The 57,671-nt window shown below is 41.2% G+C and carries 48 protein-coding genes (1 of these 48 running past the window's edge); 40 read left to right on the top strand and 8 right to left on the bottom strand.

Translation table 11 applies throughout. From position 1 onward, the window contains the following. A protein-coding gene (locus ORQ98_RS09230; RefSeq protein WP_274688515.1) for a multidrug effflux MFS transporter crosses the window boundary here: on the bottom strand, positions 1-535 show its start. It extends 716 nt beyond the left edge of the window; the window shows 535 of its 1,251 coding nt (coding positions 1-535); the start codon lies at positions 533-535; the stop codon falls past the left edge of the window. Positions 536-847: 312 nt separating this feature from the next. Here ORQ98_RS09230 and ORQ98_RS09225 point away from each other — a divergent pair, with 312 nt between their 5' ends. After that, positions 848-1,456: a CDP-alcohol phosphatidyltransferase family protein gene (locus tag ORQ98_RS09225; protein WP_274688514.1), complete on the top strand. Its 609-nt coding sequence runs from the start codon at positions 848-850 to the stop codon at positions 1,454-1,456. A 69-nt stretch (positions 1,457-1,525) separates the two neighbouring features. On the opposite strand, the gene ORQ98_RS09220 is transcribed toward ORQ98_RS09225, so the two are convergent. After that, positions 1,526-2,041, bottom strand: coding sequence for a CHRD domain-containing protein (locus tag ORQ98_RS09220; protein ID WP_274688513.1), 516 nt, complete (start codon positions 2,039-2,041; stop codon positions 1,526-1,528). 301 nt (positions 2,042-2,342) lie between these two features. Here ORQ98_RS09220 and ORQ98_RS09215 point away from each other — a divergent pair, with 301 nt between their 5' ends. From ORQ98_RS09215 to ORQ98_RS09195, 5 genes are all read left to right on the top strand, one after another. Continuing rightward, positions 2,343-3,095 (top strand): substrate-binding periplasmic protein, encoded by a 753-nt coding sequence (locus tag ORQ98_RS09215; RefSeq protein WP_274688512.1) that lies wholly within the window; start codon positions 2,343-2,345, stop codon positions 3,093-3,095. A 409-nt stretch (positions 3,096-3,504) separates the two neighbouring features. Next, positions 3,505-7,368 (top strand): hypothetical protein, encoded by a 3,864-nt coding sequence (locus ORQ98_RS09210; protein WP_274688511.1) that lies wholly within the window; start codon positions 3,505-3,507, stop codon positions 7,366-7,368. Between the two features lie 310 nt (positions 7,369-7,678). After that, positions 7,679-8,890, top strand: coding sequence for a hypothetical protein (locus ORQ98_RS09205; RefSeq protein WP_274688510.1), 1,212 nt, complete (start codon positions 7,679-7,681; stop codon positions 8,888-8,890). 5 nt (positions 8,891-8,895) lie between these two features. Continuing rightward, positions 8,896-10,077 (top strand): RHS repeat-associated core domain-containing protein, encoded by a 1,182-nt coding sequence (locus tag ORQ98_RS09200; RefSeq protein WP_274688509.1) that lies wholly within the window; start codon positions 8,896-8,898, stop codon positions 10,075-10,077. Positions 10,078-10,151: 74 nt separating this feature from the next. After that, a complete protein-coding gene (locus ORQ98_RS09195; protein ID WP_274688508.1) occupies positions 10,152-10,937 on the top strand; it encodes a substrate-binding periplasmic protein in 786 nt (261 codons plus the stop codon). 94 nt (positions 10,938-11,031) lie between these two features. Here the strand turns inward: ORQ98_RS09195 and ORQ98_RS09190 are convergent, their stop codons facing one another. After that, positions 11,032-11,766 (bottom strand): hypothetical protein, encoded by a 735-nt coding sequence (locus ORQ98_RS09190; protein WP_274688507.1) that lies wholly within the window; start codon positions 11,764-11,766, stop codon positions 11,032-11,034. A gap of 601 nt (positions 11,767-12,367) precedes the next feature. Between ORQ98_RS09190 and ORQ98_RS09185 the strand changes: the two genes are divergently transcribed. The 5 genes from ORQ98_RS09185 to ORQ98_RS09165 all read left to right on the top strand — a co-directional run bounded on the left by ORQ98_RS09185 (position 12,368) and on the right by ORQ98_RS09165 (position 15,723). Continuing rightward, on the top strand, positions 12,368-13,393 hold the full coding sequence (locus ORQ98_RS09185; RefSeq protein ID WP_274688506.1) for an ABC transporter substrate-binding protein: 1,026 nt from the start codon (positions 12,368-12,370) through the stop codon (positions 13,391-13,393). Between the two features lie 126 nt (positions 13,394-13,519). Next, positions 13,520-14,548 carry an ABC transporter substrate binding protein gene (locus tag ORQ98_RS09180; RefSeq protein WP_274688505.1) on the top strand — a complete coding sequence of 343 codons (1,029 nt, stop codon included), beginning with the start codon at positions 13,520-13,522 and terminating at the stop codon, positions 14,546-14,548. 37 nt (positions 14,549-14,585) lie between these two features. Beyond that, the gene (locus ORQ98_RS09175; RefSeq protein WP_274688504.1) at positions 14,586-14,828 is read left to right on the top strand and encodes a DUF6868 family protein; all 243 of its coding nucleotides are present in this window, start codon (positions 14,586-14,588) and stop codon (positions 14,826-14,828) included. Between the two features lie 17 nt (positions 14,829-14,845). Further along, complete coding sequence (locus tag ORQ98_RS09170; protein ID WP_274688503.1) at positions 14,846-15,250, top strand: hypothetical protein; 405 nt, start codon at positions 14,846-14,848, stop codon at positions 15,248-15,250. A 188-nt stretch (positions 15,251-15,438) separates the two neighbouring features. Then, positions 15,439-15,723, top strand: a complete 285-nt coding sequence (locus ORQ98_RS09165) for a hypothetical protein (protein ID WP_274688502.1) — start codon at positions 15,439-15,441, stop codon at positions 15,721-15,723. Between the two features lie 255 nt (positions 15,724-15,978). On the opposite strand, the gene ORQ98_RS09160 is transcribed toward ORQ98_RS09165, so the two are convergent. After that, positions 15,979-17,235 (bottom strand): cytochrome P450, encoded by a 1,257-nt coding sequence (locus tag ORQ98_RS09160; protein WP_274688501.1) that lies wholly within the window; start codon positions 17,233-17,235, stop codon positions 15,979-15,981. 126 nt (positions 17,236-17,361) lie between these two features. Here ORQ98_RS09160 and ORQ98_RS09155 point away from each other — a divergent pair, with 126 nt between their 5' ends. Next, positions 17,362-17,901 carry a hypothetical protein gene (locus ORQ98_RS09155; RefSeq protein ID WP_274688500.1) on the top strand — a complete coding sequence of 180 codons (540 nt, stop codon included), beginning with the start codon at positions 17,362-17,364 and terminating at the stop codon, positions 17,899-17,901. On the opposite strand, the gene ORQ98_RS09150 is transcribed toward ORQ98_RS09155, so the two are convergent. Together ORQ98_RS09150 and ORQ98_RS09145 are read right to left on the bottom strand one after the other, a co-directional pair. Continuing rightward, entirely contained in the window at positions 17,894-18,061 is a 168-nt protein-coding gene (locus ORQ98_RS09150; protein ID WP_274688499.1) for a hypothetical protein, read from the bottom strand. The genes ORQ98_RS09155 and ORQ98_RS09150 overlap by 8 nt on opposite strands. Before the next feature lie 373 nt (positions 18,062-18,434). Next, positions 18,435-18,875 (bottom strand): hypothetical protein, encoded by a 441-nt coding sequence (locus tag ORQ98_RS09145; RefSeq protein ID WP_274688498.1) that lies wholly within the window; start codon positions 18,873-18,875, stop codon positions 18,435-18,437. A 358-nt stretch (positions 18,876-19,233) separates the two neighbouring features. Between ORQ98_RS09145 and ORQ98_RS09140 the strand changes: the two genes are divergently transcribed. From ORQ98_RS09140 to ORQ98_RS09005, 28 genes are all read left to right on the top strand, one after another. Then, a complete protein-coding gene (locus tag ORQ98_RS09140; protein ID WP_274688497.1) occupies positions 19,234-19,749 on the top strand; it encodes a UpxY family transcription antiterminator in 516 nt (171 codons plus the stop codon). 2 nt (positions 19,750-19,751) lie between these two features. After that, positions 19,752-20,294, top strand: coding sequence for a hypothetical protein (locus tag ORQ98_RS09135; RefSeq protein WP_274688496.1), 543 nt, complete (start codon positions 19,752-19,754; stop codon positions 20,292-20,294). A gap of 63 nt (positions 20,295-20,357) precedes the next feature. After that, positions 20,358-20,597: a hypothetical protein gene (locus tag ORQ98_RS09130; protein WP_274688495.1), complete on the top strand. Its 240-nt coding sequence runs from the start codon at positions 20,358-20,360 to the stop codon at positions 20,595-20,597. Positions 20,598-20,669: 72 nt separating this feature from the next. Then, positions 20,670-20,990, top strand: coding sequence for a hypothetical protein (locus tag ORQ98_RS09125; protein WP_274688494.1), 321 nt, complete (start codon positions 20,670-20,672; stop codon positions 20,988-20,990). Positions 20,991-21,054: 64 nt separating this feature from the next. After that, the gene (locus tag ORQ98_RS09120) at positions 21,055-22,458 is read left to right on the top strand and encodes a phage tail sheath family protein (protein ID WP_274688493.1); all 1,404 of its coding nucleotides are present in this window, start codon (positions 21,055-21,057) and stop codon (positions 22,456-22,458) included. A gap of 96 nt (positions 22,459-22,554) precedes the next feature. After that, positions 22,555-23,001 carry a phage tail protein gene (locus ORQ98_RS09115; RefSeq protein WP_274688492.1) on the top strand — a complete coding sequence of 149 codons (447 nt, stop codon included), beginning with the start codon at positions 22,555-22,557 and terminating at the stop codon, positions 22,999-23,001. Positions 23,002-23,012: 11 nt separating this feature from the next. Next, a complete protein-coding gene (locus ORQ98_RS09110; protein ID WP_274688491.1) occupies positions 23,013-23,507 on the top strand; it encodes a hypothetical protein in 495 nt (164 codons plus the stop codon). A 51-nt stretch (positions 23,508-23,558) separates the two neighbouring features. Continuing rightward, positions 23,559-23,738 (top strand): hypothetical protein, encoded by a 180-nt coding sequence (locus ORQ98_RS09105; protein ID WP_274688490.1) that lies wholly within the window; start codon positions 23,559-23,561, stop codon positions 23,736-23,738. A 2-nt stretch (positions 23,739-23,740) separates the two neighbouring features. Then, entirely contained in the window at positions 23,741-24,469 is a 729-nt protein-coding gene (locus ORQ98_RS09100; protein WP_274688489.1) for a CIS tube protein, read from the top strand. Continuing rightward, entirely contained in the window at positions 24,466-26,124 is a 1,659-nt protein-coding gene (locus ORQ98_RS09095; protein WP_274688488.1) for a phage baseplate assembly protein V, read from the top strand. The genes ORQ98_RS09100 and ORQ98_RS09095 overlap by 4 nt, the downstream gene beginning before the upstream one ends. Before the next feature lie 190 nt (positions 26,125-26,314). Next, positions 26,315-26,722 carry a GPW/gp25 family protein gene (locus ORQ98_RS09090; RefSeq protein WP_274688487.1) on the top strand — a complete coding sequence of 136 codons (408 nt, stop codon included), beginning with the start codon at positions 26,315-26,317 and terminating at the stop codon, positions 26,720-26,722. Positions 26,723-26,786: 64 nt separating this feature from the next. Then, on the top strand, positions 26,787-27,209 hold the full coding sequence (locus tag ORQ98_RS09085) for a hypothetical protein (protein WP_274688486.1): 423 nt from the start codon (positions 26,787-26,789) through the stop codon (positions 27,207-27,209). A gap of 19 nt (positions 27,210-27,228) precedes the next feature. Next, positions 27,229-31,200: a baseplate J/gp47 family protein gene (locus tag ORQ98_RS09080; protein WP_274688485.1), complete on the top strand. Its 3,972-nt coding sequence runs from the start codon at positions 27,229-27,231 to the stop codon at positions 31,198-31,200. A 115-nt stretch (positions 31,201-31,315) separates the two neighbouring features. Then, positions 31,316-33,790, top strand: coding sequence for a hypothetical protein (locus ORQ98_RS09075; RefSeq protein WP_274688484.1), 2,475 nt, complete (start codon positions 31,316-31,318; stop codon positions 33,788-33,790). Positions 33,791-33,927: 137 nt separating this feature from the next. Then, on the top strand, positions 33,928-39,240 hold the full coding sequence (locus ORQ98_RS09070) for a hypothetical protein (RefSeq protein WP_274688483.1): 5,313 nt from the start codon (positions 33,928-33,930) through the stop codon (positions 39,238-39,240). A gap of 93 nt (positions 39,241-39,333) precedes the next feature. Continuing rightward, positions 39,334-39,807 carry a hypothetical protein gene (locus ORQ98_RS09065; RefSeq protein ID WP_274688482.1) on the top strand — a complete coding sequence of 158 codons (474 nt, stop codon included), beginning with the start codon at positions 39,334-39,336 and terminating at the stop codon, positions 39,805-39,807. Then, positions 39,794-42,202 (top strand): contractile injection system tape measure protein, encoded by a 2,409-nt coding sequence (locus ORQ98_RS09060; RefSeq protein WP_274688481.1) that lies wholly within the window; start codon positions 39,794-39,796, stop codon positions 42,200-42,202. Before ORQ98_RS09065 ends, ORQ98_RS09060 begins: the two co-directional genes overlap by 14 nt. Before the next feature lie 51 nt (positions 42,203-42,253). Further along, positions 42,254-44,275, top strand: coding sequence for an ATP-binding protein (locus ORQ98_RS09055; protein WP_274688480.1), 2,022 nt, complete (start codon positions 42,254-42,256; stop codon positions 44,273-44,275). 145 nt (positions 44,276-44,420) lie between these two features. Next, positions 44,421-45,338 carry a Pvc16 family protein gene (locus tag ORQ98_RS09050; protein WP_274688479.1) on the top strand — a complete coding sequence of 306 codons (918 nt, stop codon included), beginning with the start codon at positions 44,421-44,423 and terminating at the stop codon, positions 45,336-45,338. A gap of 161 nt (positions 45,339-45,499) precedes the next feature. Further along, the gene (locus ORQ98_RS09045) at positions 45,500-45,871 is read left to right on the top strand and encodes an eCIS core domain-containing protein (protein WP_274688478.1); all 372 of its coding nucleotides are present in this window, start codon (positions 45,500-45,502) and stop codon (positions 45,869-45,871) included. A 70-nt stretch (positions 45,872-45,941) separates the two neighbouring features. Then, positions 45,942-46,643, top strand: a complete 702-nt coding sequence (locus tag ORQ98_RS09040) for a hypothetical protein (RefSeq protein ID WP_274688477.1) — start codon at positions 45,942-45,944, stop codon at positions 46,641-46,643. Positions 46,644-46,741: 98 nt separating this feature from the next. Next, on the top strand, positions 46,742-47,482 hold the full coding sequence (locus ORQ98_RS09035; RefSeq protein ID WP_274688476.1) for a hypothetical protein: 741 nt from the start codon (positions 46,742-46,744) through the stop codon (positions 47,480-47,482). Positions 47,483-47,652: 170 nt separating this feature from the next. Continuing rightward, positions 47,653-49,308, top strand: a complete 1,656-nt coding sequence (locus ORQ98_RS09030) for a hypothetical protein (protein WP_274688475.1) — start codon at positions 47,653-47,655, stop codon at positions 49,306-49,308. A gap of 245 nt (positions 49,309-49,553) precedes the next feature. Continuing rightward, the gene (locus ORQ98_RS09025; protein ID WP_274688474.1) at positions 49,554-50,039 is read left to right on the top strand and encodes a hypothetical protein; all 486 of its coding nucleotides are present in this window, start codon (positions 49,554-49,556) and stop codon (positions 50,037-50,039) included. Positions 50,040-50,054: 15 nt separating this feature from the next. Beyond that, positions 50,055-50,276, top strand: coding sequence for a helix-turn-helix domain-containing protein (locus tag ORQ98_RS09020; RefSeq protein WP_274688473.1), 222 nt, complete (start codon positions 50,055-50,057; stop codon positions 50,274-50,276). Positions 50,277-50,329: 53 nt separating this feature from the next. Continuing rightward, a complete protein-coding gene (locus tag ORQ98_RS09015; RefSeq protein ID WP_274688472.1) occupies positions 50,330-51,508 on the top strand; it encodes an efflux RND transporter periplasmic adaptor subunit in 1,179 nt (392 codons plus the stop codon). A 5-nt stretch (positions 51,509-51,513) separates the two neighbouring features. Next, positions 51,514-53,478 (top strand): MacB family efflux pump subunit, encoded by a 1,965-nt coding sequence (locus tag ORQ98_RS09010; RefSeq protein WP_274688471.1) that lies wholly within the window; start codon positions 51,514-51,516, stop codon positions 53,476-53,478. A gap of 48 nt (positions 53,479-53,526) precedes the next feature. Beyond that, positions 53,527-54,924, top strand: coding sequence for an efflux transporter outer membrane subunit (locus ORQ98_RS09005; protein WP_274688470.1), 1,398 nt, complete (start codon positions 53,527-53,529; stop codon positions 54,922-54,924). Between the two features lie 35 nt (positions 54,925-54,959). On the opposite strand, the gene ORQ98_RS09000 is transcribed toward ORQ98_RS09005, so the two are convergent. Further along, positions 54,960-56,384, bottom strand: coding sequence for a DNA topoisomerase (locus ORQ98_RS09000; protein ID WP_274688469.1), 1,425 nt, complete (start codon positions 56,382-56,384; stop codon positions 54,960-54,962). Positions 56,385-56,842: 458 nt separating this feature from the next. Then, on the bottom strand, positions 56,843-57,010 hold the full coding sequence (locus tag ORQ98_RS29575; protein WP_425347678.1) for a transposase: 168 nt from the start codon (positions 57,008-57,010) through the stop codon (positions 56,843-56,845). Positions 57,011-57,671: the final 661 nt, after the last annotated feature.

Here is a 57,671-nt window from a genome sequence, read left to right as displayed (position 1 = left end):
GCAGTGTGCCAAGAATCAGCATTAATTTAAAGTTAGCTTGCCAGCCAAACAGTTCTGCCACAGTACCGCCAATTATAGGTGCAATAGCTGGTGCAATCGCCATACAGCCACCAATCAGCGCAATCATTCTGACTTCTTGCTTACCCTCATAAAGGTCTCGCACAATGGTGCGAGACAATGCAGTACCAAAACAGCCAAATACTGCTTGAAAAAAACGAGCAATAATAAAAAGCCAAATATTTTCGGTTACTAAAATGGCTACTGTTGCCAGTAAGTACACAACGTAACCTGTAAGAAGGGTTTTTTTGCGACCAAATCGATCAGCTAATGGGCCAACAATCAACATTGATACGGCAAAGCCCAGCATAAAAATGCTGATCGTCCATTGCGTTGTAGCTGGCGACGTGGCAAAGCTGGCACTGATGGTTGGTAATGAGGGAACAAATAAGTCAATCGACAGGGGACCAAGAGCAGTACAAAACACCAGAATTAATAACATGATGTTAGGACAACGACTAAAATGACGATACACCATTATACATCCTCTTTACGGCTACCCTTGTGCTAGGGTTCTAGCCTATTCGCTTGTGGCTTTTATGACTGCTGATGGTTTGGTTGCTTTTTGAGCAAGCTAGTAGCAACATCATGAAAAAAAGAGGGGGATAATGCCTATCTTGCGGTCGCCTTACTATGCGTAAAAACCCTATAGAGGTGGCCTGCCCATTAAAAGTAGCTGTATCTGCCAGTAATCGGTATGCTTGAGGATATAGCGGTATCGCTTTTTGGTGATTACTTGATCATTTTGTAGATGGTTTTTGTAGATAGTGAAGGTTTTAAAACACCCATTATGGTTTCAATTTATGATATTAAGCCGAAATTTCAACAGTGCTTGTTGCCTGTTTTGCACTTATTACACCGTGCCCAGATAACCGCCAATCAAATCACCCTGACAGCGATAGTTTTATCATTCATTATTGGTGCTGCATTTTGGCATGCTGATTCTAATCCTTGGCTATTTTTAGCGCTGCCTATTGGTTTGTTTATTCGAATGGCCTTGAATGCCCTTGATGGTATGATGGCGCGCACTTATAACCAGCAGTCCAAGCTTGGAGAAGTGCTTAATGAGGTGGGGGATATTATTTCGGATTGGGTCATTTTTTTACCGCTTTTAAAGTTTTTTCCTGAGCAGCTTTATTTAGTGGTTGGTTTTTTAAGTTTAAGCATATTAAGTGAATTTGCTGGTTTATTAGGCAAAGCTATTGCGAATGAGCGTTGTTATGATGGACCTATGGGGAAGAGTGATCGGGCATTTGTGGTGGGAGCTTGTGGATTAGCACTATTTTTAGATTGGCCAATAACAGCATATGGCTTTTGGATATTTTTAACGGTGAATAGCTTATTAATGTTGAGCATCTTTTTTAGGATAAGGCGAGCATTGCAGAGTGCATCGGGATAGTCTAGTAAGTGGTCGTAAATAGTAAGCCACCAGCAATGGTGGCTATGAAGTAATTAATAGAAAGTCTAGTTACTTGGAACGGGTTAAGCCTAAAGAAATGAGCCCCAGGGCAAGCAGTAAGAGAGTGGCTGGTACAGGCACTTGACCACGCACAGCCCCTGGAGGAAATTCATTATTGTGGATGTTGACATAAAAATCACCTGGGTTGCTGATAATCATGGCTACATCAGCAACATTGGCTGTTAGGGTGTCAATTAAGGTACCGGCTCCACCACTGGTCGCAATACCTAAATTAATAAATACACCAGCATTAATTCCCGCAGGGCCATTAGGGCCATGGATATGCATAGCAGTAGGTGCTGCGATGTTGAAATATAAAAAGTTCCACGAAATAACTCCAGTGACATCATTAAAGGAAATGGTACCAAATGCACTGCCATCAGGATCACCACTTGCTCCTACTTCTTGTCCGCCATCCATATTAATTGACTGAGTTATCATGGTTGCTTGGGTGTTAAAGGAAAATGACAGTGTGGTGATGATGAACGCCCTAAGTAACCAAGTGAAAAAGTGTTGATTTAGCATAATGGCACGACCTCATATTATTGTTCCTTATGAGTAACGGGCAAGATGTAAACCATAATGATAAAAAGCTATGTTTTTAAATAGTTAGCTGATCGCTAACACTGACAATAAAAAGCAGTGTAAAAGAATACAGCAGAAATGACTAATAGGTTAAGTTAATCATTCGACAAAGTGTAAGTTTTATTGAATATGGGTGCTGGAATCTTTAACGGTAGGCTGGCTATACTATAGCTATACGAAGTTGCGTTATTAAGCATGAAGGCTGGTAATGACTAGTTGGCAAAAAATAAGACACTATTTTTTGATCAGTAGTTTTGTCGCTTTATTGTCTATATCGATAGGTGGAATACCTGTATATGCTGATGTGTTAATCCCTAAGCGTGCACTGATATTATATATTCCTGACAATGATGGGATAATTGTTTCATATAGTAAAGCTGTGTTTGAAGAGCTCAATAAAAGAACAGGTATTAACATTAAAATCTATAAGCTTCCTAGTGAGCAAGTATTGGTAAATGCTAATAATGGTAACGGAGATGGTGTTGCTTTGCGAGTGATCAATATTGAAAAGCAATATTCTAATTTGAAACGAATTAATGTACCTATTATTACCGTACAACATGTTCTTTTTGTTAAAAAATTACACGTTGCTAATAGTGTGAATGATATGACATATTTGAATGAGTTGGTTGTGAAGAATAAGTTTCTTGTTGGGTATTTAAAAGGAAGCCAAAAAGCAGAGTCAGAGTTGGCGAAGCTAAGCAAAGAAAATAAAGTTGCATTGAATAATCCTATGCAGGCATTTCAGCTGCTAAAAATTGGAGAAATAGATCTTTATCTTGCAGGGCCAGGTATTACTAGTCGATCTATTTTAAACAAATACTTTCACCGAAGTGGAATACAGGAACTTGGCATTTTCAGCCAGTTTCCTTTATACCCTTACCTACATAAAAAACACGAAAAATTAATGCCACTATGTGAAAAGGCATTGAAATCAATGCTTGATGATGGCACCTTAAATAAGTTTAGAATGTCATTAGAATTATCAGCTTAACTTTTATTTGTTATTCAGTTTTTATCAATAGCTTGTTTTTTCTTGTAATCAAGATGGCGTAAAGAATGGTGCTATTGCTTCATTAAGTAGCAGCTATTGCTTAATGATTGATGGTTGCTTAATACCTATGATCAAAAAATGATTTGCGGTACGGAGGTTTTATTTTTGCTGGTTAAAATTTTGTTACATTCTGTTTCATAACTTATATATACTTTTAGTGATGTGTGGTTTGATACTTGGGATCAATAAATACATAAATTAAGTACGGGCGAACTACGTTGAAAAAATACTTCTTGCAATGCTGTGAAGTGTTTTTATTAGTATGAGTACTCCCCAAATAATATAATTTTATAAATTAATATAAAGTTGTTTCATTAATTAGTTAGTAGGAATTTACTGGGGAAGGGAAATGTCAGCAGCAAAGAGCACTATTACAACAAATGCATTCCAATACTCTAATCACTTAAGTGGTATGGTAGACCCACGAACAGGCATATATCGTCTACAAGTACAGCTATCCCAATTGCTTGGCAGCTTGCTTATGGGGCCTGAGTTTACTTTTTTTATTCAATATCAGTTTTTAACTAATGAAAACTTAGGTTTTGGTCAGGGCTGGTTACATAATTTAACCCGATTTGATCGTAAAAGTCGTCAGCTTTATTTAGGAGAAGGCCAAAGCTATCATGTATCACCATTTCATACGACAGATGATAAAGAGGTAGAATTAGAGCTACATTATGCAAACTCTCATGAGCTTAGCGCTTATGCACTGGCTAGTGGTGGTATCAGAGTACAATATAAGTCTGGAGTATGTGAATATTTAAACCCAGAAGGTTTCTTGGAATGTATTCAACAACTGGATGGAAGAAGACTCTTAATTAGTTATTACAGCCCTAGCCGAAGAGGAAGAGTAAAGTCGATCACTGATGATCATGATCAGTCAATAGACTTTATTTATAATGAAAGTAGCGTTCAAATAATTAAAAACAACCAAACCGTCATTACATTACATATCCATCATAATGAATTAATACGTGTCGTGCTTGCAGATGGTGCTAGTTATCAGCTTGAATATGCATCAATCAATCATTGTCGAGTCATCAAACAACTCTCTTATCCACTAGGCGCTACTGAATCATTAACCTATGACTCTGAAGGGCTCAGAGCGCCTCAGGGTAGTCCATTACCAACATTACCTGCTGTGATTCACCACCGTATTTTTGGAAATGATATTACCACTATAAATACAACATACGCTTATAGTCGACACAACTATCTCGGCTTTGCTTCTGGGGCAAAATTTGTTAAAAATAAAGATAATTTATACGAACGTACCCACGACTACCGTTATCAGTCTATAGAAAAACGCGACGATCATGTCATTACACGGATTTATAATCGCTTTCATTTACTAATTGCAGAAGAAGTACGTGACGATAGTACAAATATCATTGTATCCAGACGTCAGCTGGAGTATTCAGCTGATTGTACACAACCTTTTCACAAACAGCCTGCAACCTATGCACTACCTGTCAGCGATGTTACTACTTATTTGAATAACCATGGTGAGCAGCGGTCAGAAACTTACCATTATGAATATGACGAGTATGGTAACCTAATATCTTCAACGGACCCGTTTGGGATTATTCAACGTTATGAGTATTATTTAGCACAAGGAGAAGATGGTTGCCCAGCTTCTCCTACCCAAGCCCCCATTTATTTAAAACAAAAGCAAACGATTCCATCAGAAAAATATGCTACAGGAGTTGAGGAATACCTAACCCATCAATACCGCTATACTGCTTTTCCTTGTATTGCTGCGACCAATGAAAACATTATTTCCAATGCTTCACTAAAAGCCTCATCATTTACATTATTAACCGATGAAACAGTGACTACCAATAAGGGGCTGCAAGTTTCTCAACGTGCCATAACATATTTTAATACACCAGATAATTCTTTGTTGCATGGACGTATGGAAAAAGAGGCATTATTAGTTGGAAAACGCAATACAGTCGATCAATTTACTTATCGCCATGTGGGAGATACTATTTGGACCATCTTATACTGTTTTACTGATGGGGAACCACTCTATCAAGAAAGTATTCACCATAATATTAACCATGGTAAAAAAACAACTACTATTGACAAATTTGGTGTGGTCACAACGTTTGAATACGATGTGTTAACCCGACTGAGTAAAGCAGTAACGCGTGCTAATAGTCCTTATCAGGAGGAGTGTAGTTATATTTATGCGTTAGAAATAAGTGAAAAATACTATGTTGTTACAAACACAGCGGCATCTAAGGAAAAAATTATTGTTGATGGACTTGGCCGAGTCAAGCAAGTGATGAAGACGGATGGCTCGGGTATTCTACAAAATCATGAAAGCAGATCCTATAATTCACAAGGTCAGTTAGCTTCTACCACTTTATATGATACAAATAGTAAACAGCAAGAACGGCAATATATCACTTATTTTGAATATAATATTTGGGGGGAAGTGTCTAAAGAAATATTGCCTTCTGGGCTATCACAAATAAAAAAACTAGATAAAGTAGCAAATACGTTGACTCAATATCTAGAAGCGACAAATGGAAAGCAAGCACAGCTAAAAACAACAGAGTTAAATGAATATCAGCAGCCCATTAAAATAACTATAAATGGTCAAGTGATTAAGCAGTTTTATGATGGGCTGGGTCGGCTGATTGAAGAACAGGGTCGTTATGAGGGACCAGTACATTATCAATATGATGTACAAGGACGATTAATACAAGAGTCAATCAATGACATATTAACTATCGAAAAACACTATGATTCAAACTCTCTGGATGAGTGGTTAACCCAGGTGATAGTCAATAATATCACAGTAGGTAAACGTGTTTACGACAAGTTAGGAAGAGTGAGTTCAGAAACAACGTTAGGATTATCACCTACTTATTTTACATATGCTCACCAATGGTCAGAACCGACTCGCATTGAATACCCTAATCAAATTGTCATCGACAAAGAGTTGGATCTTATTCTGGGGCTTCCACTGAAGGAAGTCAGCTCCGATCAGTCAATCAATAATGTATTTAGCTATACAAAACCAACCGGCGAGCTGGCATCGGTAATAAATACCCATTTACAAAGGCGTATGGAATATCAAGCAGATGGGTTACTTAAAACTGAAGCACAGGGAGATCAGCAAATACATTATCAGTACTCCCGACAAGGGAATGTTCTTTCAATAACTGATTTTTTTAATAACACAGAGCAGCGAATGTATGATAGTAGTGGGCGCTTATCAAAAATCATACAAGATCAAAATACTGTTGAGTTTCATTATGATGAGTTTGACCAAGTGAGCAAGGAAGTGCTGATTACTCAGTCAGGGCAGTCAATTATTCATCAATATTTTTACGATAGCTATACGCGACTTACCCGGAAAATATCCCTTGTTGACCATGTCATTATTTGTCGACAGTCATTTACTTATAATTCACAAAACAAGTTAATTAAAAAACAGTTAACGGATGAAAATAACAAGACGACAATTGAGCAATATCACTACGATTTACTGGGTCGATTAAGTGAATATCATACTCATGGCCCAAATTCCCCTCGATATAATGATAACAAGAAGTCCAGCGACACTGAAGATGCTATTATTCAAAAACAGTTGTATCACTACAATCATTTAGGTGATATTGACCGACTTGTCGTGGAATATTTAAAAAATGGTTGTACACATATCAAAACCCAGCAGTTCTCTTACCACAATGAATGCTTAGGGCAGTTACAATCTATTACGAGTAATACAACAATAACAAGCCTTGGCACTGTCACTGATAGCAGTGAGCATTATTCCAGCCAGCAAGAAACACTCGCTATTAGCTATGATGCTAATGGCAATCTCACTCAGGATGAGCAGGGTATGCGATACCAATATAATGCACTTAATCAAGTTACCAACCTGTTTAGTGCTGATGGTGAGCATATTGCAAACTATTTATATGATGGGCTAGGGCAGCAAATCACTTGTCTTGTAGCTGAACAGCCACCACACCAACGCTTATTTAGCCAGCATCAGCAAATCAATGAAGCTCAAGGTGATTGGGTCAGTCGAGGATTAAGTGGGCATCATGGCATGCTACAAAGAACCGTTCAAAGCCAAGCAGGCTTGTATACAGATATGATGGTCACGGACCATCAAAAAACGCCTATTTATTCGATTCATGGAAAGCTTTTTAACAAAATAAGTTATCAGCCTTTTGGTAACAGTCATTAATATACCCAAAACGTAGGGTTTGTAGGGGAGGCTGTTGAGTGACGAGTTCCAGTAGCAGTTTTAAAGTAAATTAAAGTAGCTACCGCAAGTTTTACCGTAGCAGACTTGCCCCCATGAGCCTATAAGTAATAGGTGATTGGGGTGACCGTTAATTGCTCCTGCATTAACTGTATTCACACCTTCCTTGGTGATTAGGAACGACAACAACAAACCCCTTGTGCCCTAGGGGTATAAAAATCATTCGTGAAGGGTATAAAAAAATATCATCAACAGTTAAAAAACTAAATAATACTTTAAATAAGGTAATATTATGGCTTATATAAAACCCATTAACATACTGTCAATGGCAATGAGTAATATAATTATCGGAGCGGCTTTTGCGGGATCATTAGACGCCAACCGCTATGAAATTCAAGATATTCGAGTAGAAACGGATTTAGCTCATGGCCAAGCCTATCAAATTTATGCTAATGGTAAAATGCAAGCACCCGTTTATATAAAAATCAAAGCTATTGATCCTACAACAAGGAAACCTGTTACTATTCCAACCGATGAGTTGATTTCAGCCACTTACTTATTTGGCAAACAGTCAGGATTAAACTTGACTTACAATCAATATTTTTCTGACTCCTCTGATCAACACTGGTTTTATACTGTAACAGAAAATCAATACCAGCATACGGTACCTCGATCAGCAGGTATTGTGCGTCGATCTGTTAGTTCTTCTGCGACGGCTATTCGTAATAATCCTCGGCTAGCTAATGGCTGGTCGCAATTAACCTATTGGGTATCAACAAACGAAACACACTACAGTAAACATGTTTGTGCTGAAATTTCTATTAATAATGGTGAAAAAATTAACAGCTGCGATATGATGTATGATGAGTATGCGACTATTAGCTCAATAGATCCTTTACAATATCGTGCTGAAGATTTTAGTTTTGACTTTCACTATTTAAAAAATACCGACACCTGGTATGTTGGCTATTGGCAGCTCACACCCAAAGATAAGCAAATTAAAATTTATGGTTTAGAATGGGAAAACCCTCTACAGGAAAGTAATCTGTTTTTCCGTGCTATGGATTACTTTCGGCCAGGCGGTAGTTTATTAAGATACAACAGTAATACAACGGCTTATTCATTAATTCTTTATCCCTATAAACCCTCTATTGAATCCCAAACGATTAGTGACTATGTACGTATCTGGAATATTGAGGGTAAAAAACGAGAAGACTACCATTTTACACTGCCTCTCTCGACTAACAACGTAAAGTTTGTACAGGGAAAAGGCAGCTACGATGACTACAAAACATGCATTTACATCACACGAGATCATTGCAGCCATACACGCAAAAATGGGCATTATGTAAACATGACTAGTAATGATTCTTATCATTATGACCTTCGTCCTAAATTTACAGTCCTTGATCAGTTTGGTAATGCTGCTCAACTCAAGCTGGTGGATGGCAACACTAATACTGACTTGGGGTGGGATAATTATCAAATTATGGATGATGAGTAATAACTGTGAAATTAACTAACACTTTTTTTAATCGGACGCTGCCAAGTATATCATCGGAAGACTTACCCAATTTATCTCGGCGGGGGTTTTTGATTAAATCCTCATTATTTGTTACTTCTGCTTCGTTATTAACTACCAGCATTCCTGTTCATAGTGCACTGAGTTTATCTAATAACCATGAACGACCAACGCTGATTATTTTGCAAAACCCCACTCGCTTTACCGGTGAACAATATGATTCTATTGCTCAAGTTTACCATTTAGGTAATGGCTATCGTATATATAACCCTCGATTAATGCGATTTCATTCCATTGACTCGTTGAGTCCATTTAATGAAGGGGGATTTAATGGTTATTGCTATTGCCTCAATGACCCAATTAATTTAGTCGATCCAACTGGGCATATCAGTTGGCAGGCGGGGGTTTCTATTGGTCTAGGGGTGTTAGCCTTAGTCATTGGTGTCGTCACTCTTGGTGCAGGAATAGCCGCATCTGCGGGTTTAATGACTGGAGCAGCGGCCATTACAACAGCAGCTGCATTAAAAGCTGGCTTAGCCGTTACCTCAGGCGTAACAGGTATGATTAGTGGTGGGTTAGGGATTGCCTCTGGTGCAGTAGAAGAAGCAAACCCTACTATTTCAACCCAATTAGGCTATGCCGCTTTAGCATTTGGTGTTACTTCTGCTGTTACGGGTATTGGTTCGCTGATTGCTGGGGCTAGAGCAACAGCCAATGCTAGCAGTCAATTAATTCGAAGCCCACTAACTCCCAGTTTAATTGCTTCTCCAAAATCTGGACAAGTCACTTTAAAGCTAACAGACAGTATCGCCTACTATAATCCAAGATTTGTTGCAAAAACGCTACACCGGGCTTTTCATGGCAGTGAGCCCTTTCAGCGAATTGCTATCACGGGTGATAAAGCACCCACTTTATTTAGAGGAACGAACTTTTTATCAAACTCATATGCTCAGCAGCTATCAAACCAAACAGGAAAACAGGTTATCGAACTTGCTCGGAGAGGAAGCGCTGCTATACCACAGTCAAGAAGAGCCAGCAGTGTGCCCAGCATTATTAATGCATCCACTGCTATTACTAAAAGCCCAATATGGACACCTGCTCGATATTTTGGCTTATCCCGTGTGATGTACTCAAGTGGCATGATCGGCCGATCATTATTAGCAGAATAAATTAACTAACAGCACCTATGGTGGGTATCAGCTATTTTTTATAGGGAGCCAGAATGACTTAGCAGGAGAGTGACATGGTTTATAGTTGGTTTAAAGCGATACTGACTACTCTTTGCTTCTCTGGCATGATAGTGGTTCAGGCAAGCCCGGTCGTCACCATTGCTTACGAAGATACGCCACAACCACCTTATTACTTGGGAAAAGGCTCGATGGTACCTAAACAGCGGCCAGGGATTACAGTTGAGTTATTAAATCACATTGCAGAACGCTTAGATTTTACAATTAACTATCAGCGTTATCCTTGGTCTCGTTGCTTAGCCACACTGGGAAGCAATCAAGTAGATGCTATTTTTCATGCCAGTTTCAAGCAAGATCGAATGAAGCTGGGCGTTTATCCTATGAAGAATGGCCAACTTAACAACCTTAAGCGAGTTCACCGTAAAGCTTATTCTTTATACACAATTAAAGGGTTTGACTTGAAATGGGATGGAAAACAGTTTGTGAACTTAAAGGGCTCAATCGGTGTCACTCATCAATATGCTATAGCCAATCAGCTAGAATCAATGGGAGTGGAAATTGATAAGGCTTATGATTCATACACACATCTGCGAAAGCTGATGGCGCGACGTATCGTAGGAATCGTTGACTTAGAAAATAAGGTTGAGCCCATCTTGTCTCAAAATAAAAGACAATTCTCTCAAGTCATCAAGGTGTCTCCACCAGTGTCTACCAAAGATTACTATCTTATTTTTTCTCATAAATTTTATCAGGCTAATAAAACGCTTGCGAATGCCATTTGGGATGAAATTCATATGGCACATAAAACAGGTGTTTATACTGAAGTTGCTAAAAAATACTGAGCTAATAGTTTCTCGATATCACTGGTCATAAATAAATAACGCGAAAATAAAAAAAGGCCTTTAAAAAAGGCCTTTTTATGTTTACTTAGTTTTGTTAAGCCATCGCAGCTTTAAAAGAACGGCGGCGATTTCTAATAAATGGCACTAATGCAATACTCATTAAAAATAATGAGATGGTTGCTGGCGTGTTAATGGGGGTAGTGGTTTGATTGGCTGCATCATACCAGCCAGATTGAGTGAAGGAGAAGTTTTTTAATGAACCATCAGCATTATAAGCAAAGCTACTGCCGATACTTGGGTGGTACCAAATGCCTATTTTTTCATCAAAGGCAACACCATCCCAGTCTGCAGTGTTGAATAATGAGTTGATTTGGGTTGTATCTAATTCAAAATTGAATGTTCTTTCTGTGCCATTATCTGAAACGTTAATAAAGTTGGCACCCGTTGAAGCAATATAGTTTTGGTTGTGTCTCCAGGTGTTGTAGGTGCTGTTGCCATTGTAGATATAGGAGGTAAGTGTACCTGTTGCTAGATCTCCGTACATAATGGCATATTCATTAACATGACCTTTAGGGTCTGGACCATCACTCACAACTAGCCAAAAACCATCAGTATACTGGCCATTGGCTTTTTGAGTTGTTGATTGCCAGCTAAAAGTTTGGTTATCTGAATCATAGCGAGTTTTTAGATTGGTTATTTTTCCTCCAGCAGGGTTGCTAGCAGGGTTGTTAACTTCAAACTCATAAATAGGAGCAGCAGCTGCGTTGCTTGAATAAATAGCGGTTAATGAAACAACACCAACTAGAAGTTTACCTAATGATTTAATCATAGTTATAACCTACTTCAATTAAGTGATTAATTAAGTTATTTTGCTACAAGTGTTACTTGCTTATATGGTTAGGCAAAAAGCATACCAATATAATTTTGCAAGGTAACTGATTGATTTTAAATAAATTTATAATTTTAAAATAATGTGCTGTATTATTTTAAAATAGTTTTTTATGCTTGTATAATAAACTGTTTTTTGAAATATAAGACTTTTGTATTGTTAGCTACCTCTAATAAGGTGAGTATTGGTGACTATTTATTGAGCGCTGTTGTTTGGGCTACTAATGAGGTTTATGTAAAATTGCATGACATTTTTTGAGTAGTTATTTATTTAGTTTTGACTCAAAAAAATAATTAACGGGTTGTTGCTATATTTAGTATGGATCATTAGCGAAGAGTATACGTTTATATGGATAGACTTAAGTTCGCTAACGAAAAAAAATCCTCGATTTAAAAAAATGCGGCAATAATTTTTAGCTCATCAATTTTAGATTGGTGTAGTTTTGGGTAAATAGCGTTCCTGACCATTTGGGCTAAACTTGTAAGCAATTATTAGAGCTGTTCCTAAACCCTGTACAAGTGAGCTATTAAGGTGAAGCCTGATGAACAAGTTATCAACCAACTTCTGGTATATGCTAAAGGTAGCTACCATTTGGTTATTGGTAAGCCTATCGTGGAAGCTGGTTGCAGGCCCTAAGGATTTGTTAATTATTCATAGCTATAGTCGATCAGGTTCTTTCACGTGGATTGATGACCAAACCAATGGTATCAAATCAATGTTTGGACAAAGTGGCTATCGGTTTCATGAGTTTGAGCTGGCTACTAAAATGATTCCGGAAAGTCAATTTGAAGAAAAAGCAAATGCTGCATATAAAATGGTTAAGCAGGTCAATCCAGGACTGGTTTTTTTAACTGATGATAATGCACTCAAACTAATGGTACCTAAAATAGGAAAAGATATTCCAATCGTTTTTGCAGGAGTCAATGGAAATATTCGAGTTGATTATCCATGGTTGCTGAAATACGCCAATGTTACGGGAATTTTAGAAAGGCCTTTAATGAAAAGAACAATCTTTCAAATGAAAGATGCGTTGAATCTAAGCCTAAAAAAAGTACTTATCATCATGGGAACCAGTGCTACTGGAAAAGCATTTTTTAAAAATGACTTAAATGGTCAAGATACATTTAGACTGGTAACCATTGATGTTGATGTAAGACGGTCAGGCAAAATAGAAGAGTGGCATAAATGGATTACTGAAAGTAAAAAAGAAGGGTATAACTTATTGCTGGTAACAAATTTTTATGCACTAACTGATTCTAATGGCAATAAAGTTGATGTTGAAAAAGTAGCTAATTGGATATCAAATAATTCCCCATTACCTGCATTTAGTGTCCATACGGGGGTAGTAGGCAAAAATAAACTAATTGGTGGTATGGTAATAAATGGTGTTCATATGGGTGAAGCCGCTGGTATGCTAGCATTAGATATTTTGAAAAATAAAAAATCAGGCGCTATTTTTTATAAAACTCTGGATAGAGGTCAGCTTATTTTTAGCAAACATCAACTAGCTAAGTGGAATTTAGCAGTAGATAAAAGGTTTATAGATGAAGTAGTGATGGTAGATTAGCTTCCAGCTCTACACTAACAGCCACCCCAATCACCTAACATTTGGGCTAAACTTGTAAGCAATTATTAGAGCTGTCCCTAAACCCTGTACAAGTGAGCTATTAAGTCAAGTGATTGGTGAAGCCTGATGAACAAGTTATCAACTAACTTCTGGTATATGCTAAAGGTAGCAACGGTTTTGTTATTGGTCAGTCTATCGAGCAAGCTGATCGCAGGCCCTAAGGACTTGTTAATCATCCATAGCTATAGTCGAGCAGAGTCAAATAAGTGGGTAAGCGAGCAAAGTCAAGGGATAAAGTCAGGGTTTGCTAATAGTAGCTATATATTTCATGAGTTGGAAATGGGAACGAAAAAGCTCCCAGTAGATCAGTTTGAAGCGAAAGCGATAGAAATTTATGAACAAGTAAAGGCAATTGATCCTGTTTTAGTCTTTATCACCGATGATAATGCACTGAAACTCATGGTGCCTAAGCTTGGCAAAGACATACCAGTAGTTTTTATGGGGGTCAATGCGAACATTCGGTTAGATTACCCTTGGTTGCTTGAGTATCCAAATGTAACTGGTATTTTAGAACGACCATTAATTAAAAGAACTATCTTTTTAATGAAAGAATCACTCAACTTAAAGCCAAAGAAAGTGCTATTGCTGCTAGGGACAAATCAAACAGGTAAAGCCTTTTTAAAAATTGAATTGAATAATCAAAAAACGTTTAAGCTGGTTTCCTTTGATGTGGATGTAAAGACCTCTGGTGAGGTTGAACAGTGGAAAAAGTGGATAAAAGCTAGTAAAAGTGATGGATATGACTTTATTTTGGCAACTACTTTTTTGGGGCTAACCACTATTGAGGGTAACAAGGAAAATACTGAAGGGTTTGTAAAATGGATGTCAGCTAATTCTCCAATTCCTGTATTTACGGTTCATACTGATGTGATCGGACATGATAAACTAGCGGGCGGCATGGTTTTATATGGCGTTTTATTTGGAGAAGCCGCAGCAAAAATTGCTCACGAAATTCTTGGAAATAAGAAAAAACCTAAAAAAATACCATATAAAACTTTAACTCAAGGTCAGTTGATTTTTAGCAAGCAGCAACTGAAAAAGTGGACTTTAACTGTGGATAAAAGCTTTATGGATGAAGTTGTGCTACTTGATTAATTCGCGTTGAAAAGCGACAGCATGCCAAGGAGAGCTTATGGACATTAATGGACTGACTGATTTTTTTATGTGGTGCACTATTTTAAATGCAGGGTTCTTGGTTTACATTGCTCTCATGTGTGTACTCTTTCCTAACTGGATTTATCAAGTACAGAGCAAATGGTTTTCAATATCAAAAGAAGCCTTTAATATCGTTGTTTATGCATTTGTTGGGCTGTATAAACTATTCTTTATTGTATTTGTTCTGGTACCTTATTTAGCATTGCTGATCATAGAGTAATTCTTTGAGGGTGAATCATGGCATTACAAGAAAATAAACTACATATATCGCTATTGTTGATTAGGTTAACGGTTTTTTTGGTCATGTTAATGTGGACATTAGATAAGTTTATTAACCCTGAACATGCAGCCAAGGTATATGAGAAATTTTATTTTATTGCTGGTTTGGGTCACCTAACCATGTACGTGATTGGTTGTGCTGAACTGGTAGTGCTATTGCTATTTGTGGTGGGTTATATGAAAAAATATAGCTATGGTGCCGTATTATTTTTTCATGGCGTTTCTACTTTTTCTTCATTTAAACAGTATTTGCATCCCTTTGAAGGAGCTAATCTCCTTTTTTTTGCTGCTTGGCCAATGTTGGCAGCTTGCTTGGCCTTATTCATATTACGTGATAGTGATAAAAAATTTACAGTAAATTAAAGGTGCCCTAACGTCAGTAAGAGTCATTCAATAGGGAAGCGCAATCCACTATAGGTTTTGTGTATACTATAACCTAGTTCTATAATTTCTCAGCTACTAATGAAACGAATAACCAAGGATAGTAAACCAAAGGATGGGCAATCATAATGAAATCAAGCATGATACTTCTATCAATACTCGGTTATAGTATGTCTTTTGCCTCATTTGGCGAATGTAAAATCGATCAAGGCTCTTTTACCTTATCTACACATATGGTGCAAAAAGCAGTTGAGGGTTCTGAGGATGAGCAAGTGAGAAATGCCTTTGCTAATGATAACTGTATTATTACCAAAGGCTGGCAAAAAGGCGGTGATATACCTGAAAACTTACCCGCAAAAGCAGAACATATTACCGTTAAAGTGCCAGGCTATTCTACCTGTTATATATTTGATCATCCTGACTTATTTGGTGTTTTTAAGACAGTTTGTAGCTAAAAATATGTACGCCTTGTTAGTAGCAAGGCGTAGACTGTAGAATACAATTTAACTGGATAACATAAAACTGAATAGTGCATCCGTAAGGCTGGATAACAGCCTTCTATAGCCAAAGTGAATGGTTTTTAGGGGCGGCCGTCGAGTGATGAAGCCCTATGAGTTTATGTTTTTATAAATGATTAGGGTGAAGAGCGGCGACAACAAACCCCTTGTGCCCTAGGGGTATAAAAATCATTCGCGAAGGGTATAAGTTGGTTATTGAATTGTTATGGGTAAGCTTTCTAAACCAACTAAAGTATCTTGTTGACGCCATCTTGCCTGTTGTCGATCAACAGCAATAGAAAAACTGCCTAGATGATTTAATATGACTTGCATCTCTAGACGAGAGAGTTGGGCGCCGGAGCAAAGATGGCGAGCATAACCAAAAGCCAAGTGCTTATTATGTTGACGGTCCAGTTTAAACTGATTGGGTTGCTCAAACATATTCGGATCTCGACAGGCTGCGCCTAACAGTACCTCAATACAGTCTCCGGGCTGTACTTGGTGCTGATGCAAGTTAACTGGCTTTGTTGCAATACGACGGATTGATTGTACTGGACAGGAGTAACGAAGGGTTTCTTCTATTGCTGGGTTATATAGATCAGGCTTTTGCAAAACAGAGCATAACAACTTTTGTTCATCAAGAAAATAAAACAGATTGCCTATTGTGCTAGTAGTTGTTTCATGCCCAGCCAGCAATAGCATGGAACAATTATCAGCCATGCACTGGTCAGTTATTGTTGAGTGAGTATCTTGTAAGCTTAGTAATGCACCCAATAAATTATCTTGGGGCTGTTGTCGGTGCTGGTTGATTAGATGTAGAAAATAGTCTCGGGATGCAAATAGGGCTTGTTCGGCATCAGTTAGAATAGCAGGAGTGATATTGGCGAAAAAAAGCCGAGTCAGGCGGTCAGAAAGCTGCTTAAGGTATAAGGCATCCTCCGCCTTGGCACCAAGCGCTTTGGCAATGACTAACATGGGCAAGGGAAAAGCCACTTCCTTGATTAGATCAAAGGTGACAGGCTTTGACTGAGCTAAAAAAGGGCTTAATAAGTAGTCAACACATTCTTCCATCATTGGTAGCATTTTGTCTAGTATTTGGCGACTAAATGCTTGATTAATGCAGCGTCTTAGAAGAATATGCGACTCGCCATCTTTAAACAGTACCCAGTGCTCAAAACCTTGGATTAACTGTTCGTAGCCACTTGGATCGGTTTTTGATTGCTTAAAAATACCTCTTACTCGGTTAGCTGAAAAGTCATCTGACCTTAAGACATGCTGTACCGTTGGGTAGTCGGCTACCACATAATAATTATCGCTGAGTTGCCATGCTGTGGCAGGCGTTTGATGCAACCCTTGAAACATAAGAAACACCTGGCTCCAGTCATTGGGCGGTGTATAAAGCGTTTGTACAATTTCTCTTACTTGTTCTGTCGTTAAAGCATCTATTGTCGTATTATTCTGACTGTGCATTTTTTTTATATCCTTTCGGTCAGTATTTTGATCCTAATGTACTTTGTAGTTTAACTAATATAGAGGTTTGTCGTTTATTTGTTTATACTTATGAACTTAAGCAATACTGAATAAGGAATAGAATTAATGAAACAAGTAGCAAACTATATAAGTTTGTTTTTATGCCTTTTATTAGCTGCATGTGGTAGCAATAAGAATGTTAATAACAGCGATACGATTTCACTTGGTTATTTTGAAAATAACCAGTATGTCAATCACAGTCTGGATTTGAAGCTAAATTTTCCAAAAAACTGGCATATCAAGAATACCGACAGAGATGAAAAAATAGGGCGAAACGAGTTTAAAACTATTAACTTATTTTATATATCTAAAGGGAATCCGGCGGAAAAAGAGTCAGGCCCAGAGGCAATATTAATCTTATCAAAAGAAAAAAATTATTTTTTAACTGACAAGGATATAACGATTCACAGCCAGCAAACTAGGCAGCTTGCTAATAATAAAATTACTGTGACTGATGTTGTTTTTACTTACCCTAATTTTGTGCCTGGTATATTCAAGCGGGAAATATTATTTGAACGGAAAGGGCTGTTTATTAGCTTAGGCTTCACCTTTAAACAGAGTGAGGAAGCAGAGGTTGATTCGATTATCAAGGAACTAGTCATTTAATAGTGGTATTTTGGCCTTTTCCCTTTAGTGGTTGAAATACACTGGTATCTACTTGTGTTATTAATTGATGAAGGGTATTGGCCATTGGTCCCATCAAACTTTTATAATTGGTTTCTTTGTTATTGATAGACGTTAGTTGTGGTTCCCACTGGGCTGTCATATTCTTTAGACAGTATCCACCACTTTAACCACATAGAATATAGCAGTATGGTTGTTGGCAGGTGGGTCCCTTACGACCTACTTACCACTTAGGCGTTGGAAGTAAAGGACTTTGCACTGATCGCTGTTTATGGGTCAGGTCTATGGGGTAATGCATATAGACTTTTTTATGCTCTGTTTGCTTTTAGCGAAACCAATAGTAAACAGAAGAAGAGCCTATTCCTATGTTCTGTCAGTTTTAAACGACAATCTGATTGTTTAATAGTCTTTTGTTTAACCTATTGTCTATTTATTGATTTTTAATATATGTTCTTAGAGTGTAGTAATGCCATTCTAGCATGTTTTTGAGGAAAGAAACTTGTTCAAATCACTGGTTAAATAACCCTATCTTTAAGCTGTGACTTGGCTCTTTGAATAGTTCTAAAGCTTACACCTGTTAACAGTACAATATCTTGCGGGCATGTATTCCTTTTTAATAAGAAATTAACTGAAAAACGCCTCAAATCAGATATTAACCCAGACATTGATTGAACTTCTAACATATTATTACTACTGCAGTTTAGTTCAAAAATTTTTTGTAAAGAGTGGTCTCCTTCTAATAAATCACAAAGGGTATTTCGATCAACCCTACATGATCCATATTGCCTTATTACTTCAATCATTTTTTCTGCTCCTGCATAAGACAGTATTTCTGCTGTTAACCAAGGCAGAAAAGGAATGCATTTGTCTTTATGGATGTTCAGGAATTCTACTAAATAGATATAATGGCTTGAATTTTGTTCAGGTAAATTAAAAAGAAATGCTGGTATGTCCATTTGATCTGCTCCATCCTTAGAACTACAATTGCACAGCAAGTATGCAGAGTGAAAATTTATAGTAAAGGCGACACTGTCGCCATGACAAAGCAAAAATTTGCTGGTTCAATAGTGTCAAAACAGTGAGTAAACAGAATAAATATTAATGAGTAACCCTGGTTCCAGGGTATGAAGGTTGATAGTTATTTCTTACAAAGATAAAGAGCTAAGTTCCAACTATTAGCAAATAGGCAGTTGATGTTTACTTACTATACAATGATAAAAAGCGGTATTTTTTGTCAACATTTTTAAAAATCTTTACAAATCATATCTTGATGGGACTGATAGGGCGAAGCCTTGCCTGTAAACAGGTGTTAAAATGGATCATAATAATAGACGTGATTGGTATGCTGTTTATACTAGAGCCAATTGTGAGGCCAAATTGGCTGCCGGGTTAACAGATAAAAGCGTTGAAAACTTTTATCCCGTTATAGAAGAAACTAGGCTTTGGTCAGATCGGAAAAAGAAGATTAAAGTCCCTATTTTTCCTTCTTATATTTTTGTCTATATCAATAACGATGAGTTTTATCGGGTAAAAAAAGCATCTGGGTTTTCCCATTTTGTGAGTTTAAAAAGTGAGCCTATAGTTATTCCTGAAAGCCAGATCAATGCAGTTAAACAGTTGCTGAACTCAAGTTATCAATGGCAAACAAAAGTGAGTACGTTAAATAAAGGCACAAAGATAGAAATTACTGATGGACCATTACAGGGATACATCGGTGTTTTAGTAGCCGATGCCACACAAAATAATGTTGCCATTGAAATTCCAGCCTTATGTAAAACCATGGTATTTACTTTAAAACAAAATCAATTTAAACCAGTCTGGACTAACTAATAATGATTTGGGATATCCCTGCACTTTTAAATACGGCTGGTTTTACTCAAAACCAATTGTATGAAAATAATGTAGCGGGACATTTCAATTATCGTTGGGAAGACATCGCTGCAGCCCTTGGTATGGGTAATTTACCTGCTGAGTCTTACTACCTGGGTCGTTTTTTAATTTTTGATGATCAGGGTGATAAACAAAAGCTGATAGAGTTAATTACCATGGAAGCGCACTCTTTGGCTGAAACCAATGACTGGCAGCTAGAAAATGTTAGTTTGGAACAGCTGGCACTTTTAGCATGTGAAGAACTAAAAGTGATGTCGGTGTGTGGTTACTGTAATGGGCTAGGTTTTAATAGAACAGGAGAGGACTGTAATCCTTGTTTAGGCTATGGCTGGAAAGGTTATACAGAGAAAGAGAAATATCAATTTATTGGCGTTAATGGAAAAAGCTGGTATCGCCGTTGGCAGTTAAGGTATACGGATATTTTAAACTATTTGGGAGGAGCAGCTTATCATTTGAGAGAGCATTTGGAACAACAGCTCTGTTAAGGATATCTCTAAAAATATTTTCTATTCGGAAATAAGTATAAAAACACGGAAAGGAACTATGTTATGGATAATAATCGCCTATTTTCTGCTGCCTTTTATAATGCAATTGATTCTACTATAGAAAAAAATGAAGAAAATATAAATAAATTACTACAGCAGTTGGATGTACTTAGTGAGGCTGTCGGTCTTGTAGATTTAATGGATTTCGATGAAGAGCCTGATTTGGCTGCAGATGAGGCAGAGTATGCTGATTTATTAGTAGTTGACAATAAGATTGACAGTAATGATTACAGATTTAATTAATTGGTAGTGTATGAGATGAAAACAGCCTTATTACCATATGTTGGCCTATTTTTAAGCTTTTTAGGTATCACTATGGCTACTATTCGCTGGAGCTTAAATAGACAGTCCCAGTTGCTACAGCAAGGAGCAGAAGTAAGAATCGCTGACGTAAGCAATAAATTAGAAGTGTTACATGTTGACTTTAAAGACATTATTCGGCATCAAGAAAAGCATTTACACGAAATTGAAAAGCAGCTACTTAGTTATCAAAAAGACGTAGCAGAAACTTATATGAAAAAGGAGGAAAGTGTCGCCATATACAAAGATATGGAACTGAAAGTTGACAAAATTAGAAGTGAAACAAAAAACTACTATGATAATCTATTAAACCATATTGATAACAAAATAGCATGAATCTAATGAATTCCTAGATTGAGTAGGTTTTTTCTAGAATTTTAAATAAATATTAGGACTAAAAATGGCATCAAGTTATAAAACACCAAATGTATACGTTGAAGAAAGATCAATATTTCCACCATCCGTTGCTGAAGTGGCAACAGCAATACCTGCATTTATTGGTCGTACTGAAATAGATGAGGATGCTGGGGGAGAGAGTCTTGTTAATCAAAGTGTTCGAATTACTTCACTGGTTGAATATGAGAGTTGGTTCGGGGGGCCTTTTGATGAATCGTTTGATTTAGAAAGTATTAAAGACAGTGAAGGTAACGTTATTGATGTGAAGTTTAAAAAAGACACTTTGAGTAAAATGCCGGACTTTATTCTTTATCAAAGTGTTGCCCATTATTTTGCCAATGGTGGTGGTGCTTGTTATGTCATTTCTATTGGTACGCCTGCTAAATATACAGATGTCAGTACTGAAAAGGCTTTATTTGAGGAAGCCATCGATGTGGTTTCACAAGTAGATGAAGTGACATTGATGGTATTAGCTGATGCTGCTCCACGCTTCAAGGACAGCCTTCCAGAGTTTTATGGTCTTTGTAATAAAGGACTAGCGAAGTGTACAGAGCTTAAAGATCGTTTTATGCTAATTGATTGTGTAGATTCTTTAGGTAATGACTCCACAAGTCGAGATAACGATGTAAAAGCATTAAGAGATACAATTAATAACGAAGTTGATTTTGCTAAATACGGGGCAGCTTATTATCCCTATTTGATGACAACCATGGCACGTGCTTATGACGAGTCGAAAGTGACACTCGATGATGTGGCAATGAATGATCCATCATTACAGGGCACAGAGGCTTATTCCATACTTAAAAACAAACTGGCTAAAAACTATTTAATTTTACCTCCCTCATCTGCGATGGCGGGTATTTATGCTCGTGTAGACGGTGCTAGAGGGGTATGGAAAGCACCTGCAAATGTCAGTGTGAGTGGCATTGTTGGACCAACACGGATCATTGATAATGTAATACAAGAAAATCTTAATGTTGACACGACGGCAGGTAAGTCAATAAATGCGATTCGTGCCTTTACCGGTAAAGGAACACTGGTATGGGGTGCGAGAACCTTAGCGGGTAATGACAATGAGTGGCGCTATGTATCGGTAAGAAGACTGTTCAATATGGTGGAAGAGTCTATTCAAAAATCCACAGGATTTGCTGTATTTGAACCAAATACGCCATTTACTTGGTTAAAACTTAAAACAATGATTGAAAGCTATTTAACCAACCTATGGCGCCAAGGCGCGCTTTTTGGTGAGACGCCTGAACAAGCCTTCTTTGTCAATGTAGGCTTAGGTCAAACGATGACAGAAGATGATATTAATAATGGATATATGCGTATCGAAATTGGTATTGCTGCAGTGAGACCTGCAGAGTTTATTGTCTTGACTTTCTCGCATAAATCGCTTGAAGGCTAATCCCACTACTTTATTCTTTAACAATTATATTTAATTCATAGTGAACCATTTCCTAATAATTTTTCCTATAGGCGTTAATGGTTCAGGAGCACGATTATGCCAACCTCAGTCGATGACATAAAAAATGAATACCCAATACCCGTTTATCGTTTTGTTGTTACGATGGGTGATGAGTCCATAGCATTTTCTGAAGTCTCAGGGCTCGATATTAGTTATGAGACCATTACCTATAAAGATGGGCTAGGTAAGAAACATATGCCAGGCCAACCTACGGATGTCAATATAACCATGAAGCGGGGAGTGGTTCGTAAGAAAAGTCAATTTTATGATTGGATCAGTAATACGAGTTTAAATTTAATTGATAAACGGGATATTACCGTTAGTTTGACAAATGAAAGTGGTGATGAGCCCTTAGTCGTGTGGACAGTAACCAATGCTTTTCCCAAAAAACTAACGGCACCGAGTTTTAATGGCAGTTCTAATGAAGTGGCTGTTGAGACATTAGAACTCATGGCTGACGATGTGAAAATTGAATTTAAATAAGGGCAATTCAAGTGGCTTATTTGCAAGCACTGGCAGAAACGCTGAAAAATAATCCGCTAGAGGTACCTCCATTAGTGGGGTACCGATATGCAGCGGTGTTATTAAAGGCTAAAACCCCTATGATTGCCCCGATGGATATTCGTTTTAAGAAGATATCTGGACTTGAAATTAATCGACAACTAGAAACCCAAGAAAACTGGGCATTACTAAAGTCTAAGCCTACTCGGGGTACGATGACGTTTGAACGTGGTGTCTATAGTGTACCAACACCACTACAAGTGACGCATACCATGGAATGGCTAGAATGGGATGCTAAGTTATTACAAACAGATGTGTTAGTGAGTTTGTTGGATGATTCACCAATCCCAGTCCCTATAAAAGCGTGGTTGGCGACTGATGCCTTTTTGGCTTCACTCAAGTGGGGATCGTTGGCAGCGGATGAGAATCAATTATTGATTGAGTCGATGGAATATAATTATAGGCAGTTGCTACCTGTCTCTTTATAACTATACCTTTCGCGAGTCATTCTTAGGTTTTACCAGCATAGGACAATCGCAATGTCTATTCAACTGAAACAGCTAAGTGTACAGGCGTGTGTGAAAAACCCAACTCATTCTCCCAGTACGACGACTGAGCAAACTAATTCTCAACCACAAATAAACACAGTTGGTATTGATTTAACAGAAGAACGTTTATTGGCACTGTTACAAGCGATTGATGATAGGAAAAGGTGGTAGTGATGGGGCTATTAGGTAAAGAAGCGGAAATGACGTTGTTAAGTTATACCAATGCTGATCGAAATAAAGGAGAAAAGACGATAACGCTACCCTACAAGCCTGAGTCTTTATCCTTAAAGATGGCGAATAATATTTCTACTGAATGCTCAATTAATACCATTAGTGGTAATACCCAATACCAAGGAGGCGAGCCTTCAGAAGTATCGGTTACTTTTTATTATGATGCGACCATTTATGCAGATAGCTTAACGAGTTTTGTCACTGGCTCACTCACGGGTGATCGTGATCTAAAGAAAAAAATTCAAGAATTAATGAAAGCCTTGTATTCAATGGATGGTGCTAGCCATGAAAGCCGCTTCTTAATAGTAAAATGGGGTGAGATGCCAATTGGCAATAGTGTGAATGGTGGCTTTTATTGTCGCTTAAAAGATTTAGACCTGAAATATGTATTAACAAACTTAGAAGGCAAACCGCTGATTGTTGAGGTGACTTGTACATTCATAGAGCACTTGTCTGAGAAAGCATTAGATAAAAAAGAAGGCAAAAACTCACCTGACCTTACGCATATACGCTTGGTAATCAATGAAGATAAACTGCCTTTTAAAACATGGGATATTTATCAAGACCCTAAATATATCATTGAAGTCGCTAAAGTGAATAAATTGAATCATTTTCGTCGTTTACAACCTGGGCAAAGCATAATATTTCCACCTCTTGAGTCTGAGTCATGAATACGGCTGTCACCTTTATTTTAAAAGCAGATGGAAAAGATATTAGTCGAGATGTTCGACTGTTGTCAGTTACCACACGTTACGAGTTACACGCCATTCCAGAAATATTTATACAATTAGCTGATGGTGATCCTGCTACTGGAGAATTTGAACTATCTGAAAAGAAAGAGTTAGCGCCTGGTAAAACCGTTGAGTTGTCTGCTAGTTTTATGGGCAGTAAAGGCAAAGAAGCGACATTATTCTCTGGACTAGTTACTGGGCAACGTATAACAGTTAATAGAGGATTATTAGCATTAACTGTTATTGGCCATGGGGATCTTATTAAGCTAGTAGAACCAAGGCTGACCCAGGTATTTAAAGAAAAGAGCAAAGATGGAGATACCCTAAAAACTTTATTAAATAGCCGTAAAGTAAAAGTGACAAAAGTAGCCTCTACATCTGTACAGCACAATCAATTAGCCATGGTTGATCAACATATTTGGGCCTTTACTAAAGCGCGTGCTGAAGTGAATGGCTTATTGATTGTACCTAGCCCTAAAGGTCTGACTATTGATTCACCGGATAACATAAAAGGGACTGTACATGAGATAAAAATAGATGACTTACTGGATGCTCAACTGAATGTGGATACTACTTCGGCACTCAATAAAATAAAAGTTACTGCCTGGAATATTAAAACACAAAAAGACCACCCTGTGGCGGTGGGATCTGCTGCTAAAATAACAGGTGGAAATCAAACCGCTAGTTCGGCAGCAAAAGCAGTCGAACATCCAGACTGGCAAACTCAATCATTTAGCCCCCTTGAATCAGGAGAGTTAAAAGGTTGGAGTGCTGGAGAAGTACTTTATAGGGAGCTGGACCGTTACCAAGGTTACTTAACGCTGACTGGCACAGGCCAGTTTGCATTAGGCGATAAGATAAAGTTACTCCATTTTGGTAGTGTATTTAAAGGCGAGTACTTCATTTCAGGATTAAGTCACCAAATAGATCAAAATGGTTGGCGCACGACAGTACATTTTGGTTTGCCTATTACCCGAACAGGATTTTTCAAGAAACCATCTCACTCTAATCAAGGTGTTCCAGGACTGCTGGTAGGACAAGTGATGCCATTTAAAAAAGACCCTGATGGATTATCTCGGTTGCAAGTAAAAATACCAGCGTTTGGCACAAAAAATAATATTGTATGGGCACGTCTTGCTTCACCTTATGCCAGTAAAGACGTTGGCTTATTTTTACCTCCTAATCCTAATGATGAAGTGATTCTTGGATGGTTTGGTGGCGAGGCTTCTGACCCGGTTATTTTGGGGGCGATGTATAACCCAAAAAATAAACCGCCCATAGCACTGTCAGAAAAGAACGAAAAGCGTGGGCTCATCATGGTCAAAGATAAATTATCATGGCTATTTGATGAGAAAGAAAAAACACTTACCCAGGTGGCTAGTGATAAAGTCAGTGTGGTTTTATCAGAAAAAGAGGGTGTGACTATTAATCAAGATAAAAATAAGTTGTCAGTTAATAAAGGAATGCTTGTTGATAGTGATAAAGATATTACCTTGAAGGCGAAAGGAAAATCTATCATTAAACCTGGCGGTGATGCTTCAATCGAGGCGGGTGGTAAGTGTCTTATTAAGGCCAGTAAGACAGAAGTAAAATAATATATCCTTCACGAATGGCCTCTAGGCTTTGTTGTCTTCGTTATTCATCCCAATCACCTATTTCAATAGGCTCATGGGAATTCATCACTCGACGGCCTCACCTAAAAGCCATTCGTATTGGCTATATACTTTTCGAGGGTAATATTTTCTAATTAATTAGCTAAGAATATTTCTAGTTTATAGGTTATTTATGAGTGACTCTCAATTAATTGGTAGGGGTTGGTCTTTTCCGCCCGATTTCTTTAATCCTATGCAAGGCCCGGAAATGGTGACGGATGAGGATGAAATACGACAGGCGTTACGGGTGATTATCGATACACATTTTGGTGAGCGAGCCATGCGACCTGATTTTGGTAGCCCAGTGGCTGATTTTATGTTTGGTTCATTAGATGCTGGTGCCATTGCAATTTTAGCTGAAAAACTCTCTGATGTGTTATTACGATTTGAGCCTCGTATTGAATTGGAGTCAGTTGAGGTGGATGACAGTAAAGGTATGGAAGGCCTACTCACTATCCAAGTGAGTTATGTTATTCGTCAAACGAATGTGCGTGATAATTTGGTATATCCCTTTTATTTACAAGAAGCCTCTAGTGCTTAGATTGATACCCGTCGTGAATCATGACTGAATGATTTTTGAGTTCTAACAATCTAGGGCTGATAGGATGGATAAAATAATACTTCAAGGTGATCAGGTGATGTTTCAGCCTACGATGGGGGCTGCTACCTTAATTGGCAATTTATCAATGCCCATTAATGGCAGTGGGAAGATGACAGTCACTGGTAAAAAAGTCTGTTTAGAAGGGGATGAAAAAAAAGTACAGCTGCCTATTAATTATATTCAAGGTCCATATTCTATCCCCGGTATGGGCATTCTGAAAATTACTGGATTAGCGGGTGATCAGTTAAGTAAAAAAACCGTTAATAATAAAGCACTTATTTTAAAAGGATCGAAGTTTCAAGCAGAGATGCAAGTGACTGCTCCAGCCCAACAACCCACCGCTGCAGGGCCTGTACCAGATGGAACGCCGAAATATTCTGGCATGGGACAATTTATAACAAGCAATATTAAGTGTGATGTAACTTAACGATGGATGTCATTTTCCTATGACTATAAATCACGATAACCAATATGTTGAGACGTCGACAAGTCGGCCTGGTACGCTCCAAACTCAACGTAATTTACAACCCCTATTACCGAGCTACTTTTCGGTAGAAGAACGCACAACAGAAGACTGGTTGATTTACTTGAAACAATTTTCTGAGTGGCTCCGATTTTATTCAGTGGCGGATAACTCGCATACTGACTGGCAGTTATTTTTGCCAAGCCAAGCCGATATTGCCAAGCTAGTTGCGTGGGTAGAAGGAGACACGTCAGTATCTGATGAAATTAAAGCGATAGCGGCACGTCCACATATGGCACTGTTATTAGCTTTTATTGAATTACAAAAACATCCAAGGCTTTTATTTGATCGGTTTACCGAACGACACTTACACTACTATTATCGGGATTTATTAGGCCTAACTGAAAAATCACCCAAGCCTGATCACTGTCACTTAGTCCTGGGCTTAGAATCTACGGCAGAATCTGTCGTATTGCCTGTTAATACGGCTTTTGACGCAGGGTCAGATACGAATGATAACCCGCGTCACTATGTGGTCACCACTGCTACAGGAATTAATCATGCTGTCTTACAAAGCTTACGATCCCTAAGTTTAGAGCAAGCAATAAATGATAAAAATCATGTGCGTTTTGTTCATACCACGCTGGTTGATGGTACTCAAGGTATCAGTTTGCCTGAAACGAGTGCATTAACGTTTGGTGAGCCCAGTGTTTCTGATCCTCAGCGACAGACCCATGGTGAAATTGCGTTACAAGTGGCTTCTCCACTGCTGTTGTTGAGTGAAGGGGAAAGAGTTATTCGTTTGTCATTTGATAAGCGTTTTACATCCACTTTAGAAAAAAAAATCAGCTTTGAGCATTTTCATGATTATTTTGACTTTGCCTTAACAACCAGTGATGGATGGGTTTGGTTAATGGACCAACCAAGGCAGTCACATGGCTATACGGGTGATGATCGGATAGTCATCAGTGAAGAAGCAACAGAAGGTGTACAGTCCACTTTTTTAATTGGAACAGAATATTCAGGTGATGCAGTCGTCGTTGAAATTAAATTGACAGCATTATTTCCTGCTATACAAGTACCTGAAAGCCAATCCCTAGGTTCACCAGAGCTGCCACAACTAAAATTAGCATTAAAAGAAACTGACAGTCATTTCGTCAAGCACTACCAGACTTTTAAAATGGGCTTATTAAATACAGTATCGCTGCATGTTAGTGTAAAGGGATTAACCTTACCCCTTATTCGCAATGATGAAGGTCCTCTCGATCCCGGTGGGCCAATGGAGTTGTTTGGTAGTCAACCCGCACCACAGGCAGAAACCCAGTTAACACACACAGAACTTAGCCTTAAAGCATTAGATTGGTTGTCGGTTAACCTGGATTGGAATAATAAACCCAACGATTTGTTTGAGTACTACAAGCCTTATCGTGATTATTTAATTGCTACTCAGGATGGTGATTTCAGCCAATGGCCTAATCATCAAGTGGCAGTTGGTTCAGCGTATCACTATGAAGCCGATCAGTTGTTATTTGAGTCCACTTCAATCAGTGCGAAGGATGCATCAACCCTTTATCCAGAAAACTTTTCTTGGCCAGATTATGCAGAACTACCACTGGATAATAGTGAGCCCAGAGAATGGCCCGTATGGTATGGATTCAGGTTGGGTCATGATGATTTTGGTCACAGCTTGTATGCATCAGTGACTACTTGGCATGCCAATCAATATGCGCAGCAACAGCTTCAGTATCAGATTGACCTGGAAGATTATGAAGATGCTAAAGCTGCTTATCCGCAGGCATTAGCGGCTTATACCGAAAGTATGCAGCATTATCAACAGGCATTGAGTGAGTATCAGGTTCAAAAAAGCCAATATGATCAGCCTTGGACAGCGCACTGGGCGTCTTTGTGGTTTTACCTGATATCAGATCCAACCACTTCTGACTCGGAGGTGGGGCTATATGATGCTTATCATCAGCGAATTGTTCGAAATAATACGACGACAACGGCCGCTTTTAATATTTATATCTGGGATAACAACTTAAGACTGTGGACCGAGCAGCGTGCATTTAACTTAAGTAATGGCGGTAACCAGCAAATGGCTGACTTCCTGAATAGTTTGGTATATGGCCAATCTGTCGTGATAACGTCAGGGAATGCCATTGGCACAGTCGCTGAGCGAAGTTTACCTGCCCTGGTTGAAGCCATTGAAAACTGTGGTGGTAGCCAGTCCTGGTTCACTAACTCAAACTTGAGTACTTGTGTTTTTGTCGGGCAAGCGCGATCAGGTGCTGGGCAGGGGGCACAGCATAATCATGATAAGAAAACATTTTCTCTGTTTTCAGTGACATCCAATGGCAGCTTAGCGTTTGAAAAAGACTATGCTGCTAAATCTGAGTTTAGCGATAAGACCAAACCACTGGCAGCACCTTACGATCGTTACGATCCACCCAGTAAGCCAATAGCACCGACAGAACCACAGCAGCCCACAGCGCCTGCATCGATTGATGAGCCCGTCATTGTCCCAGAGCCTTGGACGCCAACCATTAACAGCATACAGGTTGATTATGAGGCTAAAGCAGATTTTTCGGTTAACCAGTTGAGTCCAACTAGTCGACATCAGCTGTATCATTTGAATCCTCTAGGACTTCAGAACCTAAGTGACGTCGATAAAAAAACCTTTGTTTCAGTATTTGATAATACTGGTTATCTCTATCTTGGTTTCTCACAAGCCCCGTTAGGCGGGACACTTGAAACCTTATTTCAAATAGCCCCCATTGATAGCGCTGATGAAGATGACACGGACAGTGAATTAACCTGGAGCTATATGGCAACAGAGGGAGTGACTCAGCAATGGGTCCGCTTTGGTGTCGATAATCAAACCAAAGATACTGAACGGGCATTAATTTTGTCTGATGAAACTAACACCTTGTTGGACTCAGGCATCATATCGTTTGGGCTATTAGCAGAGATGACAAGGACAGGGGCTTATTTAGGTGATAACCAGCTTTGGCTGCGAGCCGCTGTTAAACGGCCTAATGGTACACTGAGCACACTAGCCTGGTCTGAGCTTGATGGTGTGTATAGTCAAGCAGTCAAAGTCACCTATAACGATGAAATATCTCCTCCTTTGCATTTACCTGATGCCTTGCCTGCAAACACCATAGCAGCATTAGTGGAAGACAGTGTTGAGCCAGCGATTCGTGCTGCGATAGGCTCTGTCACTCAGCCATTTCCTTCATTTGAGGGGCGCCCAGCAGAGTCTCCAGATGCCTTTGCTATGAGGGTCAGTGAGCGACTTCGACACAAAGGTAGGGCGTTAAATTTATGGGATTATGAGCGCTTGGTATTAGAACAATTCCCAGAGATTTTTTTAGCAAACTGTCAGAGGGTGGAAGGGCAAGGCTTTCACGTTCGATTACTGGTGGTCCCTAAAACGGCTGACCCTGAATTATTAAAGCCAACGGTTCCTCCCTATTTACGGCTAAAAATTCAAGATTATCTTCAAACCCTCATGTCACCAGTTGTGCAACTAGACGTGAGAGCCCCCAGGTTTCATGAAGTGCAATTTGATATCGCTCTGACTTTTGAGCCTCAGTATGACCCAGGGGTAGTGGTTAAAACCTTAAATGACGAGCTAACCGCCATGCTAAGCCCCTGGGTAGGTGGTGGTGAGAGTAGCAACTTGAAAGGCTCTATCTATCTCTCTGATGTCGTTACCTTTGTTGAGCAACGAGACTATGTCAATTTAGTTATGCAGGTAGGGGCTTACCTGATCAAAGGGGATGGAGAGAAGCCAGTCAAAGTTGAGGGTAGCGAAATCAAACCAGAGGCGCCTGATATTGTGCTGGTGCCAGCTAAAAAACATATCTTGCGTGCACTGCCTGAAGGAAAAGCGATTTTTGAGGGCATTAGTATCATGGAAATTGAATATGACTTTGAAGTAGCACCTAATTAGCGCCCCCTCACTCCTCACTGTTTAAGAGACTGTTGCAAAAGATTACGAGCTAAGACTGTAGCTTTCGACAGGTTCTCAATTTCGACAGATTCTCAAGACGGAAGCGAATTAACCTATGAATAGCTTAACCATACCGAATCGTGGTCCCACTGAGACGGCGCAGGATTTCTTTGCACTTCGTGATCAGGGTGTTGAGCTTATACAACACTTAGCCAGTGAAACCTGGACTGATCACAACTTACATGACCCAGGTATTACCTTCCTAGAGTCAGCTTGTTATGCAATGACAGACTTGGGGTATCGGCTGGATTTTTCAGTGCCAGACTGGATGGCAACGCCTGATGATACAGACGAGTCACTTGCTTTTTGGGGGCAGCCAAAAGTACTACCTTGTGAGCCAGTCACAGCGGATGATCTAAGGCAACTGATCTTGAACGTGCCTGGCGTACGCAATGTAATGGCAATGCCTGCGCCCTTATTCCCATGGCTTTGGCGAATTTCAGTGATCCCTGAGGAAGGCGTTGACAAGAATCTACTTAAGGGACTTGTTCAGCAAGTATTTCTTCAACACCGTAATCTTGGGGAAGATTTAGAGTCACCGACGGAAAGCCAAGGTAGCACTGATACTGGGCTGCCTGGTCTCCAAATACTCGACAGTTACGATTTAATCATTCGGCTCAAAGTACGGATCACTGACGGCAAAGACACTGTAGAAACCCTTGCTCAATTATTAGCCCGCTTTATTGCGTTAATCTCACCCTCAGTTCCATTTAGATCGCTAGCAGAGCTGCTAGCCAAAGGTATTAGTTTTGAGAGCCTCCATACTGGTCCTTGGCTTATCCGTGGTTATTCAGATGAGAATGAATTACAGGAGCCTGTGTTAAAGGATACTTTATATGTGTCTCGACTGATGACAGAAGGGTTAGCGGTCGAAGGGGTTGAGCAAGTGGACCGGCTTGAAATTACGGGGGCGAGTGAACCATCGGAACAAGACTGGGAGCCTTGGATTTACCCACTACAAACGAATAAAGCACCTCATCTCAATATCGAAAAAACCCTGAGTTATATGGCGGTACTGAAAAACGGTATCTCAGTTAGCTTTAGTGCCAATGATGTTTGTGAGCGAGTGAAGGAGCTGATGCAACCAGGCATTTCCCCTGGCCGGAAGGTTGATGAACATGCTGGAGAGAATCGAGAACTAGCTAACTATGTGCCTATCCAGCATGAGTTGCCAGTGACCTATGGTGTCGGCACCGCTGGCATTGCAGCTAACGAGTCCGGCCAACGTATTGAGCAGATACGCCGTTTACAAGCTTATTTACTGTTTATGGACCAGGTATTGACCAATCAGTTTGCTCAGCTGGCCCATACCCATCAACTTATGTGTGTGCCGAAAGCTGAGCTTTGGCACTTGTTAGGTGGGTTATTAGAAAAAATGCAGGGGAGTGAAACCCTTAGCGATGCCGAGGTGGGAGCGTTTTGGCAGCTAGTCAGCCAACTGCCGGCTTCTCACCAGTCCCAATCAGTTGATGACATTACCGACGTAGAGCAGATACTGACGAAGTCTGTCGCTGATTATCAGTCCCCTGACTTTAATCAATTGACTGAAAGGCCATTTGGTGAAAAGCATTTACTCCGTTTAAACAGGGGGATGGAACACTTATTGGCTCGTCACCATGAAACAGTCCCTGATGACTCAGTATTAAAGTATGAAGAGCTATTTTGCCACTACAGTGAAGTGCTTTTAAACCATCCTGATGCGCCACTCATGACTACCAGCCAGCTAAATAAGCGACTAGCCAAGCTTAAGTGTGTGGTTGATAAAGCCTTATTCATTTTAGATGTACCTCAGGTGGGGCCGTTACGGGGGCAGGGGCATCACTATCTGAATGACGCGATTTGGGGAGAGGCTAATGTGGTGGGCTTTAAGTACCGGGTTTATAGACAATTAGGGTTACCGGTAGTGATGTCAAAATTACTCTCAGCCAATAACTATGAAGGCTTTCATTGTGTTGAAGGCACCTTACTGCGCCATGGCGTAAACCCTAGCAACTACCCTGAAACAGCGATACCTCACTTGGTATTTATTGTATTGCCAAATTGGCCAACCCGCTTTCAAAACACCACTTTTCAGGAGCTAATTTATCAGGCTGTGTTTGAGCAATTGCCAGCTCACCTCTCTCCACTGCTACTGTTTTTGGATCGAGCAGATATGGCGATTTTTGAAAAAGCTTACTGTGCATGGCGAAATGCAATGCTGTTTGTTTATGCAAATGCGCATGTTGATGAGCGGAAGACGCGCATTGAAGCTGCAGCAAAGGTGCTGAACGAGTGTCTTACAGAGTTTAAGAACAACCGGCCTTACACGATTGATCCTGAGGATTTTCAGCACTCGAAAATTGGTGATGAGAGATACCCGATTGGTAAGTTTATCATTGGCTACCAAAGTGCTGCATTATTGAACTACCCACCCAATGATAAGGACTTTGGTTGTATTGGGCAGGGAGCCATTAATCCTGGCCCTAATAGTGTTCATGACCCCTTTGTTATTCGAGTAAAAGCCCCTAACCACTTATGTCTATCTAACTAGTTGCTATTGAGTTTTCTACTCGCACCCCAGTGTCCACCCACCCTTAAATCGTAAGTTTTTTAATCAGTTAGCTCGTTGGCTGTTCGCTTAGCTGCTTGAGCTAATCACTAATAGGACTAATCATCCAAGGAAACGTTATGGCTAAAAAAAATCGATCTGATCTTGAGACAATGTTTAAAGATAATGCCATTCCTACTGGCAGTAACTTTAAAGAGTTTATTGAGTCAGGCATCAACCAAAAGGATGACTTGGTTTGTGTTGATAGCAATAAAAACCTTGGGGTAGGTACTGAACTACCTCAGGCCAAGTTGCATGTTGAGGGTAACCTGAAGACAACTGCTGGCCTTGAGGTAGGAGATGATGTCACCTTACACAAAAATACCAGTATTGGCGGAGACCTTGATGCTGTGAATCTCGTTGCTGAGGAGTCTATAACGGGCAAAGAGCTCACCATTACCGATCAAGTCAATATCACAGGTGGTAAAGGGGCTGTGGCGGTTGAGCATTTGACGCTGACTGAAGATGCCTCAATAACAGGCAATGTTGCTGCTACCAATGTGACTGCCAGTGATGAAGTGAAGGGGAATCGCCTGACGATTACTGGCCCTGCCACCATTACAGGGCCCACTGGTGATATTGCTGTTAGTCGTTTAACGCTGCAAGAAAGTGCAGAAATTGCGGGTGATGTTCATGCCGCCAATGTCACTGCGACCAATACCCTGGAAGGAGGGGAGCTCATTATTTCTGGGCAGGCAACCATTACCGGGCCAACGGGTGATATTGCTGTCAGTAACCTAACCCTGCAGGAAAATGCCCATATCACAGGCGATCTTCAAGCTACCCAGATCACCGCGTTAGAAGCCTTGGACGGTAAGCGCTTGGTGGTGAGCGAAGAAGCAGTCATTACTGGTGGTAAAGGGATGATTGATGTTCATCACCTTAGGCTACGGGACGATGCTGATGTAGAAGGCGATATTCGTAGTAAAAACCTCTCAGTCAAGCAACATGTAGAATCACAGACCCTGGCAGTCAGTAATGAAGCGGTTATTGGTAAATCCCTTACCGCAGGGCCAACCCAGGTTGAAAGTTTACGTGTTACTGATGATGCACAAGTGGGTGAAAGCCTGAGTGTGGGTGAGCACCTTGCCTTCAATAAGGACAGTAGCGCATTCATTGACCTACAGCGATTAGATAGCTTGCCTGGCAGAGCTTCTGTAGAAGTGAGAGATGCCATGCAAAATCAGCAGCTAAAGCTCGATAGTCAGGGCAAGTTGATGGTGGGGGCTGGTGATACTGATGCTGCATTGCATGTGACGTGGGAAGGGGTAGGAAATGCACTTAGGGTGGATGATCAAGTTAATGATAAAACGCCTTTCATAATTAATGAGTCTGGGCGAGCAGGCTTTGGCACCGAAAACCCACAAACGGCTGTTCATGTCCATGTACCTGCTACCGAACAAGGGTTAAGAATTACCAGTACCAATAGCAATAATGTGGATGAAAACTGGTTTACTGCCAGCAGTGAAAAAGTCTTTATTCAGCCTCATACCGAACTCCATCAGCTAACAGTGAACGGCAAAATGATTGCTGTAGCGCCTGCCACTTTTAAAGCACGAGTCACTCTAGAAGACAGCTTGTTGATAAAAGGCCATTTAACCACTGAGGGCAGTGGAGAAGTTAAACAGGGGTTAGTGGTTCATAAACCGATTAGTCAAGGGGCTGCATTATCAGTTAAAGGGGAAGCGATTGTTAGCAGTGGATTACTTGTCGGTGCTGAGTCACTTGATGGTAAGCAAGTCCATGTGAAAGGAGATACCGCACTTGATGGCCAGCTAATGGTATCCGGTAATACCGAAATTGATAATACCCTTAAAGTGGCTGAAAAAGCTTCATTTAGTCAAGCAGTTAGCGTTGCAGGTAACTTATCGGCAGAAGGTAATACCCAGGTTAAAGGAACACTTCATGTTGAAAAAAGCGTGCAGGTGAAGGATGACACTAGCTTACAAGGTTCATTAACTGTTGGGGGGAAAGCCCATATTCAGCAACAGTTGAAGGTTGATCAGAATAGTGAGCTGAATGCTGACTTACAGGTTTCTGGCAATGTCACTATTGGTAGTGAGGCCCAGCCCAGTGACTTAACTCATCATGGTTCAGCCACGCATACTGGCGCTTTAAAGGTAGATCAGCAAGCAACTATTGGTGGTAGTGTTGATGTTCAAGCGGGATTAACAGTTGCGGATACATTAGCGGTTGGTAGTGACTCGGCGCTTGCTGGCAATCTGGCTATTGGGGGTGATGCTGCTATTACCGGTGATCAAAAAGTTAACGGTAATCAACGGGTGTCTGGTAGTAGCCACCTAACAGGTGCCGTTACCCTTGATGACTCCCTAACAGTGCTGGGTGAACCCGGTATTAACACCCAGGCCCTAACCGTTGAAGCCAAAGCAGCTGACTTCAAGCAAGGGGTATCCATCGCTGCTGGTCAGCAAGACAAGGCTGCCAACATTGATGGCCAGGTGAATATTAGTGGTGATACGACGATAACTGGCAACACTGCCATTTCGGGTGATGTGGGTATCACTGGAAATACCAATCTTACGGGTAGTACTTCACTTCATGGTTCTACTGAGTTTGATGGCCCTATCGATGCTAAAGGGGATTTGGTATTAACGGGTGATACCGCATTTACCGGTGATCATACTCAAACCGGGAATGCCCATATTGAAGGCCAGTTACAAGTCAATCAAACCAGCCACTTAGCTGGCGATCTGTTTGCCAGTAAGCGCGTAGCGGTTGGTGATACGAAATTTCCTGAATCAAATGAGGCAGATACCCAGCCAAACGCTTTTTATGTGAAAGGGAGCAGTCAGCTCAAAGGTGATGTTGATATAGCCGACTGGCTTCGGGTGGGTGGCGATGCAGAAATAGCAGGTGAGTTAAGAGCCCGTTCAAATAGTCGCTTATATGGTGATTTAACCGTTGATGGCAGTGCTGAAATAAAAGGTGATGCGGAAATAGCTGGTAGTGCCGCGGTGAGGGGGGATGCCTCGATTGGTGGTGGCCTTGAGCTTAACGATAGCCTAATGGTAGGGGCTGACTTAACTGCTGCAGGAAGTGCCAGCGTTGATGGTAGCGCAATGGTCAAGCAGTCTTTAGCTGTTGGGGGGAAAAGTACCTTTAATGGGCCTGGCCAGTTCGATAATGCATTGAGAATTTCCACACCAGCAGGCAGCCAAGAAAAAGCCATTCATGTGCAAGGTGACAGTGAGTTAACGGGGCACTTGCAGCTGGGGGGCGACCTGGATTTAGGAGGAGCGATTAAAACCCAACAGGGAATGACGATTGAAACGGATTCCACTGATGACCTAGCTCTGACAGTGAAAGGCCGAATGAAAACCACGGGTGATATTGCCAGTGTTGGGAATTTTACTTTAACTGGTAATCAAACCACCGTTGGAAAGCAGGATGTGACCGGCCCATCAACCTTCCGCGATAAGGTTGATGTTGAGGGTGGCTTACAGGTGGGTCAGAACGCGGAAGTTGGCCATGACTTGAAAGTACTAGGGCACAGTGAGTTTGCTCGAAATACTCACTTTAGCGAATCAGTGCGAATCAGTAATCAAAATCAAGCAGAGAGAGCCCTAAGTGTTAAAGGTAATAGCCACTTTACTGGCAACTTAACGACAGACGGCAATCTGACCCTAAATGGTGCTTTTAGAAGCCCTAAAGGTATGGTTGTCAGTACGACGGATCCAAATGGAAAAGCACTGGTTGTCAAAGGCTATCAAGCCACTGAAGGTGCCCTTTCTGTTGGTAAAGACTTGTCTGTTATTGGTGCTATTGAAAACGGTGGGGATCTTAAGGCGTTAGGTGCCCTCGAAATAGGTAAAGGGGCTACCATTGCTGAGCAACTGGATGTTGGCAGTGATTTGAATGTCGGTGGGGATCTAACGGTTGCTGGCTATCATCGCCATCAAGGGGCTGTGGATATTGACCAGACACTGGCTATTCATAATAACCAAGCGGCAGATTTAGCATTAGATGTTAAAGGGCATACACAACTCGCGGGTAATGTAGATATTGCTGAGCACTTAAATACCCTTAAAGGCATCACTGTTACTACGGATACGCTTTCTGATGAAGCCCTTAGAGTGGTTGGTAAGCAGCTGGTGACAGAGAGCTTAGATGTTGATGGTGGACTAAAAGTTAAAAAGCTCAGTCAGTTGGACAATATTCAGGTCAACCATACCACTCAGTTGAAAGGAGAGACGTTTGCACACCACCTGACTATCAACGGAGAGTGCCGAGCAAAAGAAAACACCTATCTTGAGCGAAACTTGCGAGTGGAAGGCCAGAGTATTTTTGGTAAGCCCGTGGAGCTTGAAGGTGACATGGTGTTCAGCAATGGCCATGCAATCTCTGCCGCTGATCCCAATAAGTTGCTCGGCGGCAATAATAGCTCAGACCAAAAGCTGGCTACTCAGAAAGCTATTAAAACCTACATTGATCAATATGCTGCCTTTGGCTTTGGTGGTGATACTAAAGTAGTGAGAAACCAGCAGACGTTTGAAGCAGTGTTTGGCAATGGCTCCACAGATACCACGATTGAGCCTCATACCACCATTATCTTGCTTCCTCCAAAACCGCAGCAATCTCCTGTAGATCCCGAGATGGATCATGCTGAAGATCCGGCTAATGCGGCCAGGCATGGCTATCAACTTAAGAATACCGTGTACATCAGTAGTGGTGTTTCTATCATAGGTTACAACCCAGCCACGACGCTAGTGATCAAAGAAAAGCCTGAGAATCGCTTTGTGCTGCGAGCAGTGAATGCTAACGAAAGAATTAGTAAGGTGTATTTAGAAGGCTGGACTTTCTTAGGTAAGCGCCAGCTAGCCGGTGCTAGAGGGGGGGCCTTTTATCTGGATGGTGCTGAAGACTGTGTATTGAACTGTCATATCAAAGGTCATCGCGTCAGCCTACAAGGGGGTGGGATTTATGGCAATGATAGCCAACGGATCACTGCCCATTACATCAGCGATTGTGCCGCTATCAATAACCAAGAGTCAGCTGAAGGGGGCGGTGTTTATGGCTTACAGGATTCTGACCTCGTGATTAGCCTATGTGAGTCTGATAACGGTGGTGGTGCTGCCCTCTGTCAGCAAAGCTACATTAAAGTGACTCGCTGCACGGCTGTTTTTGGAGGTGGTGTGTTCCGTTGCAGTGAGTCAGTTGTTCATGCTAGCGACTGCGGAGCTGAGCAACGGGGCGGCGGGGCTTGCTTCTGTGACAACCTCATCTGTGAAGGTATTTGGTTGAACAATAAAGGCTTGGCTGGCTATCAACACATTTACGCTAAAAGTGATACTGAAGACTGCTATTGGATTGGTCAGTTTGTTGGCCGGCGGATTGCTGAGTTTGATTTAAGGTGGACCAATAAGAACAGGTAACGCCTTTCTATTATTTTCCTTAGTTTTTCTAGGGCCTGTTAACAGACCCTAGACCTCTGTGTTTCAGCCTTTCAAATGCAAGGATATATCATCATGTTTTATATTCAATGTGCTCGTCGCAATGGCCTGGTATTGGGGTATGAACCCTATGACCAATCTTCTTTGATTGCCTCTTTTCGGTGCTTTTGGGTAGAGGTAGACCCTGCTGCCACTGATGGCCAGCTTTGGCAACCAACCTGCAGTGAAGACCAAGTAACGTTTCAATCAAACCAACCTCTACCAGAGCCGACCGCTGATAAACCCTTAATTATTCGTCAAAACCAAGGCCAATGGCTGCATAGTATTGATCAGCAGCAGCTGGCTAAGTTGGAGTTGCTTCGTCGGCGACAAGCGAAGAATCAGGCTATCGCTCAGGCCATAAAAAACTGGTGTTTAACCCAAGTGGAAGGGATGGAAGAGGCCTTTATCAACTATGGGATAGAAGATATCGAGCATCCACGCTACTTAGCCTACCGTGAGGCTATTGCTGAGATCAAAGCGGAATATCAGGAAGATGATGGCCATTGAGGTTCAGCAAGCCCAGCTGAACTTGGTGTTTGATCATGAGTTTCAACATCAAGCAATTCGAGAGCAGCTCACCCAGCAGTTTCATCGTGCTTTACAGAAGTTTGATACCGGTGAGTTGGACCCTGCGTTAGTAGCAGATGAGGGCCTATTCTCTATTGACAGGATTGAGGTGGATTTAGGTGAGATTAGCTGGGAAAACCTGGAGCAGCAGTTTTCTGAGCTGCTATTGAAGCAGTTAAAGCAGGCGTTGCTTAAAGCGTTAGAGGGGTATCAAAGCCCCCATGTTGAAGGCGCTTTATTTAAAGCATCTACAGCCCCGTTGGTTGTACCAAGTGATGCTAAAAAAACGATACCGACCACTAATGTTGGCACAGGGTTGGGTGAGAGCAAGCAGGTCCTCAGTAAGTTGACTCAGCAGCTAGTGGCTTTACTGAGTCAGCTAATGGCAGTTTCACAATTACCGCTAGCGGCTATTAGTTTGCTTAAGCAGTGGGTGCTCATTGAGAGAAAAGTTACCACTGTACCAATACCAAATAGGCAAGCTCGTTTTAAGCAGTTAGTGGCTTTAGTCAAGCAGGATCAGCCAGATCATCGGTGCAAGCAATGGCAGCTAGCATTACTCCATGAGATTGCTCAAGCCCCTGTTTTTTCACTGCCTTCCTGTTGGTTGTCGTTAGCCAGGGCTTGTCAAAACCAGGTGCAAACCAGTAGCGATCGGATCAGCTTGGCAAACGCTTGGCGCTCGTTGCTAGTGACATTGCAGCTGGCTGGAGTATCGACACCAGGCTTAGCCAGTTGGTTAAAACCTCGGCGCAAACGATGGTATCGACGCATTCAGCGATTAGCAGAGGGACAAGGGGACTTTCAGTCTAGGTGGCTGGAGCAGGTCAATGTCTCTGTCAGTTGCTATCAGCTGCTGGTGTTTCAGTTGCAGCGATTTCAACGGTTACAACAAACCTTAGAGGCCAGCGGCCCTGATGTTGAGTTGAAGTATTGGCAAAATATACAGCAGAAAATTCAGGCAGATATGCCTCAGCCACCATCGATATTAGCAGCGTTTTGGGTAACGCTTGAGGCCTTTGCCAGTTCTGAAATAGTCCCCAGCTCTCCTAATACAGGCAGTGAGCCTGTTTACCTGCAGCGGCAAGTATTGAAGCGACTGGATCGGGTGATTGATCAGCTTCAGCGAGCGATTGATCAGCTAACCAAACAGCTCCTTCAGCGATTGAGCGAATCCCAATACAATTTTATTGAAAGTTTACGCCAGCCATTTTTACAAGCTCAGGTGAAGCAATGGCTATCTGATATGTTACTGAATCTAGTAACCAGTAATACCGAAACTGGTAATCAGGTCATCTCTAAAAAATTAATAAAATCAGCAGCTAATCCAGTATTCCTCAATCAAAAATCAACTTTTGATGACATTGAGCCGATTGTAGATCATGTTCAAGCGGTATTGGATGAACCAACTCATCCAATGGCTGATCAAGTTGTGGATTCGTTTGGTGGGAAAAAGGAGTCATTGCCCAGTGGCCCGGACGCTGAAACTGCACAAGCTGAGCAGGCGCTACCCTTAGCTAACCTATTGCAAACGTTAGGGCAGGTAAGCCAGCAGGCTGATGAACTTACGGAGCAGTTACATCAGTCTGGGGGGCTAAGCCAGGCTAAGAGGGCTAACCCAAGTCAAAGCTCAGTGTTACTGGGTCAGTCTCGTCAATTAGTTGATGTTGCTAATGGGATTGAACCTGCTAATAGTCATCCTTGGTATACAGAGCGTGCGGGTATTGTACTGTTATGGCCGATGATGCCTGCCTTAGTGAGTGATTTGCTAACTGAGAATAATCAACAGTTTTTGACACCATTATCTCAACGACAGGCGTGGTTTCGATTATGGCTCGCGGCTCATCCAGAGTACTGGGTTGAATGGCTGGACGAGAGTGATAGAAAGCAGAGAGAACAGGAGCCCATCAGTGCCAACGTTATTGGCGAACTGCTAGATCAAGCGGCAGCTGAATTAGACTCACTATTTACGTTATTGGTGGGGTTAGACCCTGAAGATAGTTGGGCAAGTGAAGAGGGCAGAGAAGGAGGTTTGGCATCGATCAATCACGCTGAAAGGGCCTTCGACGCAACCGATTGGAATACCGAGTTAGCAGCTATCCATCTGTGGCTAAAGCGGTTTATTCAACAGTGGCCAGCCTTGAAGCACACCTCTCCAATGGGGCTGAGCCACTTATTTTTTGATCGGGATGGGGTAGTGACTCGCCAAGAAACTGGCTGGCAAATTACTGTGTCACCCAAGGCCCAAGATGTGTTGTTACAAGCATTACCTTGGCCAAAATCAATCATACGACTGCCGTGGATGAGTGGATTAATTAATATTCATTGGGACTAGTTTCAAAAATATTATTTCTTGTTTCTACTTTTAAAAAGCATTTAATTATTTATGGATACATATGACTCTTCTAGCCTTTCTCCTGGCCAGTCGCTGCTGACCAGTTTGCAGCCTTATTTTGCTTTATTAAATGACATGGGCTTATTTGTTGAATCGGCTCAGCCTACCGGTAATAACAGCGACAGTGTAAATGAACAAGCCATTCAAGAATGGTTTAACCGGCGTTCAGCTTTATTAGCACAACCAATTGAACACCCACGTTTAATAGCATTAAAAACTGGCTTTAGTTTATCCCAACAAGAATTACAGTTAATAATTTTATTATTAATACCACAATTAGACCCCAGCTTTCGTCGCCTTTATGTTAGTTTATATCCAGATGATTATTCAGTGCCCAGTATGGAATTATTGTTGAGTTTATTAGGTTTAAATAGCGAACAAAAACAACAGGCGGTGGCTGAATTATTAACTGAATCACCATTAACCCGTTGGCAAATCATTAGGTTACCTGATCAACAGCATCAATTAATGGGGGGAACCGTTTATTTAGCAAGTGAGGTGGTAAGTTTTTTATTGGACTATAAGCCAGAAAATAGCGTGGAAACGGTTAGTACCTTTGATGGATTTTGCGATTATTTATTAGCCGTGACGCCACCAAGCCACCCATTAGTTGAACCAGTAAAATCAATACAAACATCGGTTAAATGGGTGCAACTCATAGGCGCTGAAGGCAGTGGTCGACGGGTTTTAGCTGGGCAGCACAGCCCCCGATTATTTCAATTAGATACAGAGCGCTTTTGGCAATTACCAGACCCTCGTCAAGGGTTATTGGATGCATTACGCAATTTGCAATTGTATCAAGCTGATTTGCTATGGCCAGCAGGGTTAACACAATTAACCAAACAAACTGGCTTATTAGAGCTATTAAAGGATTGGCCTGGTCAGCGGGTGTATTTTAGTGAAGACATACAACAACCATGGCCTATCAATGTTCAACATGATCAGTGTCAGGCGATAACTTTGCCTGGGTCGGATAGTCAACGAGCACAGCAACTTTGGCAAGCGATAGCGAAGCCACTAAATTCTGAGCAGCCACAAATAAACGTTGAAAATATTAGCGCGACGCATAATAAGATTAACTGGTCGTTAGTGGCCCAACGTTATCCTTTATTACCTGGTACTATGTTACAAGTGGTTCAACAAAGCCCATTACCTACAACAGAAGGCGTCCTATCGGCCTGTTTAGAAGCAATGCCACAACAGTTGGGTGGTTTAGCAACCCGGTTGATCCCTCAGGCAACTCGATCTGATCTGGTATTAACCACCTCAGTAAATGACCAGTTAGATGAGCTACTTGGTCGCTTTCAACACGCGCAGTCTTTGACTAAAGCAGGCTTAGCCAATACACCGGGGGTGATTGCGTTATTTTGGGGTAAGCCGGGTACCGGTAAAACCCTTTGTGCAGAAGCACTAGCAGGGGAATTACGTTTACCCCTGTTTAAAGCCAATTTAGCCAATATCTCCAGCAAGTGGATTGGTGAAACAGAAAAACATTTGGCGCAGTTATTTGATGAAGTTGAGCGAGTGAATGGAATTTTATTTTTTGATGAAGCCGATGCTGTTTTTGCCAAACGCAGTAAGGTAGAGAGTAGCCATGATAAAAATGCTAACTTAGGCGTTAGTTATTTATTACAGCGATTAGAATCTTTTTCTGGGTTATTAATTCTAGCGACTAATTTTAAAAATAATTTAGAACCGGCAATTTTAAGACGGTTACATGCGAGTATTGAGTTTCCAATTCCGGATCAATCGACTCGGCTAGCCTTATGGCAACAGTGGGCTGATCGGTTAACCTTTGCTACAGATGTTGATATGCCCTTATTGGCAGAACAATTAGAACTGAGTGGGGCACAAATACGTAATATTATACAACTGGCGTATAGTTTGACATTGGCAAACGCAGAAAATAAATCTGTAATTAAAAAGCCTGAATTATTGAGAGCCATCCAACGAGAATATCAAAAAATGGATAATAGTTTTTTGTTAAAACAATTATTACTTGATTGGCGTTAACAACCGGGCATAAGGTTCATATTATTAGGTCAATCATAGCCGAAACGAAGGATTTTTAGGGGCGGCCGTCGAGTGACGAATCCTCATGAGCCTATCAAAATTGTCAATCCAACTACCCATCGAGAAGGGTATAAGTGAATTTATTATGGAAGATTATATAGCTCCCTTTGTCGCCGTCAGCCGAGCACTTAAAAAACTCATTGAGGAAGAAGTATTGGCTGGTGGTGACGAAACAGACATTAGTTTTGAAGTGCCGGATAATGATTTTATCAGCAATTTACCGGAAAAGCCGGTGATAAATATTTATTTATATAGCATGCAAGAAAACCTTGAGCGTCGTTATGCCGAATCATTTCCTGTCACCGCCAGGGAAGATAACCATAAAAAAGCCAGTCAACGCCGGCAACCTCGACTAGTGGATTTAAACTACATGATTAGTGTATGGCACAAGGGCATCACTAACAAAGCGATTATTGAACAATATTTATTGTCTCGCATAGTACAAGGCATAGGCCGTTTTTTTATGATGCCTGTAGATCAATTAATTGCAGAGGGATATAACCCAGGCTCTCAAGGGGTTTCGATGAAAATCCTGCTAGATAAAGATGGTAAACGGAGCCAAGGAGAATTTTGGAATGCGTTAGGTGCACCGCCAAAGCCTGTGATCAATTTAGAAATGGCAGTACCGGTTACTGTGAATGAACCGCTAGTGACTCCTGTGATACTGAATTTTGAAACTTATCTAGGTGATACTGAAAAAGACCCAGATCAATTTGAAGAAGGGCCATACCATATAGTAGCAATCCATGGAACGGTGAAGAATCCTGACGGATATAAGGCAGAGAATATTCAGGTGAATGTGACAACTGCAGATAAGAAGCAGCAATGGCAACAGGTAATTGCACCCGATGGTTTCTATTACTTTATTAATTTACCGGTAGGTGAATACGCTATATGGGCTGAACACACAGCCGATGGTGATCGAACCGGTAAACAATTAGTCGATATTGTAAAAGACGGTCAAGGTAATACTGTGCCAGTAGAAGTCAACCTATCGTTTTAAAATACGCTTCGCAAATGATTCGTATATTTTTTGTTTTTATTCGTCACCCCAGTCACTTATTTCAATAAGCTTCTGGAACTTCCTCGCTCGACGGCCTCGCCTAAAAATCATTCGAGACGGGTATATCTTGGTTGTTTGCAATTATAAATCAGGAGCAACTCATGTACGATTACCAAACTGAAGAAGAAAAACCGTTACAGCGCCAGAAAAATAATACTGGCATCCCTGATCATATCAAACAGGGTGCAGAGCAACTGTCGGGAATATCATTAGATCATGTACGGGTGCATTATAATTCACCTAAACCGGCTCAATTAAATGCCCATGCTTATGCACAAGGGAATGAAATTCATATGGCACCTGGTCAGGATAAGCATATTGCCCATGAGACATGGCACGTTGTACAACAGATGCAGGGTAGAGTTCAGCCTACTACGCAGTGTGAAGGGCATCCGGTCAATGATGACGTGGCCTTGGAGAAAGAGGCGGATGTGATGGGGGATAGGGCAGCGAGTGTGGGGCAGGGTTTGTAGCCTATGTGTTAACCATCATTTTATGTAAATAATATAGTATTTCTTATTTGCTTGTATAAAAGGTTGAAATATGTATGCGAGTGTTGCAAGGTTGAATAAAACAAAAGATGATCGAAAATACCTTGATTTGAAGGTGAGAAAACAAGTAGGGTCAAACCTACTTCAGCGAAAAAAAGAAGGGAGTAAGCTTGTCGATATTGCTGAGTTGCCTGAGAGTCAGGCTAAGCTGTATATGATAGCTGCTTTCAAAAAAGGTGAGTATAAACCACCATTAATTGATGACAAAGGTACACTGCAGTTGAAGCCAACAAAGTCATCTTATAAAGGTGGTGAAATGTTTAGTGTCAGTAAAGCTGATTTAAACACAGGGACAGATACGACTAAAGACACGAGAGACTATGTAAATGACCCCTCGACATTCAAGCCTACATTTATACAGTTTCAATATTTAATTTCAAATGGATTAAAAACATCACTGCCTGTTAACATGACATATAAAGCAGATAATCCAAAAGCCTCAACTGGATATGCCTCTGGTAGTTATTATGATGCTGGGCATAAACTTGCAAGCCAGAATGGGGGATTAGGTGATGATAGAAACTGGGTTTTCCCGCAAAACCCTGCATTTAACCAAGGTAATTCTAGGTTTATGACATCTGCAGAGAAGACGACTTATGGCAAAACTAACCCATACTGGCGTGGCCATGAGCAGTTTTTTCATGATGAAGTACAAAAACATGGTTATGGTATTTGGTGGTTAGAGTTGTCTTAACTGCAATACTCATCGTTCAGTGGGACCATTACGTGCTAGCTTTTTGTATTTTGATAAAGTTATCTTAAATTATCCATTAATATCAATGGTATGTTTCTATGTATACACAACTTGAGAGCCTTAAACAAACGGGGCAAAACAATTTACTACAAAAAAAGAAGCCCATACAGCTGAAAAAATTTGCAAGTGCCAGTAATCATATTTTAACTGAGTCAAATATTTATGGGTTGTTAAAAACAGATACAACAAGGTTGTATGCAACATCAACTGCTGCTCATCCAAAGCCTGAAAGCCGATTTGCGAAAACCAACAGTGACTTTGAGGACCTTAAGGTTAAGTACAAGAATTCAGATTCAATGAATAAAATGAAAACATATGGTACGGATTGCGGTAGTTATGCACGCTCACTGATGATTTCGAATAAAAATGATGGCTCTGTTCCTAAAGACCCTAACCCATGGAGTAATATAGCAATTAAAACCAGAGAGAGACTGATAGGTGAGGTTGCTACACCTGCTGTGGGTCATGCTTATTATATTAAGTTTGGAGATAATGGACCAAACTTACAAAAAAGAGAATATGTTCAATCACCATGGGATATGAATGAGCGTGTTGAGAAGGGAAAAACGAATTTTCATGTAGCCGCAGTGGTTGCTAAAGACAAAGGCAGTATGATCACTTCAGAAGTAAATGCTGCATTTAAAAAGCAAACCAGTGCATGGTTTCAAATCTATCAGGGTAAACAAACTTTTTATAAAACATTCCAAGCAGAGTACGAAACAGAAATTAATGGTAAAAAAATACCCCCTAAAGTATATGAGTATGATGCAAAAGGATAAAGTGCATCGCTTATACTCCCTCCAAGAATCAATGTTATATAAGCTTAACAACAAACCAATCTATTGGCAGAGTAGTGTAAAAATTCTTCGCTAAAAAATTGTATAAAATATATTTTTGTCTATAAAGTTTCTATTTGTAATAGTCTGATTATCAGTAATAAGGAAATTAAATGGCTAAGAAAAACCGTGATGACCTAAAGGGACGTTTTAAAGATGGTGATAAGCCAACACAAAGTGATTTTGAAAATTTAATGGATAGCTATATTAATCAGCTGGATGATGGTATTTCTCAGCCAGAAGGTAATGATGTGCCACTGAAAGTGAACGCAATGCCAGCAAATGCAAAAGTGCTTGATTTTGCTGATGAGCATGGCGCTATTGAATGGGGAGTGAGCACTGCTAATGGTTTAACCATTAAGGATAATATGAACGAAAATCGTCTGTTTATAAAGCAGACAACCGGTGAAGTAGGGGTTTCGACAGCCTCGCCGAGTGCGCGATTACATGTAGCCCGAAGTGTTCAAGGTGATAATGGTGTAAAAATTGATGGACCTGTTTCAGTTGAGCTGACGTCGACGGAGCTGTTAACTGTTAAACCAAATAATCTAATCAATCCCGTATTATCAGTAGACGAACAAGGTAAACTAGCAACCAAAGGGAATATTGAAACAGAAAGCGACTTAGTCGTTAGTGGGAGTGCTGTTATCAATAGTAATTCCATGTTAAAAGGCACGCTTGACGTTGAGCAACCTGTTACTTTTGATCAGACACTTGCAGTAAAAGAGGCTGTCTCCTTAGAAAAATCTGTCGATATAGGAGAGACACTAACTGTTACTGGTAGTACAACAATTAATAATACATTAACTGTAGCAAGTAGTACGACGCTGGGAAATTTTGACTCTGACCTTACTACCATTAAAGGAAAGTTAGTATCTGCCAATAGCAGTGGTAATATAGAAATAGAGGATAGTGTTAATATTTCTGAAAGCTTAACAGTAGCAGATGCTGTTGATCTCAACTCTAATTTAACCGTCGATGGATTACTGCTCGCCAAACGTAATGCAACGTTTGAAAAAAATATTACTGCACAGTCAGTTTCTGCCAGTAACTTAACGATTGATGAGTCAACGACATTAAATGGTGAAGTGTCTATTGATGATAATCTAGCGGTATTGGGCGATTTATCGGTTACAGGTGCAGTCAACCTAACCCACTCTTTGCAGCTTCAAGACGGTACAACGGTTTCTGAGTTTTCTACAGATAACACCTTGGCTGATAACAGTGACAGTGCTGTTCCAACAGAAAAAGCAGTAAAAACTTATGTTGATACAAAAGACAGCAATATGCGTACGTATATTGATGAACGTTTACCCGCAGGCGTGATAGTGATGTGGTCAGGGGCAAGTGATACGATACCTATTGGCTGGGCTATATGTGATGGAAGCAATGGGACACCTAATCTTCAAGACAGGTTTATTGTGGGGGCTGGTAGTAGTTATCAGGTAGAGGACAAAGGAGGGGAAAATACTGTCACATTAACAGCTAACCAATCAGGTTTACCGTCTCATAGACATAGTGGGAGTACATCAGAAGATGGAACTCATACGCATACTGTCACTATACCTATGGATGATACCGCAGGAGGAAGCTTGATATTTGGTGGTGAAAAATCAACAGGTAAAGAAACCTCGAATACTTATACGACATCAAGTGATGGAGCTCATACCCATACTGTTACGACTACTTACGAAAGTCAGAATGCAGCAGAGGCACACGAAAATCGCCCCCCTTATTATGCTTTATATTACATTATAAAAGTTATTTAGTATTAACAGGCCCTAGGAAACTCAGCGTTTTTCCTTTTTTATAATTTCTTTTGTGTAAGTTATTTACTGTACCCTATGACTGTTAGGGGAGCGCCAATGATCAAGAAGATAAAAGCAAATGCAGGTTGATCTTGTTATCGAAAAACGATAACATCTTACTGCTAATCGGTAATTCTTAGCGTAATATGTGGTCAATTCACATACTACGCTGATTGTTGATAACAATATCCTAATAGAGATGAAGTATGGGTGCGTTAACTAAAATACGTCTGACAAGCTTAGCAGCTATAATAGGCTTGGTAAGTATTGTGCTTTATAATTTGTTTTTGCTAGTAAGTGAACAAAGCTATTCACTCGAAAATGATGCAACCAATGAAGTTCATCGAGATATTTTCAGCTTTATATTAATTGAGTTTGCCTATCAAGTAGTCATTGTTGGGCTATTAGTCAGTATTTTCTATCAATTCTATCGAGGGAATATTTTTACTGATAAGAACTTAAAGTTTTTATTTTCTATAGGGCTTATTTTTCTGCTATACCCTATTTATCACTACCTAGGTAATCAACTGTTAGACCTGCATACTGACATGCCGTTTATTTTTAACATGACTTTGATGCTGCTGCCTGGCTCGTACAAGGAGCATGTAATTGTTGGTATTATCATACTACCTATAGCGTATATTTTAAATCTTGGTCGAGTAATAAAGTCTGAATTAGAAGACTATATTTAATAAGAGACTGAATATATGCCAATTGAATGCAATATCAATATTTTATTAGCCAAGAAAAAACTAAAGTCTAAGGACGTCGCTAATCGAATTGGTATTACACCTCAAAATTTCTCAGTTTTAGTTAATAATCGAGCAAAAGGGATTAAATTTTCTACATTAGAAGCTTTGTGTGAAATACTCGAATGTTCACCAGGTGATATTTTACATTACGTACCGTCCACTGTTGATGAAAAGTAATTTTTAACTAAATCTTTAACCTTGATTATTAATTGTATTTTTGTGTAATGCCTATGACTAAGAAAGCGCGTCGTCTTGCTGTGGTGGGAGTGTTCATGTCTTTTGTTTTAGCGATTGCGGGTTGGAACGCTCTCGATTGGTTCAAACCTGAGCCTATTGAATACATTACTGCACCTGTGGAAAAACGAGATATAGAAGAAACGGTTTTAGCCACTGGGGTATTGGAAGGTGCTAAACAGGTTGCGGTGGGTGCTCAGGTTACTGGACAGTTGAAGTCTATGAAAGTGTCTGTCGGCGACAGAGTGACAAAAGGTCAATTACTGGCAGAAATCGACCCCGTTTTGCCGCGTAACAACTTGAAGCGGGCGATGGCGGAGCTGAAAAACATAAGGGCTTCGCGTCGTGCCAGTGAAGCTATGCTGCGCTATAACGAGCTAAATTTCAAACGCCAGCGTGAAATGAGTGCAGAGAACGCAGCATCGGTGGCTGATATGGAAAATGCCCGCGCCCAGATGGAAAAAGAAAGAGCAAACATTGAAGCGCTGGATGCCCAAATCGTTAAAGCAGAAATTCAGGTAGAGACAGAAAAGGCTAATCTTGGATTCACCAAGATTGTCGCACCAATGGATGGTGTGGTCATCGCTACTAAGTTTGAAGAGGGACAAACCCTGGTATCGAGTCAAGAAGCGCCAACGCTGTTGGTTCTTGCAAAGCTAGATACGATGAAGGTAAAAGCACAAATATCTGAGGCTGATGTCACAAGGGTTAAGCCGGGCCTTGAAGCAAGCTTTACTGTGCTAGGAAATCAAGATCGTCTTTACAAAGGTATGTTGCGTACCATCAAGCTAGCACCGGATAAAGTTTTTGATAAGGATTCTGGTAGTGATTCCAATAAGGCCGTTTACTACAGTGGCTTGTTAGAAGTACCGAATGCTGATCACTCGTTGCGCGTGGCTATGACGGCACAGGTATCCATCATTATTAATCGGCAGCCGCAAGTGCTGAGTATTCCTATCTCTGCGTTGAATCCAGATCAGAAAATCAGTGGGTCGCAACATAAAGTGCGCGTGCTGGTCAATGGCCAGCCTGAAGACAGAACAATCAAAACAGGCATTCGTGACAATGTTTATGTGCAGGTGCTTTCTGGTCTGAATAGTGGGGACGATGTCATTCTCAGTGACAGCCTGTCAGTTAGTGCAGAGGGTGAGACCGCTGTCGTTATTGGGGGGTAGTCACTATGAAGGAGGCTTTGATTGAAATAAGTACCCTGAACAGGGTTTTCCAGGCCGGAGAGCAGCAAGTCGCGGTGCTAAAGGATATCGACCTGAAGATCTATAGGGGTGAAATGGTCGCTATTATGGGGGCGTCTGGCTCTGGGAAGTCGACGTTAATGAATATTCTGGGGTGCCTGGATCGCCCGAGCAGCGGCAGTTATAAAATCAGCAGTCGGGAGACAAGGGAGCTGGATGATGACGAACTGGCTACTCTGCGCCGCAATCACTTTGGATTTATCTTTCAGCGCTACCATTTACTGTCACATCTCGATGCTGTAGGCAATGCAGAGTTGGCGGCGGTTTATGCCGGTGTTTCTAAAAGTTCACGCCAGGAGCGAGCGCACATGCTGTTGTCTCGTCTGGGGTTGGAGGACCGCTGCGAGCACAAGCCTAGCCAGCTTTCCGGTGGTCAGCAGCAACGGGTGAGTATTGCCAGAGCCTTGATGAACGGAGGGGAAGTCATCCTGGCGGATGAACCCACTGGAGCGTTGGATACTCGAAGTGGTCAGGAAGTCATGGACGTGCTAAGGGAGCTGCATCAGCAGGGGCACACGGTCATTATTGTCACTCATGACCCTCAAGTAGCGGCGAAAGCTGAGCGGATCATTGAAATTCAAGATGGTGAAATTATTGCGGACCGGGTGAGCGATGAGTCGCAAGTGGATACACCGATTCCATCTGCGCCGGAGTCTAGTGTCGCAACAAGTCGCAAGGAACCACGTGGTGCTTGGTTGGGGCGTTTCACCGAGGCTTTCAAAATGGCTTGGATTGCCATGATATCTCATCGATTGCGAACGCTTTTGACCATGCTTGGCATTATTATCGGCATTACTGCTGTGGTGAGTGTTGTTGCTATCGGCGAGGGAGCCAAGCAAAAGGTTATCAGTGACATTAACTCTATTGGGGTTAACACCATCGAAATTTTTCCTGGTAAGGACTGGGGCGACGAAAGAGCTGCTGCCATCGACACCCTGGTGGCGGCGGATGTAGAAGCTTTACAGGCTCAGCCCTTCGTGGACAGCGTGACACCGAGCATCGTTAGCAGTCAACAACTGCGGTATCGCAATGCCACTGTCAATGTGAGCGTTAATGCGGTTGGTGAGCAGTACTTCCGCGTAAAAGGTTTGATCATTGCAGAAGGTCGGCCTCTGCTGCGAGAAGATATTCGCACTCAGGCGCAGGTGGTAGTGATCGACAGTAATACCAGGAAAAAACTGTTCACCAGCAGTGATGATCCTGTTGGTAAGGTGGTTTTGATTGGCGCTTCGCCATGGACGGTCATCGGGGTGGCAGAGGATAAAAGCGACGCTTTCGGTGGGGGTGGCAACCTGTCAGTGTGGATGCCACACAGTTCTGCGACGACACGCTTGATTGGCAGGCAAAATTTCAGCTCGATCATTGTCCGTACGCCTGATGGCTTGTCCGGCGCAGTGGCGGAGCAAGGTATCGTTCGCTTGCTGACTACCCGCCATGGCGTGAAGGATTTTTTCACATTCAGCACCGACACTATTTTGAAGGCGGTTGAGAAAACCACGACCACCCTGACCTTATTAGTGTCCTCTATCGCGGTAATTTCTTTGATCGTCGGTGGCATAGGGGTCATGAACATCATGTTGGTGTCGGTCACCGAGCGCACCCGGGAAATTGGCATCCGTATGGCGGTGGGGGCACGGCAAAGCGATATATTGCAGCAGTTCCTGATCGAAGCGGTGATGGTGTGCTTGATCAGTGGTGGCATAGGCATTCTGTTGTCTCTAGGCGTGGGTGCTTTGTTCTCGCTGCTGGCTCCTGGCATGCAAATGTTATTTTCCGTCACTGCTATTGTGTCAGCTGTGGTTTGCTCCTCACTGATTGGTGTGTTGTTCGGCTTCTTGCCTGCGCGAAATGCGGCGCGACTTGATCCGATTGAAGCATTGTCACGGGAGTGAAAGAGGTACTGTAATCCCATGAAGTTTGGAGTAAAGCAGGTGAGTCTTATGGGTGCGATTGAAAAAAAACACATGGCTGTTCTATTGCTGTCCTCTACGTTGTTAGCAGGGTGCGGAAGCCTCGTGCGCACGGAATATTCTCGACCACAATTGGAGCTTCCTGCCGCTTGGTCTTATGCACCAGTGAGTGGGGAGCAGGCGTTGGCATCAGAGCAATGGTGGCGAGCGTTTCAGGATGAGGCATTGAACAGCTTGATTGAGCGGGCGCTGCAAAGTAACAGCGACATGGCACTGGCTGCATTGAAAGTGCGACAGGCGCAGTTGCGCGCAGGGATCGCCAACGGCAACCTAACGCCTGATGTCAACGCGAAGCTCAGTGCTTCTCGAGAGCGTAACTTTGATGCCCACACTAGCAGGAATGCGTTTAGCACTTCTCTTGGATTGAGTTATGAAGTTGATCTCTGGGGGAAGCTATCCAGTGCCCGCGATAAAGCGCACTGGGAGGCGATGGCAACTGAGCAGGATAGGGTCGGCGCAGCGTTGGCGTTGATTGGAACGACCGCCAACCTGTATTGGCGTCTTGCCTACCTGAATGAGTCTATTGCTGCTAGTGAAGCTTCGCTGGATTATACGGCCAAAGCACTGAAGCTGGCTCAAGTTAAACATCGTAGTGGTGCGGTTTCCAATCTGGACTTGATTCAAGCTGAGCAAAACCTGGCAAGCCAGCGTGCCTCGTTGACTGATTTGTGGCAGAAGAAAGTGGTAGCGCAAAATGCCTTGGCCATTCTGTTTGATCAAGCGCCGGAGAATACTGTGCCTGATCCGCAGACCTTACCCGTCATGGCCATGCCAGCCTTGCCTGTGGCCACACCCGCAGCGTTACTGGCCCGCAGGCCAGACATGCAGGCGGCGGAAATGCGCTTACGCAGCGTTCTGGCGGATACGGATTATACTCGGGCCAGTTACTACCCCAGCTTCAGCTTGACAGGATCCCTGGCCACGGGCGAATCGAATTTGGCAGATATCCTCCGCAACCCCGTCGCTTCTCTGGGAGCAGGTCTAACGCTACCTTTTCTGCAGTGGCGACAGACACAATTGAATATCAAGGTTTCTGAGGCTGCCTACGAACAGGCGGTGATTGCGTTCAGGCAGAAGCTTTATTCTGCGTTGGCGGAGGTAGAAAATAAACTTTCCGCAAGAACACAGTTGATGGCTCAGGAGGCAGCATTACGTGCGTCGCTCACGTTGGCTTCCGAAGCCGAGCGCTTGTCCGAGGTACGTTATCGTTCCGGTGCCACTGACGTGCAGGCATGGTTGGATCAACAAGAAACACGGCGCAAGGCACAATTGCAACTGACTGATAATCGTCTGGCCCAGTTGCAGAATATGATGGCTCTCTATCAAGCGCTGGGAGGAGGATTTGCCAAGCCTTGGGAGCCTGGGTAAGTAGAGAACGACTGAGGGGAAATGTTCTGGCTAAACTAAACCGAACACAATTTCCCCTTTTTTTTATAATTTCTTTTTGGCTTTCTTTTAGATGGTTGGCCTTTCCCTCTTAACTGGCTAAATGCGCTGACATCCACCTGGGTAATTAATTGGTGTAGCTTGTTGGTCATTGGTTTCATAAAGCTTTTATAGCTGGCTTCTTTGTGACTAATCGACGTTAGTTGTGATTCCCATTGAGCAGTCATATCTGGCGTTGTAGCGACTTCTGGTAAGCTTTGGATAAGTTGGCGCCCAGTTTCAGTCGAGCGGATTTGTTTACCTTGGCGGGTGAGAAATTGGCGTTTAAATAGCAGTTCTATAATTCCGGCTCGGGTGGCTTCGGTGCCGAGCCCATCGGTTTCTCTCAATATTTTTTTGATTTCTGGGTCTTGAACAAAGCGGGCGATGCCTGTCATTGCGGATAATAAAGTGGCATCAGTAAAAGGCTTGGGTGGTTGGGTCATTCGTTCGGCCAGCTCGCCTTTTAGGCATTGGACCACATCGCCTTTTTTTACATTAGGAAGCTTGTGTTGTGCTTCTTGATCGTAGGTGTTTTCATCTCCATTAATTTCATTGCCTTGCTCATTGAGCTTATTTTGATTACTTAGTTTATCGTTTGTTTTTCCATTATTCTTTCCAAATAGCTTTTTCCAGCCTAAATCGACGGTTTGCCTTGCGGTAGCAACAAACAACCCTCCACTGATTTCTACTTCTATTCTTCGATCATCGTATTGCCAGGCAGGGTAAAATTGCGCGAGATACTGTCTGGCAATTAACTCATAGATTTGTAACTCGGTTTTAGATAAGCGATTAGGGTCGAGCTTTCGTTCTGTGGGTATGATGGCATGGTGAGCTTCCACCTTTTTATCATTCCAGGCTTTGCTTTTTAAGGATAAATCAGCGTCAGCGACTGCCTGTCGTAATGGCTCGCATACCTGATTAATGGCTGTAGTGACAGTACTTATTTGGTTTAAGTGCTCTTTGGGTAAATAACGGCAGTCGGAGCGAGGGTAGGTAATCAGCTTATGTTTTTCGTATAAATCCTGGCAGGTACTCAACACCTGTTGGGCATTTAATCCATAACGTTTGGCGGCATCAATTTGCAAAGCGGATAAGTTATAGGGAAGGGGAGCCGCTTGCTGTTTGCGTTTTTTGGTAGCAGCGGTAATCAGCCCTGGTTGGCCAGTAATGCGTTTTACGACAGTTTCTGCCAGTTTCTTCGAGAGTACTCGACCTTCTTCGTCTTGATAAGGCTGGCAGGCTTCGCTAGGTTGCCATTTGGCTCTAAATTGTTCACCTTGCTCTGTTTCCAATAAGGCGAAGACTTCAAAATAAGGTTTGGGCTGAAAGTTTTCGATTGCTTGATCACGTCGAACCACTAAGCCTAATAGAGGCGTTTGAACTTTACCTTTCTTAGCCAAATACAGCCCTTTTGTGTCAATTTAGTCTTTACTCCTTATGCCTATAACTAAATAGTATATATGTCTTCTATTAATACAGGGTTCTATTATAAGGAAAGCCAAAGCCCACCTAGCGAGTTGAAAACTCTCTTTGCTAACCCTTGATGAAGTAGGTAAGTCACTGATTTATAATTACGTATTAAAATACTTCAGTTTCAAGAATTTTTTTCAGTGTTGGCTCACAATTATGGCATTAGCTATTTAACTATACCACTTCTAATGTACATTAGAAGTGTGTGTTGATTCAACATATATTCTTAGCGAGAGACCTCTTCTGCGTTTTGAGTATTGTTACAGAATGAGGTATTTACTCAAGAATATTACAGCTGTGATGTGTTTACCCTTAAGCTCTATTATGTATGAATGAGAATATTACTATAGCTAATTATGAATACTATGAAATCAGAATTTATTTTCCACTAATTAAGCTTATTATCTATTAGCTTCATATTATCAAGCTCACTCGTATCATTAATAACTAAGTGTAATTTAAAGCCATAAAACCAACCCAATGACGTCTTTCCTTTAACCGCTATATTTTTAAATACCCTATGTTGTTTCTCTCTTTTAATATGGTAAACCCTAATGGGGAGTAGAGTCTATAAAGTAAATACCTCTTTTGCTAGCTGTAACTAGCTGTAAAGGTTTGCAGATAATAATAAAGTGGCAATAATGCATAATGTTGTTGCTCAATAAACCTTGAGTAGCTTAATAAATTAGGAAATTCAGCTAAATGGTACTTTTGAATATGTTTTGTATAGTAAGTTTTAAAGTCTCTATAACGAGATTGGTGAAAGTAGATCAATATGGTCAGTATTTTTACTGATTGATAATTTACACGTCCATGGTTTTTGCCGAATGCCTTTTTCTTGAAGTAGTTTTTCCCAGGCTAGAATAAACTCGATACAAAAATCATCGACATTACAAAATAATTTTAATTAACTCATCCTTAAGCCTTCTTTTTGTTTGTTTTTTGATTGCAAACATAACTCAATCATTAAGAGGATTTACTTTCAAGAGAAGGTAATACTCACCAATAATATAAAGGGGTTAAAAGATAGCCGTTTTTGGCACGTTTTGGCTGTTTTTTGTACCGAACTCACGTTAATTACATAGTGACTAATAAAAAAATCAATGAAAGTGTGCGGTGGGTTAGTTGAAAATGATAATATATACCCATAACGAATCATTTTTAGGTGTAACTGAGTACCTAATCTGCAAACTCAGCTAATCCATTACCCATGATTG

The organism is Spartinivicinus poritis (assembly GCF_028858535.1).
In the GTDB taxonomy this organism is placed as follows: Bacteria; Pseudomonadota; Gammaproteobacteria; order Pseudomonadales; family Zooshikellaceae; genus Spartinivicinus; species Spartinivicinus poritis.
Note: the sequence above shows the minus strand (reverse complement) of the source record. Positions and strands in the feature narration are given on the sequence as shown.

Bases quoted from the DNA above. Each gene is read 5' to 3' on its own strand.
- ORQ98_RS09225 (WP_274688514.1), top strand. From the start codon at position 848: ATGGTTTCAATTTATGATATTAAGCCGAAATTTCAACAGTGCTTGTTG.
- ORQ98_RS09220 (WP_274688513.1), bottom strand. From the start codon at position 2,041: ATGCTAAATCAACACTTTTTCACTTGGTTACTTAGGGCGTTCATCATC.
- ORQ98_RS09210 (WP_274688511.1), top strand. From the start codon at position 3,505: ATGTCAGCAGCAAAGAGCACTATTACAACAAATGCATTCCAATACTCT.
- ORQ98_RS09205 (WP_274688510.1), top strand. From the start codon at position 7,679: ATGGCTTATATAAAACCCATTAACATACTGTCAATGGCAATGAGTAAT.
- ORQ98_RS09195 (WP_274688508.1), top strand. From the start codon at position 10,152: ATGGTTTATAGTTGGTTTAAAGCGATACTGACTACTCTTTGCTTCTCT.
- ORQ98_RS09190 (WP_274688507.1), bottom strand. From the start codon at position 11,766: ATGATTAAATCATTAGGTAAACTTCTAGTTGGTGTTGTTTCATTAACC.
- ORQ98_RS09185 (WP_274688506.1), top strand. From the start codon at position 12,368: ATGAACAAGTTATCAACCAACTTCTGGTATATGCTAAAGGTAGCTACC.
- ORQ98_RS09180 (WP_274688505.1), top strand. From the start codon at position 13,520: ATGAACAAGTTATCAACTAACTTCTGGTATATGCTAAAGGTAGCAACG.
- ORQ98_RS09175 (WP_274688504.1), top strand. From the start codon at position 14,586: ATGGACATTAATGGACTGACTGATTTTTTTATGTGGTGCACTATTTTA.
- ORQ98_RS09170 (WP_274688503.1), top strand. From the start codon at position 14,846: ATGGCATTACAAGAAAATAAACTACATATATCGCTATTGTTGATTAGG.
- ORQ98_RS09165 (WP_274688502.1), top strand. From the start codon at position 15,439: ATGTCTTTTGCCTCATTTGGCGAATGTAAAATCGATCAAGGCTCTTTT.
- ORQ98_RS09160 (WP_274688501.1), bottom strand. From the start codon at position 17,235: ATGCACAGTCAGAATAATACGACAATAGATGCTTTAACGACAGAACAA.
- ORQ98_RS09155 (WP_274688500.1), top strand. From the start codon at position 17,362: ATGAAACAAGTAGCAAACTATATAAGTTTGTTTTTATGCCTTTTATTA.
- ORQ98_RS09150 (WP_274688499.1), bottom strand. From the start codon at position 18,061: ATGACAGCCCAGTGGGAACCACAACTAACGTCTATCAATAACAAAGAA.
- ORQ98_RS09145 (WP_274688498.1), bottom strand. From the start codon at position 18,875: ATGGACATACCAGCATTTCTTTTTAATTTACCTGAACAAAATTCAAGC.
- ORQ98_RS09140 (WP_274688497.1), top strand. From the start codon at position 19,234: ATGGATCATAATAATAGACGTGATTGGTATGCTGTTTATACTAGAGCC.
- ORQ98_RS09135 (WP_274688496.1), top strand. From the start codon at position 19,752: ATGATTTGGGATATCCCTGCACTTTTAAATACGGCTGGTTTTACTCAA.
- ORQ98_RS09130 (WP_274688495.1), top strand. From the start codon at position 20,358: ATGGATAATAATCGCCTATTTTCTGCTGCCTTTTATAATGCAATTGAT.
- ORQ98_RS09125 (WP_274688494.1), top strand. From the start codon at position 20,670: ATGGCTACTATTCGCTGGAGCTTAAATAGACAGTCCCAGTTGCTACAG.
- ORQ98_RS09120 (WP_274688493.1), top strand. From the start codon at position 21,055: ATGGCATCAAGTTATAAAACACCAAATGTATACGTTGAAGAAAGATCA.
- ORQ98_RS09115 (WP_274688492.1), top strand. From the start codon at position 22,555: ATGCCAACCTCAGTCGATGACATAAAAAATGAATACCCAATACCCGTT.
- ORQ98_RS09105 (WP_274688490.1), top strand. From the start codon at position 23,559: ATGTCTATTCAACTGAAACAGCTAAGTGTACAGGCGTGTGTGAAAAAC.
- ORQ98_RS09100 (WP_274688489.1), top strand. From the start codon at position 23,741: ATGGGGCTATTAGGTAAAGAAGCGGAAATGACGTTGTTAAGTTATACC.
- ORQ98_RS09095 (WP_274688488.1), top strand. From the start codon at position 24,466: ATGAATACGGCTGTCACCTTTATTTTAAAAGCAGATGGAAAAGATATT.
- ORQ98_RS09090 (WP_274688487.1), top strand. From the start codon at position 26,315: ATGAGTGACTCTCAATTAATTGGTAGGGGTTGGTCTTTTCCGCCCGAT.
- ORQ98_RS09085 (WP_274688486.1), top strand. From the start codon at position 26,787: ATGGATAAAATAATACTTCAAGGTGATCAGGTGATGTTTCAGCCTACG.
- ORQ98_RS09080 (WP_274688485.1), top strand. From the start codon at position 27,229: ATGACTATAAATCACGATAACCAATATGTTGAGACGTCGACAAGTCGG.
- ORQ98_RS09075 (WP_274688484.1), top strand. From the start codon at position 31,316: ATGAATAGCTTAACCATACCGAATCGTGGTCCCACTGAGACGGCGCAG.
- ORQ98_RS09070 (WP_274688483.1), top strand. From the start codon at position 33,928: ATGGCTAAAAAAAATCGATCTGATCTTGAGACAATGTTTAAAGATAAT.
- ORQ98_RS09065 (WP_274688482.1), top strand. From the start codon at position 39,334: ATGTTTTATATTCAATGTGCTCGTCGCAATGGCCTGGTATTGGGGTAT.
- ORQ98_RS09060 (WP_274688481.1), top strand. From the start codon at position 39,794: ATGATGGCCATTGAGGTTCAGCAAGCCCAGCTGAACTTGGTGTTTGAT.
- ORQ98_RS09055 (WP_274688480.1), top strand. From the start codon at position 42,254: ATGGATACATATGACTCTTCTAGCCTTTCTCCTGGCCAGTCGCTGCTG.
- ORQ98_RS09050 (WP_274688479.1), top strand. From the start codon at position 44,421: ATGGAAGATTATATAGCTCCCTTTGTCGCCGTCAGCCGAGCACTTAAA.
- ORQ98_RS09045 (WP_274688478.1), top strand. From the start codon at position 45,500: ATGTACGATTACCAAACTGAAGAAGAAAAACCGTTACAGCGCCAGAAA.
- ORQ98_RS09040 (WP_274688477.1), top strand. From the start codon at position 45,942: ATGTATGCGAGTGTTGCAAGGTTGAATAAAACAAAAGATGATCGAAAA.
- ORQ98_RS09035 (WP_274688476.1), top strand. From the start codon at position 46,742: ATGTATACACAACTTGAGAGCCTTAAACAAACGGGGCAAAACAATTTA.
- ORQ98_RS09030 (WP_274688475.1), top strand. From the start codon at position 47,653: ATGGCTAAGAAAAACCGTGATGACCTAAAGGGACGTTTTAAAGATGGT.
- ORQ98_RS09025 (WP_274688474.1), top strand. From the start codon at position 49,554: ATGGGTGCGTTAACTAAAATACGTCTGACAAGCTTAGCAGCTATAATA.
- ORQ98_RS09020 (WP_274688473.1), top strand. From the start codon at position 50,055: ATGCCAATTGAATGCAATATCAATATTTTATTAGCCAAGAAAAAACTA.
- ORQ98_RS09015 (WP_274688472.1), top strand. From the start codon at position 50,330: ATGACTAAGAAAGCGCGTCGTCTTGCTGTGGTGGGAGTGTTCATGTCT.
- ORQ98_RS09010 (WP_274688471.1), top strand. From the start codon at position 51,514: ATGAAGGAGGCTTTGATTGAAATAAGTACCCTGAACAGGGTTTTCCAG.
- ORQ98_RS09005 (WP_274688470.1), top strand. From the start codon at position 53,527: ATGGGTGCGATTGAAAAAAAACACATGGCTGTTCTATTGCTGTCCTCT.